The organism is Clostridium sp. SM-530-WT-3G (genome assembly GCF_012843905.1).
Classification (GTDB): domain Bacteria; phylum Bacillota; class Clostridia; order Clostridiales; family Clostridiaceae; genus Clostridium.
In genome coordinates, this window is record NZ_JABAGC010000015.1 from 1 (window position 1) to 57,671 (window position 57,671).

The following is a 57,671-nucleotide window of genomic DNA, read 5'->3' on the forward strand; positions in this document are numbered from 1 at the left end:
TTCTTAATTTTCTGAAAAATTAAAGCTGAAATTAAGAAGATTTTAAACATATAAATAAATTTACTCTTTAAAGCTGAAGAGAAATTAATTAGATTTTAATATTTATACAAGATATGATATAATTTTTACTGAGAAAACATTTTCGTAATTGTTATAAATGGGGAGATAAGATGGAAAAAGTAATAAAAGATGTCTGTGATTATACTATAAATAATTATAGATATGCTGTACAGAATTTAAGATATGATGGTGATTATATAAATCATTATTCTGCACTTGTGAATGGATATTATAAAAAATCCATTAATGATAAAGAAGTTAAGGAAATAAGAACATATATAAGAAAAAATACTCATAATATGTCTGTACTAAGAGGGGATATACTTTACATAGTTTCATTTTTAATAGAATTATGCAATGGAGATAAGATTGAAATATGCAATGAAATAATAGAAACATTAGAAATGCTTACTGATTATGGTTTTAAGGAATGTGGTTATTTAGCATTAGTATCATATTCTATAGTGAAATATTGTGATAGAAGTAAGAGAGAAGAGGTAATAAAAAAGACTAAGAACATTTTCATGGCTATGAAAAAGAAATATGGTAATTTAACAACAGAAGATGATTATCTTTTATGTGCATTATTAGCTATAAGCAATATAGATTTTCAAAATATATTAGAAAAGGAAGATTATATATTTAAAAGAATGCATAATTTGAAATTATTCTCAGACAATGGAGTTCAGTGCCTGACTAATTCAATGATACTCAATACTAAGAAAAATATAGCAGAAGATGTATCAGAATTTCTTTTAAATCTAAAAGATAAAGGAATAAAAGTTGGACGTCAATTTTTACAATTAATAGGTATAATGATTAAAGACCAAGATTTAGAAAAAAGTATAGAAGATTTAAATGAAGTTATAGAATATTTATGTAATGAAGAAAGTGAATATGGCTTTTATATTGATAAAGGCTTTAGAAATATGATTGCTTTTATGATTGTATTTATGGATTATGATAGGCATGAAATAAAATATGTAGATGAACTTCTTGCATTTGGAACATATTCATTTTTACTTAGTAAGAATCAAGGACTTTTTAATGAAGTATTAGCATAGATATATACTTTAAAATTTTGACTAGATAATTAATAGTGTTATCTGGTCTATTTTTTTATAAAAATATTTATGATAAAGTATTGTTAAGAATAATATGTTATGTAGAGGTGTAGAATTGTTATGGATAATAATATCTTACATGTTGATATGGATGCTTTTTTTGCATCAGTAGAGCAAAATGATAATCCAGAGCTTAGGGGTAAACCTGTTATTGTTGGAGGAATAAGTGAAAGAGGTGTTGTTTCTACATGCTCCTATGAAGCTAGAAAATATGGAGTACATTCAGCAATGCCTATATTTATGGCAAAAGAAAAGTGCCCAAATGCAGTATTTGTAAGTGGAAGATATGGGAGATATACAAAAGTTTCTCAAGATATATTTAAGATACTAAATGAGGTAACACCAATTATAGAACAAGTATCTATAGATGAAGGATACTTAGATATCTCAGGGAGTAGATTTACAAGTGGACTTGAAGCAGCTAGATATATTAAAAATAAGGTATATAGAGAAGTTGGATTAACCATATCAGTAGGTATTTCATATAATAAATTTCTTGCAAAGCTTGCTTCAGATTGGAATAAGCCAAATGGTATAAAGGTAATATCAAAAGATATGGTACCAGATATTTTATTACCTCTTCCAATTTCTGAAATACATGGCCTTGGAAAAGTATCAGTAGGGAAGCTTAATAATATGGGAATATATTATATCCGTGATTTATATAAAATGCCTAAAGAATTTTATATTGAGTATTTGGGGAAGAATGGATTAGAAATATATGAAAGGATTAGGGGCATAGATAATCGGAAAATAGAAACTGTACGTGAAAGAAAATCTATCGGAAAAGAAAGAACATTAAAATTTGATACAAATAATAAAGAAGAATTATTAGAATATATAAAAGAATTTTCCTATGAAATTGAAGATATTTTAAGTAGAAAAAATATTTCGGGAAAGACTGTGACTCTTAAATATAAAACAAAAGATTTTGAAAATCATACAAGAAGTAAAACACTAAATCATTATTTATCTACCAATAAGGAAATATATAATACTGCTAAAGAAATATTGGAAAATGAAGAGTTTGAAGAAAATGTAAGGCTGATAGGAGTGAGTATATCTTCATTTAAAGAAACTCAAATTGAGCAGATGACTTTGTTATAAAATATATAATTTAATTTATTTCTAAAAAAAGTATATCTATTTTAGCACTTAAAGAATATTAATATTATATACTATTAATTTAAGGAGGAGACTACTTTGGAAAAATGCAGTTGAGTTTTGGAAGAATAAATTCAAAGTAGAATAAATTATGAAGAGAGAATTAACTCTAAATGAAATTATTTTTTCAGCAGCGTGTAATGATGTAACAATACAAACTGATATTAATAGAATACCCAAAAATAAGACTACATTAAATAAGATTAAAAAAGCTTTAAGTGTTGAAAAAGATGGATACAATATTTATTATGTTGATTCTTTTTCTAAAGAAAAATTAGAAGATTTGATTAATTATATTGAAAGTATATATGAAAATAAAGATAGACCGCAGGATATATGTTATGTAATAAGTGGAGAATATAGTAATCCTTTACCTTTGTTTGTCCCAAATGGTAAGGGAAATCTTCTAAAGGAAATGTTGGATGACATAAAGGAAAAGTATATAGATTGTATAAGTGATTTTTATAGTAGTAGCTCTGATGAAGAGAAGGAAGGAATAATTGAAGAAATAAGTGAAAAAAGAAATAATTATATAACAAGTCTTATGAATATGGCTAAAGCTAAGAATTTTGACATTAAGGCTACAAGTAATGGATTTGTATTTGTTCCTTTAAAAGACCAGGGAAATGAGATGACTAAGGACGAATACAATAATCTTGAAGGAGAAACTCAAGAAAGTATTGAAAAGCAGGCAAGTAATTTAAAAAAAGAAGCAGAGATAGTTCTAGAAAAATTAAAAGAAATTGAAACTGATTCAATAGGAAAATTAAAAAATATATATAAAGACTATTTAAGTCAAAATATGCAAAAATATAAAGATGATTTTTTATTAGAATTTATAACTGAGGATAATGTTTATAGATATCTAGTTGAAATATTTGCTGCTATAGATGATGAAGTTGTTGAATGTTATTCTATTAATCTTGAAGATGATGAAGAGGATATTCAAGATATATTTAAAAAATATGATGTTAACGTAATTGTGGATAATTCAGAGATAGAACATCCTAGAGTAATATATGAAGAGGACCCTATTATTTCAAATTTAATTGGAAATATAGAGTATAGGAATACAAATGGATCATATACCACTGATATTTCATTAATTAATGCTGGAAGCCTTATTAAAGCAAATGGTGGATGTTTAATATTAAGATTAAGTTCGTTGGTAAGTAGTGGTAGTAGTTATTATTATTTAAAAAAAGCACTAACTCATGGGATTGTTGATTATAATTATACTAAAAATTACCTCGATGTGCTTTCGATTGCAGGCTTAAAACCAGGAAGCATTCCTGTTGATGTTAAGGTAATACTAATTGGTGATTATGAAAGTTATGAAATATTATTTGATAAAGATGAAGATTTTAAAAGAATATTTCCTATAAAGATAGAAGCAGATACAGAAATAAAATATGATAGTTTTTCTAGAAATTCAATTATATCTATGATAGAAAGCAAGATAAAAAAGGATAAATTATTAAAGATTAATGATGATGCAGTTGATGAAATAATTAAGTACCTAGCAAGAATTGCTGGAGATAGAAGAAAGATATCAGTAGATGATTATTATTTAAATAGGATTTTATATTTAGCCCATAATAATGCCCAAATAGAAGATAGAAAAGAGATAACAAGAGAAGATATAATTGATATTGCTTATGAAGAAGAAAAAATATTAGATGAAGTAATTGAAAGTTATAGAAGTAAAAAGATTTTATTTACTACAACTGGAGAAAAGGTTGGAATAGTCAATGCACTGGCAGTTGTGGGAACTGGAAGCTACAGTTTTGGAAAACCTATGAGAGTGACTTGTCTTGCACTTCAAGGGGAAGGAAGGATAATAGATATTCAAAAGGAATGTAAACTGAGTGGAAGTATTCATGAAAAATCTATTTCAATATTACAAGGATTATTAAGTAGCCTTTTAAGTCCTTATGAAAAACTACCTGTAGATTTGCAATTAAGCTTTGAACAGACCTATGGAATGGTTGAAGGTGATAGTGCATCAGTTGCAGAAATAATATGCATATTATCGGCATTAAGTAAAAGGCCTATAAGACAGAACATTGCAGTTACAGGATCCATAAATCAGTTTGGAGAGATACAGCCTATAGGAGGTGTTAATGAAAAAATTGAGGGATTTCATAGAGTTTGTAGGGAAATAGATACAATTGAAAATAAAGCTGTTCTTATTCCAAGTACAAATGTAAATGAACTAATTTTAACTGGAGAAGTAGAAGAAGATATTAGAACAGGTAAATTTCATATATATACTATGGAAAATCTTGATGATGCTATTGAAGTATTGATTTTAAACAAGGGTGAGTCAGTTAAGGGCTTTTTTAAAGAAATAGATGATGAATTATCTAAATATAGAAATAATAAAAAGAAGAAATAGTGGTCTAAAACTCAGTGATAAGTACTATTTTTCGCTGAGTTTTTTGCATTATAAAATAAATTTAAATTGTAATGAATAAAATAATTGACGTTGCACTGAAAAATATGTTAATATATGGTAAAAAGATCTTATGTAAGGAGGTGAATGGAGTATATCTCAAGTGTTAATATTATATTAATTGGGATACTTCTAAGTAAATGTATATAGGGTTTGAGAAAAAGAATGATATTTTAATTGTTAATTTAAGTGGAGAACTTGATCACAATAGTGCAGAATCAGTACGGGTAAAGGTAGATAATAAGATTGATGAAGATAACATAACAAAAATTATATTAAACTTTTCAGGCGTTACTTTTATGGATAGTTCAGGAATTGGTGCTGTTATAGGACGCTATAAGAAAGTTTCTAATATAGGAGGAAAGCTTTGTGTAGCAGAAGTAAATAAAAATGTTGATAAGATATTTGATCTTGCAGGTTTATATAAAATAATAAAAAAATATAGTAATGTTAATGAAGCTGTGATGAGTATTTAGAGGAGGGGGCTAATCATGTCTGAAAATAAAATGAATTTGGAGTTTTTAAGTAAATCTCAGAATGAGGGATTTGCTAGAGTTGCTGTTGCCGCTTTTGTAGCTCAGTTAGACCCAACAATAGATGAGATAAGTGATGTTAAAACTGCTGTGTCAGAAGCAGTAACTAATTGTATAATACATGGATATGAAAGCAGAGAAGATGGAATAATCAGAATTGAAACAGAAATAAAAGATAGAGAGGTTATTATATCTATAGAAGATAAAGGTAAAGGAATTGATGATGTAGCACAGGCTATGGAACCTTTGTATACTTCAAGGCCTGACCTTGAGAGATCAGGAATGGGATTTACAGTAATGGAGACATTTATGGATGACTTAAAAGTTGAAAGCAAAAAAGGAATAGGCACTAAAGTAGTAATTAAGAAGAAATTCAACATGGTAAGTTAGGTGAATAATATGGAAAAAGAGAATATTAAACGAGAAGACTATAATTATAATCAAAATGGTGAATTGTTATCTTTAGCTAAAAAAGGTGATAATGATGCTATGAATAAATTGATTGAAATGAATCTTCCTTTAGTTGCATCTATAAGTAAAAAGTTCTTAAATAGGGGATATGAATATGAAGACATATTTCAAATTGGTTCAATTGGCTTAGTTAAGGCAATTAATAATTTCGATTTAAATTTTAATGTTAAGTTTTCAACTTATGCTGTTCCAATGATAGTAGGAGAAATAAAGCGTTTTTTAAGAGACGATGGAATGATAAAAGTAAGCCGTAATGTAAAAAGTCTTGCAAGGAAAATTCATTTTTATAAAGAAGAACTTACAAATAAATTGAAGAGGACACCTACAATAGAAGAATTGGCAGAATATGCTGACGTAGAAAAAGAAGAAATAGTATTTGCAATGGAATCGTCTAACACACTGCAATATTTATATGATACTATACATCAAGATGATGGTGCTCCAGTTTTACTAATAGATAAATTAAGTGAAAAGAGTTCTGAAGATACTAATTTGATTGAAAAGATAGCACTTAAGGAGGCATTACGTAGCTTAGATGAAAAAGCAAGGCAGATTATAATGCTTCGTTATTTTAAGGATAAAACTCAAGTTCAGGTAGCTAATATGCTTGGTATAAGCCAAGTTCAGGTATCGAGAATAGAAAAAAAGGTTCTCCGTCAGATGAAAAAGAAATTGGAGGAATAACTATATTAAAAATTAATAGAAAACTATAAGAAAAAATAATGGAGTTATATATGAAAAAGAATGTAATAAATTATTAGAAGAAGCTATTTATATAAGAATAAGTAGTTTCTTTTTTTATACTTAAAGTTTTGTATTTATATAAGTAAGCTTTTGAATTAAAACTATTAAATTAACAAATAATAAGCTTAATAAAAGGAGAGTGAGTGTATTGAGTAGTAAGAGTCAAAGAAGGGAAGATAATTTAAAAAAGAAATATGAAACTATGGCAAATGAAATTACTCCAAAATCAAGGATATTTAAGGATTGTTGGCAGGCCTTTTTGGTTGGAGGGTTAATCTGTGATATAGGACAATTTGTGCATAATATTTTTTCAAACCTTGGTTTTCCAGAAGAACAGGTAATGAATATAGTGCCTATAATAATGATTTTTTTAGGCGCATTACTTACTGGAACTGGTACATATAGTAAACTTGCGAATTTTGGAGGTGCAGGTACAGTAGTACCTATAACAGGTTTTTCAAATGCTGTGGTTTCTCCCGCAATAGAATTCAAAAAAGAAGGATTTATATTTGGAGTAGCTGCAAAGATGTTTACTATTGCTGGTCCTGTTTTGGTATATGGTATAGGAAGTTCAGTAATAATCGGAATTGTCTATTATATAGTTTTGTTAATTCAAAGATAAAAGGAGAGTTATATTATGGCTACGATGAAAAAGAAGAAGATTGGAACACAGACAGTAAAACTAGAACATCCTCCTAAAATAATAGCAACTTACTCAATAGTTGGTCCCAAAGAAGGTGAAGGACCTTTAAGTTCATATTTTGATGAAATATTAAGTGATGACACGTGTGGAAAAGATAGTTTTGAGCAGGCTGAAAGTCAGATGATGTTTACAGCTATAAGTGAAGCAATTAAAAAGGCAGGTTTAGAAGAAAATGATATAGATTATTTATTTTCTGGAGATTTATTAAATCAGATAATTTCTTCGAGTTTTGCGGCCAGAGAATTTAGTATACCTTTTTTTGGACTATATGGAGCATGTTCAACAATGTCAGAGTCCCTTAGTCTTGCATCAATAATTATGGATGGTGGATTTGCTGATCATGTTGTTGCAACTACATCTTCACACTTTAGTTCAGCTGAAAGACAATTTAGATTTCCTTTAGATTATGGTTCTAAAAGACCTCAGACATCTCAATGGACAGTAACAGGATCGGGAGCAGTTGTTTTAGGTCATGAGGGAAACTACCCTGAGGTTACATATGTTACAACAGGAAAAGTAAAAGATTTTGGGCAAAAAGATGCTAATAATATGGGAGCTGCAATGGCACCTGCAGCAGTAGATACAATAGTAAATCATTTTAAAGATACGGGAAGAAAACCAAGTGATTATGATGTAATTGCTACTGGTGATCTTGGAAAAATAGGTCGTGAATTATCAGATAAATTAATTATAGAGTATGGATATGATATAAGGGATAATCATATTGATTGTGGAGAAATAATATTTGATAATGAGAAACAGAATACAGATGCTGGAGGAAGTGGATGTGGATGTTCAGCTGTAGTTTTTACTGGATATTTATATAAGAAACTTTTAAAAAAAGAAATAAAGAAAGTGCTATTAGTATCTACAGGAGCACTTATGAGTACAACTTCGTCACTTCAAGGCGAAACAATACCTGGAATTGCACATGCAGTTGCTATAGAAATGAATTAAATAAATTTAATTAAAAAGGAGTTTTTTTATGGATTATATAAATGCATTTATAGTTGGGGGATTAATTTGTGTTATTGCACAAGTATTAATTGATCTTACTAAATTGACAGCAGGAAGAATACTAGTTGTGTTTGTAACTCTAGGTGCTATATTAGGTGCATTTGGATTATATGATAAGTTAGTAAGTATAGGAGGAGCAGGTGCAACAGTACCACTACCAAGTTTCGGGAATGCATTAGCTAAATCAGCTATAAAAGAAGTTAAGGAAATAGGACTGTTAGGAGCTTTTACAGGTGGTATTAAAGGAGGAGCAGCAGGTATAACAGCATCTGTATTTTTTGGATATTTAATGGCTCTTATATTTAATCCTAAAACAAAAAAGTAAAAACTTAATTAAGTTTGAATTATTTATTACGAAAAATTATGGTGACTTATGTTTTGCTTTTTATAGCATTAGTACATATAATTACATTGAAATAGAGAAGAAAATACATAGGATGGTGGGGGTTTTGGAAAAGTATTGTAATAATTCGTGGAGTCGGATTGTTGAATTGCTTGAGAGTGATATTAAAAAGGGAATAAAGGAAGAAAGAGTGCCTATATCAAAAAGAAAATATGGCAGTAATAAAATAGAAATTCATAATAAAAAAACATATAAATATATTTTAGATGAAATAATACAAAAGTATACATTATTATTTATTATAATATCTATTGTATTATTTGCATTTAATAGTTATATTTATGGATTTATATGTGTAGCTATATTGCTTATAAATATATTTTTAAGTATGTTTTATCATACAAAAAGAGATAGTGAAATTAATAAACTTAAGAGTGTGGTTTCTGGTGAAGCCATAGTTATAAGAGATGGAATACAAAAATGTGTAAGTAATGATGAACTTGTGGTTGGAGATATAGTTCTATTATATAAAGATTGTATTGTTCCTGCAGATATAAGAATAATAAACGCTGATAATCTTAAAGTTAATGAAAAAAATATAACTGGAGACAAGAAATTAAAAACTAAATTTTCTGATACCATAATAGGAACAGTTTCTGATCTTAAAGAAATGGAGAATTTATTATTTAAGGGTTCGGTAATATCTTCTGGAGAGGCTTTAGGAGTAGTAATTGCTGTTGGTGGAAATACGCAGATTGGAAAGACTCTGACTATGCTTATGTATTCTAGTATTAAAAAACATAGTTATGGAAGAATGGTGAATTCTAATTTTGAAAAATATCTTTATGTTTATACGAGTATTGTGGCTGTACTTAGTATATATTTTTTGTATTGTGGACAAGGAGTACAGAAAGAGAATGCTGCTTTAGTAATGTTTATATTGGGATGCTGTCCATTTTTTGTTGTTAATTTACTTGGTGTTATGGGTGTTACAAAGAAGTTTTTAAAAGATAAAATAAAAATTATTAATTTTTCTGTATTTAACTTAATTGAGAATATAAATATTTTATTTTTAGATAAAGTTGGTTCTATAAGTAAAAACGAAATGGTAGTAAGAAATTTATATTTAAATGATGAACTGATATCTACAGATGATCCATATGTTAATGAGGTTACATTTGATAGAATAATTGAAATAGCTCTTATATGTAATAATGCAGAATACAATTCTGAAAGTGACATTGGAATTGGTGAAATGGATGAAGTTTCATTATTAAAGTATGCAGCAAGGAAAAAGATATATAAGTCATCTATAGATAATAGAAGTAAAAAGATTATTGATCTTCCTAAAGATAATGATAAAGCATTTTCTACTATTGTTTGTAAGCTTAATCGAGGTTTTAGAGCAAATTCACGTGGTAATGTTGATATAGTTCTTGAACGATGTACTCATATAATGATAAATGGTATTGAAAGAGAACTTACTGATGAATATAGAAATAAAATAAAAGAAATAGATATGAATTTATCATTTAAAGGGTTAATTACACAAGGATTTGCATATAGAAATTTTAATTATGAACCATCTAAGGATGGAAATATTGAAAGTAATATGGTGTTTGTGGGAATAATTGCCTTTGAAAACCTACTTAAAGATAATTTGAAATATAGTTTAAATAAGATAAATAACGAGGGATTAATACCTATAATTTTTACTGAAGAAGGAAAATTAAGTGCTATAACAAGTCTTAAGAAAGCAGGTGTAATTAAGAATAGTACTCAAGTTGTTGCTGGAATAGAATTAGATTCGCTGAATCATCATGAACTTAAGGAGCTTTTGTGTAGAGCAAGAGTATTCTGCAGAGTTACTCCTGATATTAAATCTAAGATTGTATCATTATTCGTAAAGGATGGGTATAATGTTGCGACTACTGGAGATAAATTAAGTGATATGAGAGCGCTTAATTTATCAGATGTAGGCATAAGTAAAGGAAATGCATCTTCTATAGTTCAAAAAGTTTCAGATGTATTCATAGAAGAAAATTATCTTGATGGATTCTTTAAAATAAGAAATTTTTCTAAAGTGCTTAAGAAAAATATAGATAACACATTGAAAACTTATTTTATGATTATACTTTCAGAACTTCTTATATTGTTGATTAATAATATTATTGGTCAAAATTGTACTTTAGATATGTGGGATATTTTGACTATAAATTATTTTATGTTTATACCTTTATCACAAGCTTTATTATTAGGAAATGGAGTGGGAATGAGAAAGAGGGATTTTCTTATAAGATCAGTTGTATTAGCTACTCTTAGTTGTATTTCTATGTATAAAGTAGAGGGGCGAGAAGCCTCTATTATTCCTCTTGTTATAATTTCAATAGGTGCTATTTTTTACACATTATTTTCAAGCAAAATATCTTTTAAAAGGTTTAGCAATGAACTTTTAATGTGTTTAATATCTTTATTGATAGTATGTGTAGCAGTAGTAGTTATTATTATAATGAATAATATAGTACCAAGAGACATAGTTATTATAGAAATAATAATTTGTAGTATATTTTTATTTATATTTGAAATTTTATATGGAAAGTGGCAAAACTCTTTAATGAGGTGAGCCTATGTATAAAATAAAAAAGATTAATCAAGTAAACAATCCAATAATATATTTATTTCTAGCTTTAGGTGTTAGTTCTATTTCTTATGGAATAAATAATGATTTAAGAGAACTGTCTGTTTTTTTAACAGTTCTCTTTTTTATATGGATTTTTTTATTATGGGGAGTTAATTTTACTATAATTTCAGTAATATTTTTTGCTGTAGGATTATTTATAAATTATTCTTACTATAAAATTTCAAATGAAATTTATGACGAAGTGAGGATAGTAAAAGTAAATACATATGAAACTATAGGTGATCTTAAAGGTAAAAAGCTATTAATTGAAAATTATAGCAAATATAAGTTTGAAGTAGGGCAATTATATAATATGTATGGCAAAATTGATAAAGGAGAACAAAATAAATACAATGGGGTAGTGGGGCAGCTGAAAGTCAAATCTATAAATAAGTGTAATGATGATTTTATAACTAAATTATATAAAATAAAGGACAATATTTATGATAGACTTAAAGAAAACTTAGGAACAAGAAAAGCTGGTTTCTTATCATCAATAGCATTTGGATATTCTGATATGCTTGATAGTAGTGATAAAAATGATATGAAAAGATTTGGTATAGTTCATAGTGTTAGTGTATCTGGTCTTCATGTAGCTGTTGTTTATGGATTTTTAAGAATATTTATGAGAAATAAATTAGGACTTCTATTATGTTTTATATATGTTATATTTACTGGGAGAAATTATTCAAGTATAAGGGCATTTATAATGCTTGGAACTATTGAAGGTGCAGCAATAGTTAAGAGGAATAATAACTCAATTTCTTCACTTTGCCTTTCAGCCATGATTTTAACAATTTATAAACCTTATAGTATATTTGAAATATCTTTTCATTTATCATATTTAGCAACATTGGGAATAATATTGATGAATAAAAAAATTAATAATAAGTTATATAAGTTTCCAGAAAAACTAAGAGAGGGACTTTCTGTTACTTTAAGTGCTCAAGTTTTTACAGTTCCATATTTATTATTGATTTTTAAAGATTTATCTCTGAATTTTATTATTGGGAATTTGTTCTTGGTTCCTTTTGTGGATTTATTTGTTATTTTAGGAAATTTACTACTTATATTTTATAGTTTCAATAATTTATTTGATTTTATAAGCTATTTAATATTAAAAGGTATAAATATATTTGACATAGTATTAAGTAATATTGATAATTTCTCTTTACCTATTTTTTATGGAAATGAATATTTTGCTATGATGTATTTAGCAATTATGATTAGTATTTATTTTGTACAAAAAGGATTTAAAAAGATTATACATATGCCTATTGCAGTTTTGTGTATAATAATAATTCAATTATACAGCCCAGTACCAAGTATTAAATATTATAATGAAGGAGCTATACTTATTTCTTATAAAGGAGATAGAGTTCTTATATCTAATAAAAAACAGATAGATATGGATAGGCTTGCGAAGATTTCAGAAGCAGATAAAGTTTATACCAATATAAATAAGGTGGATTTATACAATAAATGTATAATAAAAAGCTTAGGGAAAAATTATTTATTAGAAACTCCTTATAAAAAATATTTATTAAAAATGTCTGGTAGTGAAAAAGGTAATGGTGATTATGATATAATAAATTTTAAAGATGGACCGTTCAATAAGATTTATATATGGAATAATGATATAATAAAAACTTGTTCATAAAAGTTATTTAGAAAATTAACATTTGCTGTGAGAGGATAATTGTTTTGATTAATTACGATGTTTATGAAAAAGAGATAGAAAAAGGAAATATTAAAAATGGATATATTTTCTCCGGATTAGATGAGGAACTTATTAAAGATGGGATTCAATTAATAGTGCAAAGAGAAATTGCAGAAGATTTTAAAGAATTGAATTTAATCAGAATTGATGGAATGAATACAAATTTTGATGAAATTATGAATGCATGTGAGACTATGCCATTCATGTCAGAAAAAAAGGTTGTAATTATATATAGAGCTAATTTTCTTCAGGAAAAAACTGATTCATCTGGAACTAAAATTTATAATGATATAAAAAAATATGTTGCAGATATGCCACCATATACAACCCTTATAATGTATTATTTATGCAAGGATAAGAGAGATAAACCAAATAAAAATAAAAAGTTGACACCTATAGAAAAATATTTTCCTGTAGTCTATTGTGATAAATTAAAAAGAGATAAGTATCTTAAAAAGGTTGATGGAATATTTAAAGAAAGAGGAAAAGCTGTTGGAAGGACAGAGCTTGCATATTTCTGTGAAAAAGTTCAGAATAACTTTGATATTATTAAAAGAGAAGCTGATAAACTTGTAGCTTATACTGAAGGAAGAGAGATAAAAAAGAGTGATATAGATCTTCTTATTTCAAGCTCAAGTGAAGAGGATGTATTTGATCTTGTAGAGCTTATTGCACATAAGAAAATTGATAAAGCTATTGATCTTATAAGGGAAATATTAGTTAAATCAGATCAACATATGCTTATAATAACTGCAATAGAAAAACATTTTGCTAGATTATATGAAATAAAAGTAGGTGTATCTCAAGGGAAAAGAGTAAATCAATTTATCTCAGAGCTTAGGCTTCCTCAATTTGTATGCGAAAAACTTATGAGTCAAAGTAGTAGATTTACAGAAAAGCAGTTATGTGAATTAGTAAAACTATGTGTTAATACAGAAACTAAATTGAAATCATCTGGCGTAGATAAAGATATGGAGATGGAATTTCTTCTTATAAATACACTTACAGTAAAAAAGTAAAGTTATAAATGCAATTTTGAAGAGATATATGTTTAGTAATAAAAAAAGAAGCGCAGGTGCGCTTCTTTTATATATATATACGAAAATAACCCACCAACAAAGTGGCGGGTCAATCAAATTATGCCATAGCGTTTAACTTAGCAGCTAATCTTGATTTCTTTCTAGCAGCCATGTTCTTATGAACAACTCCCTTAGAAGCAGCCATGTCTAATGACTTAACTACTGATGTAAATAAAGCTTTAGCTTCTTCGTTGTTTTTAGCTTCTACAGCAGCTTCAAACTTCTTTATTGCAGTCTTTAAAGCAGATTTGATCATTCTGTTCTTTAAAGTCTTAACTTCAGTAACTTTTATTCTCTTTTTTGCTGATTTAATATTTGCCATTCTTAATTCACCCCCTTAGATTTTTATAGGGTCTCTTGCAGTTTTTTGGGGAAATCTGCGTTCGAGTTCATATTCAACAAACCTTATTATAACATCACAACTTATGTAATTCAAGTATTAAATTAATGTATACAGGAAAAAATAGATTTAATCAGAAGATAAAGAGACAAATCAGTTGAAATATTAAAAATATGTAATGAAAACATAAATTGTAAGTATGAATTTGACTTATAAATTATAGTTTGTCATAACGACTTATTTGCTGTTGAATATTAGGATAATTTAAAAGTTGATTTATTAAAATAAGAATATAACTTTAAGATTATTAACTGTTAAGTATAAGTTGTTAACGAAGAAAGGTGTTGTTTATATGATTAATGTAAGAACAGATTTAGCATTGGAAGCAAGGGAAATTTATAAAGAAAGTCATAAAGATGAAAGAGATATAGATGGAATTGAGGTTTTAGAAGAAACTGATAAGGATATAAAGGTTACTACAGTAAAAGTAAAAAATGATGATGGAGCTAAAAAATTAGGAAAACCAAAAGGAAATTATGTGACTATAGATATACCACAGTTTACCGCTTATGATGGTGAAACTATGGATAGAGTATCTGAAGTTGTTGCTGAAGTTTTAAGTAGGATGATTGAGATAGATGTTGAAAAAACAATATTAGTTGTAGGTCTTGGTAACTGGCAGGTAACACCAGATGCATTAGGTCCTAAAGTTACTCAAGGAATTATGGTTACAAGACATTTAAAAACTGTTATGCCTGAAGCCATTGATAATTCTGTAAGGCCTGTATGTTCTATATCACCAGGAGTATTAGGGGTAACGGGAGTAGAAACTGTAGAAATAATAAAAGGGGTAGTGGAAAGAGTTAAACCAGATATGGTAATATGCATAGATGCTTTAGCTGCTAGAAGGGTAGAAAGAGTTAATAATACAATTCAAATAGGCGATACGGGAATATCTCCAGGAGCAGGTGTTGGAAATAATAGAAAGCAAATTAATGAGGAAAATTTAGGCGTTAAAGTTATAGCTATAGGTGTTCCAACTGTAGTCGATGCAGTAACAATAGCTAATGATACTATTGACTTAGTTGTAGATTCATTAATACATAATTCAAAAAGTGGAAATGAATTTTATGAAATGCTTAAGAACTTAGACAAAAATGAAAAAGGAGCATTAATAAGAGAGGTTTTATCATCGAAGGCATTAGGTGAAATGATAGTAACACCAAAAGATATAGATAAGGTTATAGAATCTTTAGCAAAAATAATTGCAAATGGTATAAATATAGCTGTTCAACCTAATATGGATATGGAAGATATAAATAAGTTTATGAATTAAGAGAATAATTATGTAAATCTATTAATATAAATATATAAGTAAAGCAAAAGCTGGTACGAGGAAATCTAAATGTAAATGTCCGTAAAAATAGAGATTTCTTAATAGATATCAGCTTTTAATTTTATAAAACTGTTAATTGTTATATGCTTTGAAGAATAGGATTTGAAGATATTAACTGTTAACTGAATTTTGGGGGATTAAAATGATATATATGAAAAAGCCTAATTGTGCTTTAAGAAGAAATGGGATAAGAGGTAAACCTTATATCAGTATGAAGGTATTGATACTTGTTTTCTTAATAATTGTATTGTTTATACGCTTTGCAATAGTATTGAAAAACAATAAGGAGCGAGGTGCGTTTTTCTATGTACAGCTTTTAAATTTCAGCATGCCTGTAGTTGAAAATCAGATATATGATGAAGCAAACTATTCAGAAAATAAACTATCAATTGAAAATGTATTGTTACAGGTTATGGGATTGGATAATATAACTTACAAGGGAATAATAAAAAATGAGATTCCATTGGTAGGATGCGTAAGCACAGATATTTTAGAAGGAGCAACTAATGGGGAGGGTGGTAAATTAAGTTTCAACCCATTTGTAGTTAATGAAGATAGCATTAGTAAAACTACACCTGTTACAGCAGATAGTAGTAATACTCAGATATATAATCCAGCATTGAAAAAGACACTTGATAATTCAAAGCCTGAAGTACTTATATATCATACTCATACCAACGAAAACTATAATGCTAATGCACCAGATAGTTATAATGAAGAAACAAATGTTGTTGGAGTAGGTGATGTTCTTGAAAGGGAACTTGAAGATAATTATGGTATTTCTGTTATTCATGATAAAACAGATCATTGTAAGTCATATAATGATAGTTATAAAAGGTCTAATGAAACTGTATATAATTATCTAAGCAAGTATGGGGATTTTAAAATGATAATAGATCTCCATAGAGATTCTGTTGACAATAAAGCAGCTACAACAACAGATATATATGGAATGAGTGCAGCTAAGATAATGTTTGTAAATGCAAAAAATAGTACTAGATATGCTAAAAATAAGGAATTGACAGATAAAGTTTATAATAAGACATCAGAATTATTTCCTGGTCTTGTAAGGAAAATAACTACTTATAATAGAGGTAAAAATGCATTTAACCAGAGTTTAAGTGATGGATGCATATTATTTGAAGTTGGATCACATACAAATACACCAGAAGAAGCAAAGGTTACTGCCCAGTGTATGGCTAGAGTAATTGCAGAAATCCTTAATGGAAACAATTAAGAATAATATTTAATAAAAAGAACGCTATATTGTTTATGTGATAAGCGTTCTTTTTATGTAAGATTCTATATGTATACTGATTAGATTAAATATTTTATGGAAATACTATAACAAAATCTATAAATTATTTAATAGGAAGTGTATATTATTGAAAAGTATTAAAAAGAGATACATATTGAGAAAGGTTATACCCTCTATATTCCTTTTTATTGCAGCATGTGCAGGGTTAATAAAAATTAATATAATAAATACTAGAGCATTATCACCAATTGGTAATGGTAAAGAAAATTATGAAATTGTAAGTGAGGAATTTGGTGAAGATTTTTCAAAATTTATTAAAGATAATTCAGTATTGAAAATATATTGCAACAAAGGAGAGGATATTTTAGTAAGGATAAAAGAAAATGATTTTAAAATAAAAAGTAAATTATCTTTTATAGATGATTTTAAAAATAAAATTGATGAATTAGTAAACCAGGTTAAAAATATATAAACAAGTATGGTAAATACGCAACATAAGAATTTAGGATTACTTAAATTTTCATAGCCATATTAAAGGGTTATATGTTATAATTTAGCTGATTTAATTATAACGGGGGTGAAAAGCTAAACTTTTAACAGTTGAGAGTTGAAAGTTGAAAGTGGAGAATTTATATGATGAAATTATTTCATAATTTCTAACTAATAAGTATATTACGAAAATCTCAGAGGGATTTTTTCTTTACTATCAATTATCAGCTATAAACTATCAACTGAATAAGTTAGTGTAATATGAAAAATGACAGACAACAACATATAAGAAATTTTTCAATAGTAGCACATATTGATCACGGTAAGTCAACCCTTGCGGACAGATTACTTGAAACTACAGGAACCTTAACTAAAAGGGAAATGGAAGAACAAGTTCTAGATAATATGGAGATAGAAAGAGAAAGAGGAATTACAATAAAATCTCAGGCAGCGAGACTTGTATATAGAAGAGACGATGGCGAGGAATTTATTCTGAACTTAATTGATACTCCAGGGCATGTAGACTTTAACTATGAAGTTTCAAGAAGTCTTGCAGCATGTGAAGGTGCAGTACTTGTAGTAGATGCTACTCAAGGAATACAGGCTCAGACTTTAGCAAACTGCTATCTTGCATTAGATAATGATTTAGAAATTACACCTGTAATTAATAAGATTGATTTACCTTCAGCAAGACCTGATGAAGTAAAACAGGAAATTGAAGATATAATTGGTATAGATGCAGAAGAAGCACCACTTATTTCAGCAAAAACAGGTTTAAACATTAAAGATGTTTTAGAATCTGTAGTAAATAATATACCTGCTCCTACTGGAGATGAAAATGCTCCTCTTAAAGCGCTTATTTTCGACTCATATTATGACAGTTATAAAGGTGTTGTATGTATAGTTAGAATAAAAGATGGTAAAGTAAAAGTTGGCGATAAGATAAAACTTATGGCAACTGAAAAGGTATATGACGTTACAGAAGTTGGAGTATTTACTCCAAATGTTTTACCAATAGGTTCTTTAAGTGCTGGTGATGTTGGATATATTACTGCATCAATAAAGAATGTAAGAGATGCTAGAGTAGGTGATACTATAACAGAAGCTGCTAGACCTACAGAAGAAGCACTTCCAGGTTATAAACCAGCTATTCCAATGGTTTATTCAGGTATATATCCAGTGGATGGATCAAAATATGATGAATTAAAAGAAGCATTAGAAAAATTACAAATAAATGATGCTGCATTAAGCTTTGAACCAGAAACTTCTATTGCATTAGGATTTGGATTTAGATGTGGATTCTTAGGGTTATTACATATGGAAATAATTCAAGAAAGAGTTGAAAGAGAATTCAACTTAGATATAATCACTACTGCACCATCAGTTATTTACAAAGTAATAAAGACAGATGGTGAAGTACTTGATATTACAAATCCAACAAATCTGCCTCCAATGACAGAAGTTGACTATATGGAAGAGCCAATAGTAAAAGCATCAATCATAACTCCAAAAGACTATGTTGGTGCAGTTATGGAATTATGTCAGGATCGTAGAGGAACATATATTGATATGCAGTATATTGAAGAAACAAGAGCTGTTGTTAATTATGAAATTCCATTAAATGAAATAATATATGATTTCTTTGATACATTAAAATCAAAGACAAGAGGATATGCTTCTCTAGATTATGAATTTAAAGGATATACAAGAACTAAGCTTGTTAAGCTTGATATATTATTAAATGGAGATATTGTTGATGCATTATCAATGATAGTGCCTGAAGAAAGAGCTTATCATAAAGGAAGAGGAATAGCGGAAAAATTAAAGGAAATAATTCCAAGACAAATGTTCGAAGTTCCAATTCAAGCAGCTGTAGGTTCTAAAATTATAGCGAGAGAAACAGTAAAAGCTATGAGGAAAGACGTATTAGCTAAATGTTATGGTGGAGATATTTCAAGAAAGAAGAAACTTCTTGAAAAACAAAAAGAAGGTAAGAAGAGAATGAGACAGGTTGGATCTGTTGAAGTTCCACAAGAAGCATTTATGGCTGTATTAAAAGTAGATTAATAAAAATTTTAATTAAAAGGCTGACCTGTATAAGGTCAGCCTTTTTGAATTTTAGGAGGAAATTTTAATGAAAGAAATGTCTTTATATATACATATTCCATTCTGCAAGCAAAAATGCTTTTATTGTGATTTTTCATCATATGCAGGAAAAGAATCTTTAATGAGTGAGTATATAGATGCTTTAAATAAAGAAATATTAGAAAAAGCTTGTGGATATAAAATTAGAAGTATATTTATTGGTGGTGGAACACCTTCATATCTTGATGCACAAAGTATGGATAAGTTACTTGGTACCATAAATAAATTATCATTTGCAGATGAGATAGAATTTACAATGGAATGTAATCCAGGAACTTTAAATGAAGAAAAGCTTGTTATAATGAAGAAAAATAACGTAAATAGATTGAGTCTAGGGCTTCAATCTACAAATAATTCACTTTTGAAGGATATTGGAAGAATTCATAATTTTAATGAATTTAAAGAAAATTATATTCTTGCAAGGAAGCATGGCTTTGATAATATAAATGCTGATTTAATGTTTGGTCTTCCTGGTCAGACTATATATGATTGGAAACAGTCTTTGGAAGATGTAATATCATTAAATGTAGACCATATATCAGCATACAGTCTTATTATTGAAGAGGGTACATATTTTTATAATCTTTATGAGAAGGATAAGCTTAATCTACCAAGTGAAAATGATGAAAGAACTATGTATGCAATGACTAAGGATATATTAAATAAGCAAGGATATCATCAATATGAAATTTCTAATTATGCAAAGGAAGGAAAAGAATGTTTTCATAATAAAGTATATTGGCAATGTGATGAATATTTAGGATTAGGAGTTTCAGCAAGTTCATTTATAAATGAAAAAAGAATTAAAAATATAGATAATATAAAAGAATATATTAATAAAATAAGCAATAATGAAGAAGTTTCAGAAGAAATACATTGTAATGATTTAAAAGATGATATGGAAGAATTTATGTTTATGGGACTTAGAATGATTGAAGGAATAGATATTAGTAATTTTAAGAAGAGATTTGGAAGAGATATATATGATATTTATAAAGAACCAATTGAAAAGCATATTAAAGATGAACTATTAATATGTGATTCGGGAAAATTAAGATTAACATCGAAAGGTATTGAACTTTCTAATTATGTTATGAGTGACTTTATATTATAAGAACTATTGAGTATAAATTTAGTAATAAACTTATGTTACATTACTTGAGATGATTAAAGTATACATATTTTTAATATTAAAAATGAAATGAATAGAAAAGCAAAGAAAATTATAGTATATGGCAGATAATGTTGGAAAAACAATTAAATATGCTGGATACAAGTCAAAAATAAGAGATATTAGAATTGACAAAAATCCACATTAATAATATATTAAAAACATAGTCATTAGCACTCAACATTAACGAGTGCTAACAAAGAGGTGAGATTATGAGTATTGATGATAGAAAAATAAAAATTCTTCAAGCTATTATCAATGATTATATTCGTACTGGAGATCCCGTAGGATCGAGAACTATAGCTAAAAACTATGATTTAGGTATAGGACCTGCAACTATAAGAAATGAAATGGCTGATCTTGAGGATATGGGATATTTAGAGCAACCTCATGCTTCATCAGGAAGAGTTCCATCAAGCAAAGGTTATAGATTATATGTTGATAAGCTTATGCAGAGTCAAGATTTGACTGTAGAAGAAGATCTTAAGATTAAACAGTATATAATTGATACAGCAATGCTTGAAGTAGATAAGATTGTTAGACAGACAAGTGCTCTTTTATCAGAATTAACAAAGATGACGTGCATAATAGAAGCACCATCAGTAAAAAAGAGTTTTGTAAAGTCTATTCAGCTTATAAAAGTTGATGAGCATAATCTTGTGTCAGTATTTTTAACGGATACAGGACTTATAAAAAATCATATTTTAAAACTTAAAGGGATTGTTCCTACATCAGATGTTTTAAATAAAATAAATGAGGTCATAAATGCAAGACTTGTAGGTCTTTCAATTCAAGATATAAACTTAGAGGTTATAAATAACCTACAAAGTGAAATTGGAGATTATGATGAAATATTCAATGGAATATTACCTCTTTTATATGAAGCATTAAACACATCTGATTCATCAGAAGTATTCATGGAAGGTGCAACAAATATATTTAACTATCCAGAGTACAATGATATAGATAAAGCTAAGGAAATGTTATCATTATTAAATGATAAAGATTCAATAATGGAGTTATTAAATCCAAGTGATGATATAACTATCAGTATTGGAGATGAAAATTATAGACCACAGGCTAAGGACTGCAGTATTATTTCAGCAGAATATTCTCTCGGGAATAGGCCTATTGGCAAGATAGGACTTATCGGACCTAGAAGAATTAATTATTCTAAGGTAATAACGATAATGTCTGAAGTAGTTAAAGAATTAAACAATATACTAAATAACCAACAGATATAGTTTTATATTTCGAGAGATGAGGTGTAGTTAAAATATATGGAAGAAAATAAAAATGTTAATACTGAAGAAGCAAAAGAAGATAAAGCATGTGAAGTTAATTCTAATGAAGAAGTAAAAGCAACAGAAGAAGCAAATGTTGAAAATGCTAGTGAAAATTCAAAAGTTGACTCTATAGAAGAGGATGAACTAGCTGTGATGAAAGAAAAGAATGAAAAGTTACAAGAAGAATTAGATGCAACTAAAGATAGGCTTCTTAGACTTACGGCAGAATATGATAACTATAGAAAGAGAACTGCTAAAGAAAAAGAAGGAATTTATGGTGATGCATATGTAGATGTTGTAAAAGAAATTCTACCAATCATAGACAACTTAGAAAGAGCTGTTGCAGCCGAAGGAAGTATTGAAGACCTTAAAAAAGGTGTAGAAATGACAATGAAAGGCTGTAAAGATGCATTTGCTAAATTAGGCGTTGAAGAAATAGATGCCAATGGAGAATTTGATCCTAACTTCCATAATGCAGTAATGCATATAGAAGACGAAAATTTAGGTAAAAATGTAGTTGCTGAAGTATTCCAAAAGGGATACAAAAAAGACAATAAAATAATAAGACATACAATGGTTAAAGTAGCTAACTAATAGCAAATCATTGATAAGTTAAATAGCTAAACACTAAAATATTGTTAATATAAATTGAAAATAAACTTGAAAAGTTTTTAGGAGGGAATATATTATGGCAAAGATTATAGGTATAGATTTAGGAACTACAAACTCATGTGTAGCTGTTATGGAAGGTGGAGAACCAACAGTTATCACTAACTCAGAAGGTGCAAGAACTACTCCTTCAGTAGTATCTTTCCAAGCTAATGGAGAAAGATTAGTAGGTCAAGTAGCTAAAAGACAAGCGATTACTAATCCAGATAGAACAATTATCTCAATAAAGAGACATATGGGAACATCTTATAAAGTTAATATAGATGGAAAAGAATATTCACCACAAGAAATTTCAGCAATGATTCTTCAAAAAATCAAAGCTGATGCAGAAGCATACTTAGGTGAGCCAGTAAATCAAGCAGTTATAACTGTACCAGCATACTTCAATGATAGCCAAAGACAAGCAACTAAGGATGCAGGTAAGATAGCAGGTCTTGAAGTATTAAGAATAATCAACGAACCAACAGCAGCATCACTTGCTTATGGTTTAGACAAGATGGACGAAGCACACAAAATCTTAGTATATGACTTAGGTGGTGGTACTTTTGATGTATCTATCCTTGATTTAGGTGATGGAGTATTTGAAGTATTATCTACAAACGGAGATACTAAACTTGGTGGAGATGACTTTGATGAAGCTATCATGAAATATATAGCTGACACATTCAAAGCTGAAAATGGTATAGACTTAATGCAAGATAAGATGGCAGTTCAAAGATTAAAAGAAGCTGCTGAAAAAGCTAAAATAGAATTATCATCTTCTCAACAAACAAACATTAACTTACCATTCATCACAGCAGATGCAACTGGTCCAAAGCATATTGATTTAACATTAACTAGAGCTAAATTCAATGAATTAACTCATGATTTAGTACAAAGAACAATTGAACCAATGAAGAAAGCATTAGCTGATGCTAAATTATCATTAAGCGATATAGATAAAGTAATCTTAGTTGGTGGATCTACAAGAATCCCAGCTGTTCAAGAAGCTGTTAAGAACTTTACAGGAAAAGAACCATCTAAGGGAGTTAACCCAGATGAATGTGTTGCAATGGGTGCTGCAATTCAAGCTGGAGTACTTACAGGAGAAGTTAAAGATGTAGTATTACTTGATGTTACTCCATTAACATTAGGAATTGAAACTGCAGGTGGAATAGCTACTCCATTAATAGAAAGAAATACAACTATTCCAACTAAGAAGAGCCAAATCTTCTCAACTGCTGCTGATAACCAAACTTCAGTTGAAATCAACGTAGTTCAAGGTGAAAGACAAATGGCTATGGATAACAAGTCATTAGGACAATTCACATTATCAGGAATAGCTCCAGCTCCAAGAGGAATTCCTCAAATCGAAGTAACATTTGATATAGATGCTAACGGTATTGTTAAGGTATCTGCTTTAGATAAAGGAACTGGTAAAGAAGCAAATATCACAATTACAGCTTCAACTAACTTAAGCGAAGAAGAAGTAGATAAGGCTGTAAAAGAAGCAGAAAAATTTGCTGAAGAAGATAAGAAGAGAAAAGAAAAGATTGAAACTCAAAACCAAGCTGACCAAACAATCTATCAAATAGAAAAAGCTTTAACTGAAGCAGGAGATAAAGTAACTGCTGATGAAAAATCAAGCGTTGAAGCTAAAATTGAAGAACTTAAGAAAGTTAAAGATAGCGAAGATGTAGAAGCAATCAAAGCTGCAATCGAAGCTGTTAACCAATCATTCTATCCAATAGCTACTAAGATGTATCAACAAGCTGGTGGAGCTGAAGGTCAAGGATTTGATCCAAATGCTGCAGCAGGTGGAGCACAAGGTCAAAGTGCAGCACATGATGATAATGTAGTAGATGCAGATTTTAAAGTAGATGAAGATAAATAATAGGGTTTACTAAAATCTGATTTAAGATATAATATTACAGGGAAGGCAAATTAGTCTTCCCTTTTCTAAGATAAAAATATAACATTTGATAAGGTGTAATTGACAAGGTATAATCGAGAAGAAAATATAGAAATTAATATATTCTAATATGTAATTAATAATGTTTAAAGAAATTCTATGAATTTCATCATCAAACTGTCAATTTTCAACTTTCAATTGTCAATTAAATTAATGGTGGTGAAAATCAAAAATGGCAAGTAAAGACTATTATGAAGTGCTTGGACTTAAAAAAGGTGCAAGTGAAGATGAAATAAAAAGAGCCTTTAGAAAATTAGCCGTAAAATATCATCCAGATAGAAACCAAGGTAATGCTGAAGCAGAAGAAAAGTTTAAGGAAATAAATGAAGCATATCAAGTTCTTTCAGATCCTGAAAAGAAAGCTAAGTATGATCAATTTGGATCTGCAGCATTTGATGGAAGCGGAGGCTTTGGCGCTGGTGGATTTGGTGGATTCGATGGCTTTGATATGGGAGGCTTCGGAGATATTTTCGAATCATTCTTTGGAGGCGGTGGCGGAAGCTCTGCAAGAAGAAATGGTCCAGTAAGAGGTAATGATATTGAATATACTCTAACATTAACTTTTGAAGAAGCAGTATTTGGTGTAGAAAAAGAAATATCTGTTACTAGAAATGAAAATTGTGAACATTGTAATGGTTCAGGAGCAGAACCGGGTACAGATGTTAAAATTTGTCCAACATGTGGTGGATCAGGTCAAGTTAGAGTACAAAGACAAACTCCACTTGGAAGCTTTGTATCTACTTCAACATGTAACCACTGTCATGGAACTGGTAAGATTACTGAAACTCCTTGTAAGGAATGTAAAGGTAAGGGCCAAGTAAGAAAGACAAGAAAAATAAAAGTTAATATACCAGCAGGTGTTGATACTGGAAATGTAATGCCTTTAAGAGGACAAGGAGAACATGGATTAAGAGGAGGAAGTCCTGGAGATCTATATGTTAAGATTAATGTTACTCCATCTAAAACATTCACAAGAAAAGGAAATGATGTTTATATAGATGCACATATTTCTATGGCTAAAGCGGCTTTAGGTACAGAAATAAAAGTTGCAACTGTTGATGGAAATGTTAAGTATACAGTACCAGCAGGAACTCAATCAGGAACAATGTTCAGATTAAAAGGTAAGGGTATACAAAAAGTCAACTCAAGTGGTAAAGGAGATCAATATGTAAAAGTTATAGTTGATATTCCTAAATCATTAAATAAAGAACAAGAAGAAGCATTATATGCATTTATGAAAGCTTCAGGTGAAGAACCAGATGCTGCAACAGGAACTCATAAGAAGAGATTCTTTGGTAAAAAATAAATAGAATATAAAAAGAGCTGTTTATGAATGAAAATAATCATAAACAGCTCTTTTGATTTGTATTTTTTCTTTAAAATATATAAATACTAACTACGAGTATATTATTTTAAAGTGAAGGTGATTAGGTGAGTGAATTAAAAGATGAATTGTTAGGTGAAATAGATCAACTTAGAGAAAATGGAATACGTTTTTTAAATGGTGATATTTCAAAAATGGAATTTAAACATATATCATGTGGTTTTGGGGTATATGCAGAACGTAATAAAAAGACTTTTGTAGTCAGACTAAGGATACCTTCAGGAATAACAGATATAGAAGAATTAAAATGGGTATATGAGAAAGCAAAAGAATGTGGTTTAGAAAAGATTCACTTAACTACAAGAGAATCAATTCAATTTCATAATTTGTCTATAGATGATGTGTGTTCTATTATTAGGGAAGGTATTAAAAGAAATATTTATACTAGAGGTGCAGGAGGAGATTATCCAAGAAATATTGCAATGTCACCACTTGCAGGAGTAGATAAGTTTGAAGCTTTTGATGTTACTCCATATGCTCTTGCAGTAAATAATTATTTTTTAAGAAGAATCACTTCTTATAATCTTCCAAGAAAAATAAAAGTATCATTTTCAAGTAGTAATATGGATTTAGGGCATTGCAATGTAACTGATTTGGGATTTTTAGCAGTAAATAAGGATGGAAAAGAATATTTTAAAGTGTATATGGGAGGTGGACTTGGTCAGAATTCTAAGCTTGGAATTGAGTATGATGAATTAATAGAGCCCAAAGATGTTTTATACTATATTGAAGCGATGGTAAGATTTTTTATGGCAGAAGGTGACTATAATAACAGGGCTAGAGCAAGAATAAGATATATAGCAGATAGAATGGGAAAAGAAGATTTTGTTAAGGAATATAAAAAGTATTTAAATGAAGTTATAGAAAAAGAGGATCTTACTTTAAATTTAGAGCCTAATATATGCACTAAAGAAGGAATTGAAACAGAAATAAAAAATAAAAGGCTTATAGAACAAAAGCAAAAAGGTTTATATAGTGTATATTTTCATCCAATAGGAGGACAATTTCAATTAAAGGATTTAAAAGAAATATTAGATGTAGTTGAAGAAGTTAAGAATATTGAGTTAAGACTTACAATGACTGAGGGAATTTATTTTAGAAATCTTAATGGAAAAGAAGCAGAGAAGTTACTCAAACTTACAGAAGGACGTGGAGGAGAAACTCATTTAGAGCAAAGTGTATCATGTATAGGAGTTCCAATATGTCAGATGGGTCTTTTGAATTCTCAAAAAGTATTAAGAGATATTATAGATTACTTTAGAGAAAAAAGAATGACCAAAGATATTATTCCAAGAATACATATTTCAGGTTGTATGAATTCATGTGGAATTCATCAGGCATGTCAGCTTGGACTAACAGGGAGAAAGAAGAGAGTTGATGGTGAACTTTCTGATGTATATGAATTACATGTTAATGGTTCATTTGAAGATGGTAATGCACGACTTGGAAAGATATATGGAGAAATTCCAGAAGCTGAAATACCCAAATTCTTATATGAATTAGCATTGCTTATTGAACCTAAAAATATTAACTTTAATGATTATTTAGAAAAGTATGAAGAAGAGTTTGATAAATTAGTGGGGAAATTTGTTAGATAGTATATAACAACAATAAATTAATAATTACTATATGAAAGATTAATTATAACTTTAAATAACTCATGAGTATTAAGTAAAGAATGTTCATGAGTTTTATTTATGAAAATAAATTATTAGCTATGATGCAATAAAATTTTGCAATATAGATTTATATATGTATAATTATTATGAATGATAAAAGATGGAGTGAAGTGAAATGAGACTTAGGAAAAAACCATGGGCAAGACCTGAACTTGAAAGTTGTGATTTTTTTATAGTTAATCCTAAAGAGTATAAGGGTAAGTGGAAAGAACTTTTCGGAAACGATAAACCTATATATTTAGAACTTGGATGTGGAAAAGGCACATTTATGGCAGTGCATGGTTCACAAAATCCTGACATAAATTATATTGCAATTGACATAAAAGATGAGGTATTGGTACTTGCAAAAAGAAATATAGAAAAAGCATTTGAAGAAGCAGGAAGACCTGTTGTAGATAATGTTAAGCTAATGGCTCAAGAAATACTTATAATAAATGAAATTTTAGGTGAAGATGACTGTATTGATAGAATATACATAAATTTCTGTAATCCATGGCCAAAGGATAGACATAAGAAAAGAAGATTAACACATAATAGACAATTAGATCAATATAGAACTTTCTTAAAGGATAAGGGAGAAATATATTTCAAGACCGATGATGATGAATTATTTGAAGAATCTCTTGAATATTTTAAAGAAAGTAAGTTCACAATTAAGTATATAACATATGATTTACATAATAGTGACTTTGAAGGAAATGTTCCTACAGAGCATGAAAATATGTTTACTGAACAAGGAATTAAAACTAAATTTTTAATTGCGGTTAAGGAAAATTAATTTATTTTATATGCTAAATAAATATAAGAATATAAGAAAGGAATTCGAAAATGGAAGGTATTTGGATAGAAGTAAGTGTAGTTACAAAAAGTGAGGCTTTAGAAGCAATCTCAGGAATATTTTATGGATTAGGATGTCCTAATGTTGCAATTGAAGATCCTCAAGATTTATTATCAAGAGATCAAGGGCCTTTAACTTGGGATTTTGCAGATATAAATATATTAGAGCACAAAGGTAAAGCAGCAGTTGTTAAAGCATATTTTTCACAAGATGATAAAGTTGAAGAAATCGTTGAATATACAAAAGAAAAGCTTGAAGAATTAAAAGAAATGGGATTTGATATAGGTGAAGGTGAAGTAACTTATAAAGAAATGCATGAAGAAGACTGGGCAAATAATTGGAAGAAGTATTATAAACCAGTGAAAATAACTGATAAGATTGTTATCAAACCAATTTGGGAAGAATATTCAAAAAATGATGGTGAATTAGTTATCGAATTAGACCCAGGAATGGCATTTGGTACAGGAACACATGAAACTACAAGAATGTGTATTCAAGCCTTAGATAAATATGTAGAAAAAGATACAACTGTATTTGATGTTGGATGTGGTTCTGGTATTCTTGCAATAGCTGCAGCTAAACTTGGAGCAAAACATGTTGTTGGTGTAGATTTAGATCCAGTAGCCGTTGATTCTTCAAAAGAAAATATTGGATTCAACAATTTAAATAATATTGAAGTATTAGAAGGAAATTTACTAGACGTAGTTGATGGAAAAGCAGATATTGTTGTTGCAAATATAATAGCTGAAATCATTTGTGTCTTAACTCCAGATGTTAAGAAAGCATTAAATGAAGGTGGTTTATTCATAACTTCAGGAATAATTCATGACAGAGTAGATATGGTTGTAGAAAAATTAAAAGAATGTGGATTTGAAGTATTAGAAATAAATAAAGATGGGGAATGGAACTGTATAGTTGCTAAAGCTATAGGTTAGGACAGGAGGTAATCTTCAAAGTGCATAAATTTTTTACATCTCAAAATAATATTACTGATACTCAGGGAATAATCTTAGGAGATGATGTTAAGCACATTTATAAGGTACTAAGACTAAATGAGGGCGAAAAAGTAGTATTAAATGATTGTGAAGGAACAGAATATTTAGGGAAAATAAATACTATAACTAAGAATGAAGTTGTAGTAGATATTATAGAAAAACTTGATATAAATAATGAAAGTAGAGTTAAAATACATCTTTATCAAGGTCTACCAAAGGGACAAAAGATGGATCTTATAGTTCAAAAAGGAACTGAACTTGGTATATATAAATTTATTCCTACCATAACATCAAGGGTTGATGTGAAACTTAAAGGTGAATTCAAGAAACTTGATAGATTAAATAGGATAGCGCTTGAAGCTTCAAAGCAGTCGAAAAGAAGTATAATTCCTAAGGTAAATGAAGTGATAAATTTTGATGAAGCATTAAATGAATTAAAAAATATGGACCTTGTTTTGGTTCCATATGAAAATGCTGAAAACTTTGGGATAAAAACTTTAATGAAAAAACTTAATGATGAAAAAGTAGACTTAGATTCAATTAAGAACATAGGAATTGTTATAGGGCCTGAGGGTGGATTTGAAGAAAATGAAATAGAAATATTAAAAGAACAAGGCGCATACATAATTACTCTAGGAAATAGAATATTACGTACTGAAACGGCTGGGTTTACAGCAACAGCCTTAGTTCAATATGAATTAAGTGATTTAGGAGGTACACTTGCGTAATGGATGAAAACAATATAAACATAGTAAGAGCAAGTAGTGAAAAAACTAAAATTAAAAATTCACCTAAAATATCTATAAGCAAAAAAAATACAGAAGGTAAACAGCTTGTAGCATTTTCAACATTAGGATGTAGGGTGAATCATTATGAAACTGAGGCTATGGCTGAAAAGTTCATAAGAGAAGGATATGAAGTTACTGATTTCAATAATTATGCAGATGTATATGTAATAAATACCTGCTCAGTAACTAATATGAGTGATAAAAAATCAAGACAAATAATAGGTAGGGCAAGAAGAACTAATCCAGAAGCAATCATTGCAGCAGTAGGATGTTATTCACAAGCTTCACCTGATGAAGTTGCAAAAATTGAAGGTGTAGATGTAGTTCTTGGAACTAGAAATAAAGGAGATATTGTTTATTATGTAAATAAGGCTAAGGATGAACAAAAACCTCAAATGATGGTTGGAGAAGTTTTAAGAAATAAACAATTTGAAGATTTAAATATAGAAGAATTCCAAGATAAAACAAGAGCGTTCTTAAAAATACAAGATGGATGTAACAGATTTTGTTCATATTGTGTAATACCTTATACAAGAGGAACAACTTGTTCAAAAGATCCAGAAAAGGTTCTTAATGAAATAAGACAACTAGCTGAACATGGATTTAAAGAAATAATATTATCTGGTATACATACTGCTTCTTATGGAGTGGATTTAGAGGGAGATATTACTTTAGTATCTTTATTAGAGGAAATTGAAAAGCTAGATGGAATCGAAAGAGTTAGAATTGGCTCTATTGAACCATCATTTTTTACAGATGAAGTTATTGAAAAGATTAAAAACATGAAGAAGCTTTGTCCTCAATTCCATTTATCTTTACAAAGTGGATGTGATGCTACATTAAAGAGAATGAATAGAAGATATACTGCAAAGGAATATGAAGAAGCAGTACAAAAGATTAGACAAAATTTAAAGGATGCATCTATAACAACAGATGTTATTGTTGGATTCCCTGGAGAAACAGATGAGGAATTTAACGAAACATATGAATACTTAAAGAGATTAAAACTTACAAAAACTCATGTGTTTAAGTATAGTCAAAGAAAAGGAACTAAAGCTCATGATATGCCAAATCAGGTGGATGGAACTATTAAAGAAAAGAGAAGTAAGGCTTTAATTGAACTTAATGATAAGAATGAAGCTGATTTTAGTGAATCTTTAGTAGGAAGAGAAATGGATGTCTTGGTTGAACAAGAAGTATCTAATAAACCAGGTGTATTTGAAGGATATACTAGAAACTATGTTAAAGTAGAAATTCCAGGATGCTGTCCAGAAAGTGTCGGAAAAATAGTTCAATGTAAAATTGAAGAAGCAAATGGTGATTACGTAACTGGAAAATTATTATAATATTTTGATATAATAAGTTCTGATAGTGTATGGAAATAATAGATTATAAACGAAATTTAATTTATTGTTACACGTAATTATAGAAATTATTCGAAGGAGGTGAATTCATGGAAGATTGTATTTTTTGTAAGATAATAAAGGGAGAAATTCCAAGCAGTAAAGTATATGAAGATGATAAAGTATATGCTTTTAAAGATATAAATCCAGAAGCTCCTGTACATTTATTAGTGATACCTAAAGAACATATTGAGAGTGCTAATGCCTTAAATGAAAATAATATTGAAATAGTTTCACATATATTTAAGGTTATTAATAAACTAGCAGTAGAACATGGTATTTCCGAAAATGGTTATAGAATAGTTAATAACTGTGGGGAAGATGGAGGACAAACTGTAAAACATTTACATTTTCACGTGCTTGGAGGAAGAAACCTTCAATGGCCTCCAGGCTAATAGTCAAAAAATAGTGAGAAATCTGTATAGATTTTTTCGTAATTTCTTGACAGTAATTATTTAAATATTGTATAATACAATATGTGTTATTAAGCCCATAGCTGAGTTAATTTAAGCTAGCGGAGGGAGGGATATTAAATGTCAGAAATCAAAGTTGGAGAAAACGAAACACTTGAAAGTTCATTAAGAAGATTTAAGAGAAAATGTGCTAGAGCTGGTGTTATTTCAGAAGTTAGAAAGAGAGAACACTACGAAAAGCCAAGCGTAAAGAGAAAGAAAAAATCAGAAGCTGCTAGAAAGAGAAAATTCAAATAGTAGATAATGATTTCCTTTGAAAGAGGGTTTAAATATGTCAAGTATTAAAGATAGATTACAAGAAGATTGGAAAGCTGCTTTAAAGACAAAGGATAAATTTACAGCTAACGTAATTAGTACTGCTAAATCTGCTGTATTATTAGTTGAAAAAACTGATAATAGAAAGCTAGAAGATGATGAAGTTATAACTATATTAGCTAAAGAAGTCAAGCAAAGACGTGAGTCTATGGTTGAATTTGAAAAAGGAAACAGACAAGATTTAGTTGATGCGTGTAAAGCTGAAATAGAAATTTTGTTAAAATACCTTCCTCAACAGTTAGGTGAAGAAGAGATAAAACAAATAGTAAAAGAATCAGCTGAAGAAGTGGGTGCAAATAGCATTAAAGATATGGGAAAAGTTATGTCAGTTGTCAGACCTAAAGTAGTAGGAAGAGCTGATGGTAAACTTGTAAGTCAAATCGTTAAAGAATATTTAAATAATAAATAATAGAAGAACTCAAGTTTTCTTGAGTTCTTTTATTATTTATTATTATTTTTATGTAAAATAAACCTTAAATTTATATGTTGTGCATTAAATCAACAATCCTATCATAAATTACAATGAAGAAGTTTATGTGGGAGGATTAATATGGAGGAAAGATTTCGAAAAAATAGGGAAAAGATATTAAATAAACTTGATTTTCCAAGTGATATATCTTTAGACTTACCTAAAATAATTGTAATAGGAAATAGAGAAATTACAATAGAAAATCATAAAGGTATAATGGCATTTGAAAATAATATGGTTAAGATAAATTCTAGAATAGGTCCTATAATAGTCAAAGGAGAAAAATTTGAAATATTATTTATTGGCGAAACGAGTATGACTATAAATGGAATCTTTAAGGGAATTTCATATGAAGGGTAATGGTTAGAATGTTTGATAAACTAAAAAAAGGTGAAATTGCCATAGAAATAAGTGCCTTAAATCCTGAAAGAATTTTAAATGCTCTGTGGAATAGAAATATTTATACAGGGCATGTAATTAAACTAAACTTAACAACTATTAGGTTTATAATAGATTTTAGTGATTATAAAGAAACTGTAGATGTTATAAAAAGATTAAAAGGAAAATTTAAAGTTGTAGATAAAAGTGGAGGGATTCTTTTATTTATATTATTGAAGAGAAGAATATCCCTAATAATAGGAGGTATATTGTTTTTTGTAGTAATTTATGTTATGTCTAATTTTATATGGTCAATACAAATAGATACGAAGAATAATATATCTCCATTTGAAATAAGACAGCAACTTAATGAAATAGGAATTAAGCCAGGGCTTAAAAAGACAGACTTAAATGTATATGAAATAGAAAGAAAAATGGAAAATTTAAATGATCAAATAATGTGGATTAGGACAAGAATTGAAGGCTCTACATTAAAGCTTGTAATAGAAGAGAAAATTAATCCTCCATCATTAGAGGAAAATGAAAATCCTAATGAAGTAGTTGCAAAAATGGATGGAGAAATACAGAGGGTATATACTTATTCTGGGAATGCAGCAGTGAAACCTGGAGATATAGTTAAAAAAGGAGATACATTAATACTTGGAGTTCAAGGAAGAGAAGGGTTTGAGAGAGAAGTAAAACCTAAAGGAACTGTTATTGCTAATACATTTTATGAAAAAGATATGGAAGTACAGATAAATGGTGATAAACTTACTAGAAGTGGAAACAAGAAAAATGAAATGTATCTAAATGTTTTTGGTAAAAAAATTTACTTAAAAAAAGTTTTAGATAGATATAAATATTATGATAAAATAGAAGAAAACAATGGATGTTTTAACAAAACAATATATTTTGAAAAGAAGCCTGAAAAAGTAAATGAGGATAAAGACAAAGCAGTTAATGAAGCTAGCAGAAAGTTAGAGCAGTCATTGAGTAAAACATTAAGCAACGATAGTAAAATAATAGATAAAAAGATTACTATTGATAAAATTGATGAAAATAATATTATGGTAAGAGTTCTATTTACTGTACAGCAAGATATTGCAAAGGGAATTTCATAATGTATTTGATGTAAGATGAAAAGGTGAGTAACATGAATAATAAAAAAAATAGTGTTAGAAAAATAAGTGATAAATTTAAGCGGAATTTATTATTTATAGGTGTTTTTGTGATTGCATATATATTAATTGTAACTGCAGTAACACCAAAGCAATATAGCTTAGAAGTCGGTCAGATACCTATGCAGGACATAAAGGCTCCTAGGGATACAATTGATGAAGAAGCTACCAGAAAGAAGGAAGAACAGGCTGTAGCAAAAGTAGATAATCAGTATACTCAAAAAACAGAGGTGAAAAATACAGCTGAAGATAATATAAAAGATTTATTTTCAAAATTAGTAGAATTGAGCGATAGTAATGCCTCACAAAGTGATAAGATATCTCAGCTAAAAGGAGTGGGAGGTATTACATTATCAGATAATCAATATGCGATATTGTTAGCTATACCTAAAGAAGATTTAGATGGTATACAACAAAAGATTATTAATATTATTGATAATGCATATAAAAAGAATATTGGTGAAGATGAGGAAACTGAATTAAAACCGGCTAGAAAAAATGCAGTAAATGAAGTAGAAAAACTTAATCTTAATGCAAATCTTATTGAAGTATTAGGTGAAGTGGTTGAAAAACAAATTAATCCTAATTTTTTCCTTGATGATGAAAAGAAACAAGAAATGATTAATGAAGCTAAAAAAAATGTTACTAAAGTTATGATAAAGCAGAATCAAATAATTGTTAAAGAAGGTGTTCCAGTTACACAAGAACAATTAGATATATTATCAGATTTGGGAATGCTTGATAATGATAAAGAGTCAAAATATGCTTATGTATATATAATTTTAGTTTTGTTCTTATCATCAATATTGTTTTTACAATATAATTATATATATAGAAATTATAAAGATATTTACAATAATACTAAAAAACTTGTATTAATAAGTGTAATAAATTTAGGATCATTAGTATTAGCAAGAGCTATTGGAAGTTTTTCGCCATACCTTATTCCATTTGCATGTGCACCAATGCTGCTTACATTGTTGTTAAATTACAAAATTTCTATGTTTGTAAGTATATTAAATATAATACTTATTAGTGCAACAAATAGTTTTGATGTTCAGGTTATAATAGTTGGAGTAGTAACTTCGTTATTAGGTGCAACTTTACTCAAGAAAATGCAGCAGAGAAATGATTTGATTTATTCTACAGGATATATAGCTATAGTGGGTTCAGTACTTACATTATCAACTGGAGTTCTTATATCAAGTGATTTTGTTGAAGTTCTTATGAAGAGTGGTTTTGCATTTATAGGTGGAGCACTTTCGGGAGTATTAGCACTTGGAATTTTACCATTTTTAGAAGGATCATTTAATGAAGTTACAACATTAAAACTTCTAGAACTCTCAAATCCTAATAATGTATTACTAAAGAAATTATTGATGGATGCACCAGGAACATACCACCATAGTATGCTTGTAGCAAATTTAGCAGAGATGGCGTCAGAGGAAGTAGGAGCAAATTCAGTTGTGACAAGAATAGGAGCTTACTATCATGATATAGGAAAGACTCAAAAACCATATTTCTTTGCAGAAAATCAGATAGGGGGAGATAATCCACATAATAATCTTGATCCAGAACTAAGTGCAAAGATTATTATTTCTCATGTTAAAGATGGTATTGAGCTTGCTAAGAAATACAATATACCAAGTGTAATTCAAGATATTATTGCTCAACATCATGGTACTACACTTGTAAAGTATTTTTATTACACAGCTAAAAATAATGCTGAAAATCCTGATGATATTAAGGAAGAAAATTTTAGGTATCCTGGACCTATTCCAAATAGTAAAGAATCAGGAATAATAATGCTTGCTGATAGTGTTGAGGCAGCAGTACGTTCAATAAAGGAACCAAACGAAGATAAAATAAAGGAAATGGTTAATAATATAGTTAATGACAAATTATCTTCAGGACAACTAGATAATTGTGATCTTACTATAAATGATATCCGAAAGATTAAAAAGTGCTTCCTTACAGCATTAAATGGAATTTATCATCACAGAGTTGAATATCCAAAGGAAAAAATAAAAGAATTAAATAATACGAAGGAGAATGAAAAGTAATGATTTATGTGGATAATAGACAAGAAAAGATAGAAGCAGATGAAGAATTAGTTTCTTTATTGAAAAAGGTAATTGAATTTACCCTTAAAGAAGAAGAAGTTGAAGTAGACTGTGAAGTTTCATTGCTTTTTGTTGATAATGACGAAATAAGAGAAATAAATAATGAGACTAGAGGGATAGATAGGGCTACGGATGTTTTATCATTTCCAATGCTTGATTATGAAAATAAGAAAGTGTTTAAAGAAATATACAAAAATTATGAGTTTTCACAAAGTGACTGCGATGGAGAAGAACTTGTTTTAGGAGACGTTGTTTTATCTTTAGAAAGAGCATTAGAGCAGTCAAAAGAGTTTAATCATTCCTTTGAAAGAGAAGCTTCATATCTTGTAGTACATTCTATATTGCATTTACTAGGATACGACCATATGGAAGAAGACGATAAGGTTGTTATGAGAAAAAGAGAAGAGGAAATTTTAAATAAATTAAATATAACAAGAGAAGATTAAAACAGTTATCAGTTAACAATTAACAGGTAACAGTTTCAGGAAAAAACAGCGAACTGTTTTTTAATATAAATTACATAAGATATTCTTTTGAATATCTTATGTAATTTTTTGTATAAGGAGTATAATAGTAATAAGTTACTTATGATATAGATGTATGGTGTAAGGTATATTATAAATAGTGGTTAATGGGTATGAGTTAATTGTTACTTGATAACTATTAACCGAAAAGTTGGGTGTTTAAGATGAAAATGAAAAAAGTTTTAGATAGTTTCAACAATGCGATAAATGGAATAATAGATACAGTAAGAACAGAAAGAAATATGAGAATACATTTAGTAGTGTGTTTAGGGGTACTTGTTGCTTGTTTTTTCTTTAATATAACAAAGTATGAGTTTCTTGCCCTTGCAATGACTATAACTATGGTTATAAGTGCAGAGCTTGTAAATACAGCTGTTGAAGCTACAATTGATATGACTACTAATTATTATCATCCTCTAGCTAAGGTTGCAAAAAATGCTGCGGCTGGTGCAGTGCTTGTAACAGCGTTAAATGCTGTACTTGTAGGATATGTGATATTTTGGGATAAACTAAGCTATATTTCATATTCTTTGATTAATACAGTTAAAAGCTCTGAGCCATATACAATATTTATTGTATTAGTTATAGTATGTATTGCTACAATAATTGTAAAGGCAATTTTTGGGGAAGGAACGCCGCTTAAAGGTGGAATGCCTAGTGGGCATAGTGCTTTAGGATTTTCAATAGCTACAGCTATTTCTCTTATTACTGAAGAACCAACATGTATACTTTTAAGTTTTATCTTAGCTGTAATAACAGCTCAGAGTAGGGTTGATTCTGAAGTTCATACAGTATTTGAAGTAGTGGTAGGAGCAGTGTTTGGAATTCTTCTTACGTTATTTATCTTTACAGTGTTTAGATTATAGGAATTTTAACTCACATATATTGTTTTTTGAAAATTAAAAAACTAATAATTTTAAAGATATGCTTAAGGTGTATCTTTTTATTTTTGTATATAGTTTAGATAAATTGAAAAAGTATCAATTTAATAATTACAATATATAATAAAAAAGTAATGATTATTTTTCAATTAGAAATATATTATAGTATATGTTAGTAACTAACTAATAATATTAGATTACCTAGTTAGTAATTGTAAATTGTAAATTGAAAATAAATAGAGTATACTATTTATAAACTAGCATAATATAAAGATTAAGAAGAAATATAAAATCTTACAAAGAAGCTTAACTTAATTTGATAAGAAAAAGCTATTTAAGGAGGAAAAATGTTTAAATCAGGATTTATATCTATAGTGGGCAGACCGAATGTAGGAAAGTCTACTTTATTAAATTATATAATGGGTGAAAAGTTATCAATAGTTTCAAATAAACCTCAAACAACAAGAAATAATATTCAGACAATATTAACTGGTGATGATTTTCAGATGATTTTCGTTGATACACCAGGAATACATAAGCCTAAGCATAAGTTAGGTGAATTTATGGTTAATTCAGCTAAAGAATCAACAAAAGATGTTGATTTAGTTTTATTTTTAACTAATCCAGATGATGAAATAGGAAGAGGAGATAAATTTATTTTAGAAACTCTAAAAAACAAAAAGTGCCCAGTATTTTTAGTTCTAAATAAAGTAGATGAAAATACACAGGATAGAGTTGCAAAAAGCCTTGCAATGTACTCAGAAGCATTTGAATTTGATGAAATAATACCTATATCAGCAATAAAGGGTAAAAATGTTGATACACTTCTTGAATTGATGAAGAAGGCTATGCCAGAAGGACCTAAGTATTATCCAGACGATATGATAACAGATGTTCAAGAAAAATTTGTTGTATCTGAAATTGTAAGAGAAAAAGCATTAAGAACATTAAGAGATGAGGTTCCTCATGGAATAGCTGTAGATATAATTCAAATGAAGCAGAAAGAAAATGGAACATATCATATAGAAGTAGATCTTATATGTGAAAAAGATTCACATAAAGGAATAATAATAGGTAAAAATGGTCAGACACTTAAGAGAATAGGTGAAACTTCAAGATATGAGCTTGAAAGATTTCTACATGCAAAAGTAAATATAAAGATATGGGTTAAAGTTAGAAAAGAGTGGAGAGATAATCAGCTCTTATTAAAGGAATTAGGATATAAGAAAAATAAATAGGAGATGGTTAATCTGGCAGTTTTTGAAACTAAGGCTGTTGTGATAAAAACTCAAGATTATAGAGAGAATGATAAGTTAGTTTGGTTTTATACTGAAAAATTGGGAAAGATAAAATCAATAGTGAGAGGAGCTAAAAAGAGTAAAAGTAAATTTTTAGCTCTTACTTTGCCTTTATGCTATGGTGATTATATGGTTTTTCAGGGGAAAAATCTATATACTCTACAGGAAGGAAAGATACTCAATTCATTTCAAGGACTATTGGGGAATTTGGATAAACTTACTTATTCATCGTATCTATGTGAATTGATTGATATTGCATGTGTAGATAATGAAACTAATGTACAGTTATTTAGGGATTTTATCACAACATTATATCTTCTTAATACTGATGCTCTTGACTATGAACTGCTTGTAAGGGCATTTGAGTTAAAATTATTAAAAGCAACAGGATACAATTTGATATTGGATAATTGCAGTATATGCAAAAAGAAAATATCTGCTTCAAATTATATAAGTCTTTCTTATTATGGTGGAGTATGTGAAGAGTGCCCTAAGGAACATGGTTTATATATATCAAAAGGTGCATATAATGCCTTAAGATTTTTAAAGAATATGAATATGGATAAACTTTATAGACTAAACTTAAATAAGGAGATAAAAGCAGAGATTGAAAAAGTTACTACATTTTTGATATCTAATAATTATGCTAAAAAACCTAAGAGTTTAGAGATGCTGAAATTTATTAAGGAGTGATGTAGAATGGAAAAAATAACTTTAGAAAAAGTTGATATGATTAGAGAAAGGACAAAGGTAACATATGCTGAAGCAAAAGAAGCGTTAGAAGCATGTGATGGTGATGTATTAGAAGCATTAATTTATATTGAAAAGAATAATAAAGATAAAATTGCTGTAAGCAATTCTTGTAATGATTTTAAAGGTGACTGTAAAACTGCTATATCTATTGAAGAATTAAAAGCTTGGTTTAAAGAATTAATTGCAAAAGGAAATGTAACAAGAATAAAAATCAAGAAAGATGATGAAGAATTAGTAGATATTCCTGTAACTGCAGGAATAGCAGCTGGAGTGATTGCAGTAGTAATACCACCAATACTTGCAGCTGGAATTATAGCAGCTATAGCAACTAAAATAACAATAGAAATTACAAGAGAAGATGGAACTGTTGAAGTAATAAATAAATATGTATCAAAAGTTACAAATGAAGTTAAAGCTAAAGCAACTGATTTAGCCGATAAAATGAAGAATAAAGTCAATGAAGTAAAAGAAGAAAATATATGGAATAAGAGTAACACTAAAACTAATGGTAAAAGTGCAGATGAAGGTGTTGTATATAGTTATACAGTAAAATTTGATGATGAAGATCAGGAGAAAAATGATAATTCTCAAGATGGAAAATAAATTGAATTCTTAGGAAATATAGAGATAAAAAACTAAAAAAATAATATAAAATTACTATATAAGAAATATTTGTGAAATTTGTTTGATTTTTCTGAAAATTTAATCTAGTAAAACAATAATTACATGATATAATAAATTTGTAATCCAAATTAAAGAATAAATTACAAATATTTCTTGTATGTATAGAAAGAGGGATTAGGTTGAAATTATCACCTAGACAGGAAGAAATAATAAACTTAGTAAAAGAAAATCAGCCAATAACGAGTGAATCATTGGCAGAAAGACTTGGGGTTACAAGAGCAGCGCTTAGAGCAGATCTTGCAGTTCTCACAATGATAGGAACATTAGATGCTAGACCTAAGGTGGGTTATGTGTATTTAGGAAAGTCATCTAGTGGTTTGGTTTACCAACATATAAGTAAAATAAAGGTATCTGAAATAATGTCAAAACCAACTACAGTAAGTGAAGATACAATGGTGTATGATGCAATCGTATTCTTATTTTTAAATGATGTGGGAACTCTTTTTATTGAGAATAATGGAGTACTTACAGGTGCTGTATCAAGAAAGGACTTTTTAAAAATATCTATAGGAGGAACGGATATTCATAAAGTTCCAGTAGGTGTAATTATGACTAGAATGCCTAATATAATTTGTGCTTCTAAAGATGATAATGCATATGATTTAGCTAAAAAAATAATAGAGCATGAAATAGATAGTATACCAGTAGTTGAAAGAATTAATGATGAAGAGGGAAAAGAACAGGTGAGGATAATTGGTAAGGTTTCCAAGACTAATATTACAAAATTATTTGTTAAACTTGGAAGCAATGGGGAATAAAAAAATAAAAAATGGGAATTATTTATTAGGGTAGCTGCAATGTATAAAAAGCATTGTTAGTATATATTGAGAAATTTATAAGAAAAGAGGGAGTATTGAGATGACAAAGAAATACGTATATCTTTTTAGTGAAGGAAATGCTTCAATGAGAAACTTGCTTGGAGGAAAGGGCGCTAACTTAGCAGAAATGACTAATTTAGGAATACCAGTTCCTCATGGCTTTACAGTAACTACTGAAGCATGTACAAGATACCATGAGGATGGCAAGACAATTTCACCTGAAATTCTAGATGAGGTATATGCAAGTTTGAAAAAACTTGAAGAAGCTACAGGTAAGAAGTTTGGTGATAATACAAATCCTCTATTAGTCTCAGTAAGATCTGGTGCAAGAGTATCAATGCCTGGTATGATGGATACTATATTAAATTTAGGATTAAACGATGTAGCTGTTGAAGCTATGGCTGGTTTAACAAACAATCCTAGATTTGCATATGACTCATACAGAAGATTTATTCAAATGTTCTCAGATGTTGTTATGGGAATAGATAAGAGATTATTTGAAGATAAAATTGATGAAATGAAAGAAAGTAAACATGTTCAATATGATACAGAATTAAATGCTGATGATTTAAAAGCATTAGCTACTGCGTTTAAAGAAATATATAAAAAAGAAAAAGGTGAAGATTTTCCACAAGAACCAAAAACTCAATTAGTAGAAGCCATTAAGGCTGTATTTAGGTCATGGGAAAATCCAAGAGCAATTGTTTATAGAAGGTTAAATGATATTCCTGGTGAATGGGGAACAGCTGTTAATGTTCAACAGATGGTTTTTGGTAATAAAGGTAATACATCTGGTACAGGAGTTATATTCTCTAGAAACCCAGCAACAGGTGATAAAGGTATCTTTGGTGAGTATTTAATGAATGCTCAAGGTGAAGATGTTGTTGCTGGTATTAGAACACCACTTCCAATAGGAAAATTAGAAGAGCAAAATCCAGAAATATATAAACAATTAGTTGGTATTATTAATACACTTGAAAATCACTATAAAGATATGCAGGATATGGAGATAACTATAGAAGAAGGAAAGTTATATTTCTTACAAACTAGAAATGGTAAGAGAACAGCTCCTGCTGCATTAAAGATAGCTGTTGATTTAGTTGCTGAAGGAATGCTAAGCAAAGAAGAAGCTATTTTGAAAGTAGAACCAAAACAGTTAGATACATTACTTCATCCAGCATTTTTAAGTGAAGATTTAAAGAAAGCAGAACCTATTGCTAAGGGGTTGCCTGCATCACCAGGAGCTGCATGTGGTAAAATTGCATTTAGTGCTGATGAAGCAAAAGAGAGAGCTGCTGCTGGTGAAGATGTAGTTCTTGTAAGATTAGAAACATCACCTGAAGATATTGAAGGTATGATTGCTGCAAAAGGAATACTTACTGTAAGAGGAGGTATGACTTCACATGCTGCAGTTGTAGCAAGAGGAATGGGTGCATGCTGTGTTGCAGGATGTGGTGCAATTAAAGTGAATGAAGAAGCAAGAACAATTGAAGTTGCAGGAAAGACTTATACTGATAAAGATTTTATATCGTTAGACGGTACTACTGGTAATGTATATGGAGAAAGAATAAAAACTGTTACTCCAGAAATTTCAGGACATTTTGCAACATTTATGTCTTGGGCTGATGAAATAAGAAAATTAAAAGTTAGAACTAATGCAGATACACCAAGAGATGCTAAACAGGCAGTTGAATTTGGAGCTGAAGGGGTAGGACTTTGTAGAACTGAGCATATGTTCTTTGCAGAAGATAGAATTATGGCAGTAAGACAAATGATTACATCAAAAGATGTAGATCAAAGAAAAGTTGCATTAGCCAAGATTCTTCCAATGCAGAAATCTGATTTTAAAGGTATTTATGAAGCTCTTGAAGGAAGACCAGTAACAATTAGATTATTGGATCCACCATTACATGAATTTTTACCAAGTGTTGATGAAGATATAGAAGCTTTGGCTAAAGAGATGGGTATTACTTTTGAAGAATTAAAAGCTACTGTAGCAGAACTTCATGAGTTCAATCCTATGATGGGTCATAGAGGATGCCGTCTTGCAGTAACTTATCCAGAAATAGCAGAAATGCAGACTAGAGCTATAATGGAAGCTGCTATTGAAGTTAATAAGGAAAAGGGATATAGCATAGTTCCTGAAATAATGATTCCATTAGTTGGGGAAGTAAAAGAATTAAAATATGTTAAAGATGTTATAGTTACAACTGCTAATAAGGTTATTGAAGAAAATAACGTTGATATGAAATATAAAGTTGGTACTATGATTGAAATACCAAGAGCAGCTCTTACAGCTGATAAAATAGCAGAAGAAGCTGAATTCTTCTCATTTGGTACAAATGATTTAACTCAAATGACATTTGGATTCTCAAGAGATGATGCAGCTAAGTTCTTAACTTCTTATTATGATAGTAAGATTTATGAACAAGATCCATTTGCTAAATTAGATCAGATTGGTGTTGGCCAATTAGTTAAAATGGCTGCAGAAAAAGGAAAAAAGACTCGCCCAGATATACATCTTGGAATTTGTGGTGAGCACGGTGGAGATCCATCATCAATTGAATTCTGTCATAATATTGGATTAGATTATGTATCTTGTTCACCATTTAGAGTTCCACTTGCAAGACTTGCAGCAGCTCAAGCACAAGTTAAAAATCCAAGATAATATTTTTTGAATATAATAATTTAGATTATAAAAGCCTATGAGAGTTAATAAAATCTCATAGGCTTTTTATATTATATATTTAATGTCAAATTTGAATTGAATGCAAGATTTATTTCCTTAAGAAGATTTACAGAAAATTCATATTGATTGTTAGTTCTTTTGATAGAGGAATTTAGTAGAGTTAAAAATGAGGATTTATTGCATTTGTGTATGTTTTTATAATAATCTCTTGATATCTTCCAATATTTTTGAGGGAATGAAATATATGATAATATATAGTAAAAATCTGATTGTGTCATTGGAGATATACTGTTATATGTTTTTAAAATCGACATTGCAAGTGGAATATCCCATTTTGTATTTTCTCTCTTTAGTATTCTTCGCATAAAATAGCCTAAGTCTTTCATTGAATAATCTGTTTTACATTTATCAAAATCAATTATCCATGGATTTAAATCTTCAGGGAAAAGTAAATTTTTATTTACATAATCCCCATGACATAAGGAACGGCTTAATTGGTCATGATGAATTTTGGAAGCAAAATCTAAAGATAGCTCAGCAAGTTTTATACTTGTATCGAAGCTTGAAATAAACTGTCTTGAAAATTTATCTCTATATTTAAAGGCTGAATTAGATGTTTTTAATAAATCCTCAAAATGTTTAAGGGTAGATATGTAGTAATCATCAAATCCTTCTCTTGAAGAGCTACCTAAAATAGGTCTAAAAGATCGTGTCTTTGAATGTATTTCAGAAAGCTTCTGTATGGCAATAATAACATGGTCCATATTATCAAAACTGCAACGGACTCCATTTACCCATGGAGATAATATAAAAAGCATATTATTATAGTTTACAAAACGGTTTTGGTCAGTTGTAGGAAGTAGTTTGGGAACACGTATATTATTTCTGTAAAGCCATTCACATGCAGAATAAACATAAAGAAGGTCTTCTTTGCTGTAATATACTTTTTTTAAGCAATAACTTAAATTATTATAGTCTACTCTATATACTGCTCTTTGTTTTTCGGTATCTTTAAATTTTATTGTAGAAACTTCAGCGTTATATAAATTATATTTAGGAAGTACAGATTGCTTTATAATTTTAGGAGAAAGGCTTGTTTTATTTGATGGAATAAAATTTGTGCTCATAAATACACTCCTTTTCAAATTGGTAGTGTTAAATAATATTAGAAGTTTTCATTAATAATAATATTAATAATAAGGGATTAATATACGTATAGAATTAAAGAAAAATGTTAAAAAACTGAGTTTTTATATATTATTTTTGTAATTATTGCAAATAATAAAAATAGGTCATAATTAGAGGAATATAGTGATAAATATAGAATACATAAAAAGAGGTGATATATATGAATGTGAAAGAAAAAATTGAGAACTTTGAAAGCTTGACATTAATTAAAGAAGCTTCTTTTTCAGCAAAATCTTTAGGGCGTGAAAAAAAAGAATTAGATGATGAAATGCGTACTTGTTATATGGTAGACAGAGACAGAATTATTCAAAGTAAGTCATTTAGAAGATTAAAACATAAAACACAGGTATATATAAAAACCTCTGGTGATCATTATAGAACAAGACTTACACATACACTTGAAGTGTCACAAGTTGCTAGGAATATTGGAGTTGGAATTGGATTGAATGAGAATCTGATTGAGGCTATAGCACTTGGACACGATTTAGGTCATGTAGCTTTTGCTCATACAGGTGAAGAAGTATTAAATGAATATTTGGAAGAAGGCTTCAGACATAATGAACAGAGTGTTAGAGTAGTTTCAAAACTTGAAAATGGAGGAGAAGGATTAAATCTTACTAAAGAAGTTATAAATGGAATACTTCATCATAGTGGTCTTGGAACTATAAATGATATAACAACTCTTGAAGGTATTGTGGTTAAATATAGTGACAAGATGGCGTATCTTAATCATGATATTGATGATTCAATAAGAGCAGGACTACTTGATTTAAGTCAAATACCTAAGGATATTATAAAGGTTCTTGGATATTATTCTAATCAGAGGCTAAATACATTAATAAGTGATTTTATTAAAACATCAACTCATAATTTAGCTCAGGGTAAGAGAGAAATTGGGTTAAGCAATGAAATAAATGAAGCTATGATTGAACTTAGAAAGTTTATGTTCAAAAATATATATTTAGGGGATACGTTAAAAATTGAAAGAAATAAGGGAAAGTTCGTACTTTATGAACTTATTGAGTATTTTGAAAAACATCCATATGAAATGCCAGAGCTTTATAGTAATATAGTGGAAAAAGAAGGATTAAAACGAGGTGTGACAGATTATATTGCTGGAATGAGCGATGATTATTGCTTGTTATTATTTAATAAGTTGTTTATACCAAAAGTAATTATTGATTATTAAATATTATTATTAGGCATAATAATATCTATAGTAAAATAAATTTTAAAAATTAAAGAGGATTTTATAATAAAAAAAAGAATAAATAGAAATAGCGTGAATATATTATTATTTTAGGACTGCAATTTATATGCATAAATTTATTATGAATTTTTCATATAAATAAGGAGGAAAAAAATTTATAATGTCGAATAATATATATTTGTTGAAAAAACAGTGGGGAGGGAGATGACTCCTTGCGGATACAAGAAGAAGTAATAGAAAAAATCAAAGAACAGAATGACATTGTTGATATTATTTCAGAAAATGTAAGACTAAAAAAAGCAGGAAGAAATTTTACGGGATTATGTCCATTTCATAATGATAAATCTCCGTCATTTAGCGTTTCTCCAGAAAAACAGATTTATAAATGTTTTTCATGTGGAGAAGCAGGAAATGTTATTACATTTGTAATGAAATATAAAAAACTTACATTTCAAGAGGCAGTAAAGCATCTAGCTGATAAAGCAGGAATCCCATTAGAAATAGGAGGACATGAAAACAGTAAAGCATCTAAAAAAAGAGATTTATTATTTAAGGTAAATGTAGAAGCAGCAAGGTATTTTTTTGCAAATCTTCAGAAAACAAAAATGGCTAAAGATTATTTCTTACGAAGAGGAATAAAAGAAGAAGTTATAAAAAGGTTTGGTCTGGGATATGCATTTGACAGCTGGCATGGATTAATAAATTATCTTCGTAATAAAGGGTTTAGAGATGACTTATTACTGGAAGCAGGTCTTATTTTAAAAAGTGAAAAAAGCGGAAACACTTATGACAGATTTAGAAACAGGGTTATTTTTCCCGTGTTTGATGTTAGAGGAAGAGTTATTGGATTTGGAGGTAGGGTTTTAGATGATTCAAAACCAAAGTATTTAAATTCACCAGAAACAATGGTGTTCCAAAAAGGAACAAATCTGTATGGGTTAAATTTCGCTATAAAAAATAAGCTTGAAGAAGATTACATTATCATAGTTGAAGGATATATGGATTTAATTTCTCTTCATCAGCATGGAATTACTAATACGGTAGCTTCACTTGGTACAGCATTAACTGTTAATCAGGCAAGGCTTTTAAAACGTTATGTCAGTAAGGTAATAATATCTTATGATGCGGATGTTGCTGGTCAAACTGCTACATTAAGAGGTTTAGAGATTTTACGAAATACTGGATTTGATGTAAAAGTACTAAAAGTGCCTCAGGGAAAGGATCCTGATGAATTTGTAAGAAACAATGGAAAAGAAGCATTTTTAAAATTAGTTAAAAATGCATTACCTTTAATTGAATACAGAATAAAAAGAGCAGCTGACGGAATTGATTTTAAAGATGGGAGCCAAGTTATTAAGTTTGCAGAGAAGTTTGCAGAAATATTAGCAGAACTGAATCCCATTGAAAAAGATGTTTATATAAAGAAGATTTCTGAAGAAACATCTATAAAAGAACAGGCTTTATATGACCTTTTATCAGAAGTTATGGCGAAAGGTCAAAAAGAAGATATTTTCATGAATAAAAAGGAAGAAAATGGAACAAAATTATATGTAGAGCCAGGTTATTTAAAGGCTGAAAGAGCATTGCTTAAATTGATTTTAGAAGATGATTTTTATGATGAATTAAAAGAGGTAATAAAAGAAGGAGATTTTATAGTAGAATCTCATAATAAAATTTATTCTTTAATATTACAAGGCAAAAATGAAAATACTAATAATATAATATCTTACATAGAAAGTCGTTGTGATGATGTTGAAAGTTCTAAAGAACTGATAAAAATTAAAGAACAGAATATTTTAGACTTAAGTAATAAGGATAAATTGATAAATGATTATTTAAAACAACTTGAAAGTTTTAAAATTAAAAAGAAAATTGATGAATTAAAAAAGAAACAAAAACAGCTAGAAAAAGAAGGAAAGTTTGAAGAAAGTATTCAGATAGCTAGAGAACTGCTTGCTTATCAACATAGATAAAAGGGAAGAGGTTAAGGTTGTAACGGAAGGAGGCAATTTAGAATGGAACAAAAAGTAAAAGCAAAAGCAACTAATTCTAAGAAAAATAATAATGATAAAAATGATAAAAATGCCAAAATGTCAGCGGTTAAAGAATTACTAGATAAGGGTAAGAAAGATGGTTCATTGACATATAAAGAAATTATGGAGACTATGGATCATATAGATTTAAGTCCAGAACAAATAGAGAAAATATATGAAGTTCTTGAAATGATGAACATTGAAATTGTAGGAGAAAACCCTGAGGTTGAAGCAGCACAAGAAGAAGAACTAGATTTATCTGTTCCAGAAGGAATAGCTATAGATGATCCAGTTAGAATGTATTTAAAAGAAATTGGTAAAGTGCCTCTATTATCTTCTGAACAAGAGATAGAATATGCAAAACAGATTGAAGAAGGAAATCAAAGAGCTAAGAAAAAGCTTGCAGAAGCAAACTTAAGACTTGTAGTAAGTATAGCAAAAAGATATGTAGGAAGAGGTATGCTTTTCCTAGACTTAATTCAAGAAGGAAACTTAGGTCTTATAAAAGCTGTTGAAAAATTTGACTATAGAAAGGGATATAAATTCTCAACATATGCTACATGGTGGATTAGACAGGCAATAACAAGAGCTATAGCAGACCAAGCTAGAACTATTAGAATTCCTGTTCATATGGTTGAAACTATAAATAAGTTAATAAGAGTTCAAAGACAATTATTACAAGAACTTGGTAGAGACCCATTTCCAGAAGAAATATCAAAAGTTATGGATCTTCCAGTAGATAAGGTTCGTGAAATTCAAAAGATAGCACAAGAACCAGTGTCTTTAGAAACACCAATAGGTGAAGAAGAAGATTCGCATTTAGGAGATTTTATACCAGATGATGAAGCACCAGCACCAGCTGAAGCTGCAGCATTTACAATGTTAAAAGAACAATTAATAAATGTTCTAGATACATTAACTCCAAGAGAAGAAAAAGTATTAAGATTAAGATTTGGTCTTGATGATGGAAGAGCAAGAACTCTTGAAGAAGTTGGTAAGGAATTTAATGTTACTAGAGAAAGAATAAGACAAATTGAAGCTAAAGCTTTAAGAAAGTTAAGACATCCTTCAAGAAGTAAAAAGTTAAAAGATTACTTAGACTAGGCACCTATTTTTTAGGTGCTTCTTCCTTATTTGATAAACAAAAATAACTGTTAACTGTTACCTGTTAACTGTTAACTGAATAAAGTGGTGGTAGGTAAAAATGGATTTAAGCAGAAGATTAAAATGGATAGTAGATAAATTAGATAAATGTGACGTTATAATGGACATAGGTACAGATCATGGATATATACCTATATATTTAATAAAAAACAACATAGCTAAAAAGGTTATAGCATCAGACATAAATAAAGATCCTTTAAAAAAGGCAAAGATTAATGCAAGCCTTGATGGAGTAAGTGAGTTTATTGACCTTAGATTAGGAGGTGGATTACAGCCATTAAATAAAAATGAAGCTCAAGGTATAATAATTGCAGGTATGGGAGGAAATCTTATACGTGATATATTAGAACATGATTTTGAAAAAGTAAAGAAATTAGATTATCTTATATTACAGCCAGCTCAAAATCCTGAAGTGTTAAGAGAATATTTATATACTCATGATTATGAAATAATAGAAGAAGATGTGTGTGTAGATGAAGGAAAATATTATGAACTTTTTAAGGTTAGATATAAAGAAGGAGAGTACACTAAATTAGAACCTATATTTTATGAAATAAGTCCTTATCTTTTAAATAATAAAACTAGTGAATTTGAATCTTATTTACAAAATAAGGTGGAACATTATAGTAAGATAGTGGGATTTATTAAAGATGATACAGAGCATGCACAGCTTAGAAAAAAAGAACTTCAAGATAAAATAAATATGATTGAAGATATTCTTAAATCTTTTTAGGAGGAAATTCAGTGAGTAAAGTAAGAGAAATTATTAAAGAAATTGAAAAAGTAGCACCAAAATTTCTTAAAGAAGATTATGATAATGTTGGGATGATGGTTGGAGACGAAGATACTGAAGTGAAAAAAGTACTTATGGCTTTAGATTGCACTAAAGAGGTGATAGAAGAAGCATTAAGTTTAAAATGTGAATTAATAATAACTCATCATCCTTTATTCTTTAGAAAGCCTAATAGCATAGTTAAAGGAAATCTTACTGGAGATAAAGTACTTAAACTTATAAAGAATGACATAAATCTTTATGCATGCCATACAAATCTTGATTCGGCCGAAAATGGAATAAATAAAGCAGTTGTAGATATGCTTGGATATAAAAGCTCTTCTATTATGGATCCAAATAAAAGAAAAGGTTATGAAAACTGTGGTATAGGGAGAATAGTTAAGCTTGATGAAGCAGCTGAATTAAATGATGTTATAGACAATGTGAAAAAGAAATTAAACATTAAGAATTTAAGAGTAGCAAGAGGCTGTGAAAAAGTTAATACTATAGCAATAATAAATGGAAGTGGTCAAGATTTTTTTGGAATGGCTAAAAGTATGGGGGCAGATTGTATAATAACAGGTGATACTACTTATCATTTTGTATCTGATTATAAAGAAATGGGTATAAGCATAATTGATGCTGGGCACTTTGGTACAGAATATTCTGTATTTTTAAAAACTTTAGAATTTCTAAAGAATGAGTTTAAAGATGTAGAATTTATTAAGTCAAAAGAATCAAAAGACCCATATGAATTTATTTAAAATAATCATTAAATAAGATAGTAAAAGGAAATGTTCAGTAAGAGCATTTCCTTTTTTTATGCAAATAAGCATATATAAAAGCATATAAATAATTATGGTAAATATAAATTGAAATTTGACCCAATAAATAAAAAAGGGGTGAACTGATGGGAAAGGCTTATAATGATTTAAGAAAAAGGATAAAGAAAATGAATAAGCATATAAAAAAATCAGTATATGGAATGTTTGGAGATAAAGAAAACTGTAAAAGAGGAAATCCATGTGGAAATAATGGAATGCCCCCAAATGGGTGGTTTCCACCTTTTTATAAAGGTAAGTCTCCATGGGCTATGATACTATTGTGTCCAAAGGCAATTATTCTTTATATAATCTTAATAGTGTTATTATTATGTGGAGTAAGTCTTTATGGTTTGGTTATATTAATCTTACTTACAATAATTTTCATTTTAATATAAGTAAAAATTATTTGCGCAAATAAAGAAAATATGATAATATAATTTTTGCGAGTAAGACGTGCAATCGCTGCTAGACTAGATTTAGGAGAGGAAAGTCCGGGCTCCACAGGGCAGGGTGCTGGATAACGTCCAGTCAGGGTGACTTGAAGGATAGTGCAACAGAGATATACCGCCTGATTTATCAGGTAAGGGTGGAAAGGCGAGGTAAGAGCTCACCAGCGTGATGGCGACTTCACGGCTATGTAAACCCCACTTGGAGCAAGACCGAATAGAGAGGCATATAGGGGCTGCCCGTCCCGCCTCTGGGTGCGTCGCTTGAGCTTATTGGTAACAGTAAGCCTAGATAGATGATTGCTTAGTACAGAACCCGGCTTATGGCTTATCTCGTATATATGAAAAACACTAGGTTAACGCCTAGTGTTTTTCTTTTATATAAATAAATTAGTATTGGTATTTAATTTGATTGCATAAAGTAGAATAATTTCTAACATATAAAATTAATATTTAAACGAACCTATATTCATATAATATAAGACAGTATGTCATGAGAACATTATATTCTAAATCATGAGTACTGTTTTTTGTTATATATAAATTATAAAGTTAATATTAAATATGAAAATTTTATATATTCTTACAAAAAAAACAAGATGGTTTTGTGAGTATTTAATATGGATATTAAAGGATTACATGGTGTAAAATAGTTACATAAAGAAAGATAAGACAGACAAAGATGGACAGTAAAGGTTGAGAGAAATTAAATAATTAGTATATTTATGGAGGGAATAAAAATGGCAGATTTATCATTAAGACATATTTATAAAATTTATGATGGAGGCGTTACAGCAGTAAAAGACTTTAACTTAGAAATTGAAGATAAAGAATTTATAGTATTTGTTGGTCCTTCTGGATGTGGTAAGTCAACAACATTAAGAATGATTGCAGGTCTAGAAGAAATATCTAAAGGTGAATTATATATTGGTGGAAGATTAGTTAATGATGTAGAACCTAAGGAAAGAGATATAGCCATGGTTTTCCAAAACTATGCATTATATCCTCATATGACAGTGTATGATAATATGGCATTTGCATTAAAATTAAGAAAAGAACCTAAAGAAGAAATAGATAGAAAAGTTAAGGATGCTGCAAAGAGACTTGATATTGAACATTTATTAGATAGAAAACCAAAGGCTTTATCAGGAGGTCAAAGACAAAGAGTTGCTCTTGGACGTGCTATTGTAAGAAATCCTAAAGTATTCCTTATGGATGAACCTTTATCAAACCTTGATGCAAAACTTAGAGTTCAAATGAGAACAGAAATATCTAAATTATATCAAAGCTTACAAACAACATTCATATATGTAACACATGACCAGGTAGAAGCATTAACAATGGGTACTAGAATTGTTGTTATGAAAGACGGTATAATCCAACAAGTTGATACTCCGCTTAATATTTATAATAATCCAAGTAATTTATTTGTAGCAGGATTCATTGGAAGTCCTCAAATGAATTTATTAAGTGGTATTGCTATAGAAGAAAAAGGAAAATTATATTGTAAAATTGAGCATAATAAAATATTATTACCAGAAGCTAAGGCTAAAATATTAAAAGATAAGGGATATGTAAATAAAGAAGTGATTTTTGGTATAAGACCAGAACATTTAAGTGACGAACAAGAATTAGTATCAGAAAATCCAGAAACAATAGTATCAGGTGAAGTAGAAGTAGTTGAAAGAATGGGAGCAGAAAGTTACATCTACTTTAAATCAGGAAACAATAACATGACTGCTAAAGTTGAAGGAAGCACTAAATTTGAAAGTAGAGATAATATAACATTACATGTACAAAATCAAAATATCCATATATTTGATAAAGATTCTGAATTAAGAATATGCTAGTATAAAATGCAGAAACGTAAGAAAATATATTGAGGTGAAGTTATGAATGGATTAGCTAAATATTTAGAAAATATATATATTAGTTGTAAAATTCCATTTGAATTATATATAGACAATAATAGAATATATACAGCTGATCCTAAATTATTTAAAGGTGAAGTTCTAGAAACAAATTTTATTGTAGGACACAGTAATTATACATTACGTGTATCAGAAGGGCATGATGATTTTGTCAATTTAATAAAATTTTTTATTAAGGACAAGTTTGTAGAAAGTAATACTAATTCTGAAAAGGTCCTGCTTAAGATATTAAATAACAACGATGTTTCAAAAGAAAGTATAGAAGAGTATATACCTTTACGTTCAGAAACATTTATGATTGTTGTAAATGTTTCTGAGAAGCTCAATGAAGCACTTGAAATAATCAAAAATATATATTCTAGTACAAAAGCATTAGTTGTATCAAATAATGAATATATAATTTTGTTGGGGAATTTTGAGAATATAGTAGAACATACATCTAGTATAAATGAAACATTATATACTTCTATATATGAAAAATGTTATATAGGATATCTTAATATAAAGTCGTACGATCAAATAAAAGGATTTTATGATGAAATGGTTCATGATATAGAGTTAGCTAAGAAGTATAATATATCTAAAATGATTTTAGATGAGAACAGTCTTATTTTTGAAAAATTTATGGATGGGTTAGATGAAAATATAAAAAAAAGTATAGCGCTTAGTTTTGATGAGGGATTTTCGAAGTTTGATAACGACATGATAAAAACAATAGACGTATTTTTTGAACTTGATCTTAATTTGAGTGAAGCAGCTAAAAGTTTATATGTTCACAGAAATACCTTGATATATAGATTAGATAAGATTCAAAAGTATACTAAATATGATATAAGAAAATTTAAAGATGCAGTTATATTTAAAATTGCATTTTCTATATGGAAACAAAGACATAATAAGTAATTTAATCAACGTATGATTCAGCCAGTTATTGAGAAAGATAGCTGGTTGATTTTTTTGCATAATAATTAATATGTTGAGTATATATTTTTAAGTTGCTTACTAACTTGTTATAGTATGATATTAAAAAATATGCAATTAAATCATTAACAAATAATATTTAGAATATATTTATTATATATATTCTAAAGTTTTATTATATTATTTATTTTAAACAAAGAATAAGTATTTTTATTAGGAAAAAGGGGAAGAATAAAAATCTATTGTATTAATAAATATGGAGGTATATAAGTATTGAGAATGGATAGAGGTAGTGGCATAATCATGCATATTACATCTTTGCCAGGGAAATATGGTATAGGAACATTTGGGAAAGAAGCATATAAGTTTTGTGATTTTTTAAAAAAGTCTGGGCAAAAATATTGGCAGATACTTCCCTTAGGACCAACGAGTTATGGAGATTCACCTTATCAATCATTTTCAGCTTTTGCAGGAAACCCTTATCTAATTGATTTTGATATGTTACAAGAAGAGAAATTATTAAAAGATGAAGATTATAAGGATAGAAATTTTAGCAATAATCCTGAAGTTATAGATTATGGATTAATGTTTACAGAGAAAATGAACGTATTAAAAATTTCATTTGATAATTTTTCAAAGGAAATTCATGAGGACTTTGAAAAGTTTAAGGAACAAGAAAAAGATTGGCTTGATGATTACAGCTTATTTATGTCAATAAAATATAAATTAAATTTTAAACCATTGAATACATGGGATAAAAAGTTAAAAATAAGAGATAATGATGAAATAATTAAATATAAATATGAGCTGAAAGAAGAAATAGAGTATTGGAAATATTTACAGTATGAATTTTTTAAACAATGGAATAAGCTGAAAGAATATGCAAATAAAAATGAAATAAATATAATTGGAGACATACCTATATATGTAGCAGAAGATAGTTCAGATGTGTGGAGCAATCCTAAAGTATTTCTTTTAGATAAAAATACACTAAATCCAATAAGTGTAGCAGGATGTCCACCTGATGCATTTTCTGAAGATGGTCAGCTTTGGGGAAATCCAGTTTATAATTGGCAGTACTTGTATGAAACACAGTATGAATGGTGGGTAAAAAGAATTAAGCAAAGCTTAAGGCTTTATGATGTATTAAGATTAGATCATTTTTGTGGATTTGAATCGTTCTGGGCAGTTCCAAATGGAGAAAAGACAGCTAGAAATGGAACGTGGTTAAAAGGACCAGGAATGAAATTGTTTGATGTATTAAATAAACAATTTAAAAATTTAAAAATAATAGCTGAAGATTTAGGTTTTCTTACAAAAGAGACAATAGAACTTAAAGAAAAGACTGGATTTCCAGGAATGAAAGTATTGGAATTTGCTTTTGATGGAGATTCAAAAAATATATATTTACCTCATAACTATAAAAATAATTGTGTTGCTTATACAGGAACTCATGATAATGATACTGTAAGAGGATGGATTGAGACTACAGGAAATAAAGAACATGTAGAGAATGCAAAGGAATATTTGAATTTGACAAAAGAAGAGGGATATAATTGGGGAATTATTAGAGGGGTATGGAGCAGTGTAGCTGATATTTCCATAGGATTAATGCAGGATTTTTTAAATCTTGGTAATGAAGCACGTATGAATATGCCTTCAACCTTAAATAATAATTGGAGTTGGAGAGCAAAAGACGATGTATTTACAGATGAGCTTGCAAATAAAATTTATAGGATGACTAAAATATATGGAAGGTGTGAATAGAAGTGGACAAACAAAAAATAAAGGAAGGGATTGAGAGATACTTAAAGGTAAAGCATGGAATTTCTTTGAAAGAAGCAAAAGATTATGAAATATTTAATGCAGTATCATTAACTATATTAGAAAGTATAATTGATAATTGGAATAAAACAAAGGAAACATATAGTAGAGGAAGAATGGCATATTATTTATCAGCAGAATACCTTATGGGGAGAGCACTCGGTAATAATCTTATTAATTTAGGACTTTATGATGAAGTGAAGGAGGTTTTAGAAGAATTAAAAATTGACATAAATAAAATAGAAGAGGTAGAAGAAGATGCTGGACTTGGAAATGGAGGTCTTGGAAGACTTGCAGCATGTTTTGTAGAGTCATCAGCAACATTAGATATGCCACTTATGGGGTATGGAATTAGATATAGCAATGGATTATTTAAACAAAATATAGAAAATGGATTTCAGACTGAATGTGAGGATACATGGCTTAAATATGGAGAAGTATGGGGAATTAGAAAGGACGATGAAACTCAGATAATAAAATATTCTGATATGACAGTAAAAGCTGTGCCATACGATATACCTATAATAGGATATAGAACAAAAAATATAAATACATTAAGGCTTTGGCAGTGCGAAGCATTAAGAGAATTTGATTTTAATTTATTTAATAATCAGCAGTATATAGATGCTGTATCTGCAAGAAATAAAGCAGAGGATATTTCAAGAGTATTATATCCAAATGACACTGCAGAAGCAGGAAAGATATTAAGACTTCGTCAGCAATATTTCTTCTCAAGTGCATCTATGAAGGACATTATAAAGAAGTATAAGCAGAAGTTTGGAAGTGATTTTTCAGAATTCTCTAAATATAATGTAGCACAATTGAATGATACACATCCGACTATATCTATTCTTGAATTTATAAGAATTTTAGTAGATGAAGAAAATGTT

51 protein-coding genes and 1 other RNA gene (1 of these 52 running past the window's edge) are annotated in these 57,671 nt (G+C 28.9%); 50 read left to right on the top strand and 2 right to left on the bottom strand.

Translation table 11 applies throughout. The features are described from left to right. The first annotated feature begins 170 nt into the window (after window positions 1-170). From HF850_RS07455 to holA, 12 genes are all read left to right on the top strand, one after another. Complete coding sequence (locus HF850_RS07455; RefSeq protein WP_169104840.1) at window positions 171-1,124, top strand: DUF4003 family protein; 954 nt, start codon at window positions 171-173, stop codon at window positions 1,122-1,124. 120 nt (window positions 1,125-1,244) lie between these two features. Then, window positions 1,245-2,291 carry a DNA polymerase IV gene (locus HF850_RS07460; protein ID WP_169104841.1) on the top strand — a complete coding sequence of 349 codons (1,047 nt, stop codon included), beginning with the start codon at window positions 1,245-1,247 and terminating at the stop codon, window positions 2,289-2,291. A gap of 148 nt (window positions 2,292-2,439) precedes the next feature. Further along, window positions 2,440-4,746 carry an AAA family ATPase gene (locus HF850_RS07465; RefSeq protein WP_169104842.1) on the top strand — a complete coding sequence of 769 codons (2,307 nt, stop codon included), beginning with the start codon at window positions 2,440-2,442 and terminating at the stop codon, window positions 4,744-4,746. A gap of 197 nt (window positions 4,747-4,943) precedes the next feature. Then, window positions 4,944-5,279 (top strand): anti-sigma F factor antagonist, encoded by a 336-nt coding sequence (gene spoIIAA / locus HF850_RS07470; protein ID WP_169104843.1) that lies wholly within the window; start codon window positions 4,944-4,946, stop codon window positions 5,277-5,279. 15 nt (window positions 5,280-5,294) lie between these two features. Continuing rightward, on the top strand, window positions 5,295-5,726 hold the full coding sequence (spoIIAB, locus tag HF850_RS07475; protein ID WP_169104844.1) for an anti-sigma F factor: 432 nt from the start codon (window positions 5,295-5,297) through the stop codon (window positions 5,724-5,726). Window positions 5,727-5,735: 9 nt separating this feature from the next. Then, on the top strand, window positions 5,736-6,491 hold the full coding sequence (gene sigF, locus HF850_RS07480) for an RNA polymerase sporulation sigma factor SigF (RefSeq protein WP_169104845.1): 756 nt from the start codon (window positions 5,736-5,738) through the stop codon (window positions 6,489-6,491). 208 nt (window positions 6,492-6,699) lie between these two features. Continuing rightward, on the top strand, window positions 6,700-7,173 hold the full coding sequence (spoVAC, locus tag HF850_RS07485; RefSeq protein ID WP_169104846.1) for a stage V sporulation protein AC: 474 nt from the start codon (window positions 6,700-6,702) through the stop codon (window positions 7,171-7,173). Between the two features lie 15 nt (window positions 7,174-7,188). Continuing rightward, a complete protein-coding gene (gene spoVAD / locus HF850_RS07490; protein ID WP_206151619.1) occupies window positions 7,189-8,211 on the top strand; it encodes a stage V sporulation protein AD in 1,023 nt (340 codons plus the stop codon). Window positions 8,212-8,239: 28 nt separating this feature from the next. Next, window positions 8,240-8,596, top strand: a complete 357-nt coding sequence (gene spoVAE / locus HF850_RS07495) for a stage V sporulation protein AE (RefSeq protein ID WP_169104847.1) — start codon at window positions 8,240-8,242, stop codon at window positions 8,594-8,596. Window positions 8,597-8,711: 115 nt separating this feature from the next. Further along, on the top strand, window positions 8,712-11,237 hold the full coding sequence (locus HF850_RS07500; protein ID WP_347564416.1) for a cation-transporting P-type ATPase: 2,526 nt from the start codon (window positions 8,712-8,714) through the stop codon (window positions 11,235-11,237). A 4-nt stretch (window positions 11,238-11,241) separates the two neighbouring features. Beyond that, window positions 11,242-12,954, top strand: coding sequence for a ComEC/Rec2 family competence protein (locus tag HF850_RS07505; RefSeq protein WP_169104849.1), 1,713 nt, complete (start codon window positions 11,242-11,244; stop codon window positions 12,952-12,954). A 44-nt stretch (window positions 12,955-12,998) separates the two neighbouring features. Beyond that, window positions 12,999-14,033 (top strand): DNA polymerase III subunit delta, encoded by a 1,035-nt coding sequence (gene holA, locus HF850_RS07510; RefSeq protein WP_169104850.1) that lies wholly within the window; start codon window positions 12,999-13,001, stop codon window positions 14,031-14,033. Window positions 14,034-14,151: 118 nt separating this feature from the next. On the opposite strand, the gene rpsT is transcribed toward holA, so the two are convergent. After that, complete coding sequence (rpsT, locus tag HF850_RS07515; protein ID WP_169104851.1) at window positions 14,152-14,415, bottom strand: 30S ribosomal protein S20; 264 nt, start codon at window positions 14,413-14,415, stop codon at window positions 14,152-14,154. Window positions 14,416-14,785: 370 nt separating this feature from the next. Between rpsT and gpr the strand changes: the two genes are divergently transcribed. The 27 genes from gpr (at window position 14,786) to ppdK (ending at window position 44,447) form a co-directional block, all read left to right on the top strand. Further along, window positions 14,786-15,769, top strand: coding sequence for a GPR endopeptidase (gpr, locus tag HF850_RS07520; protein WP_169104852.1), 984 nt, complete (start codon window positions 14,786-14,788; stop codon window positions 15,767-15,769). 211 nt (window positions 15,770-15,980) lie between these two features. After that, on the top strand, window positions 15,981-17,066 hold the full coding sequence (locus tag HF850_RS07525) for a stage II sporulation protein P (RefSeq protein WP_243159436.1): 1,086 nt from the start codon (window positions 15,981-15,983) through the stop codon (window positions 17,064-17,066). 148 nt (window positions 17,067-17,214) lie between these two features. Continuing rightward, on the top strand, window positions 17,215-17,559 hold the full coding sequence (locus HF850_RS07530; RefSeq protein WP_169104854.1) for a hypothetical protein: 345 nt from the start codon (window positions 17,215-17,217) through the stop codon (window positions 17,557-17,559). Between the two features lie 278 nt (window positions 17,560-17,837). Next, on the top strand, window positions 17,838-19,643 hold the full coding sequence (gene lepA / locus HF850_RS07535; RefSeq protein WP_169104855.1) for a translation elongation factor 4: 1,806 nt from the start codon (window positions 17,838-17,840) through the stop codon (window positions 19,641-19,643). A gap of 67 nt (window positions 19,644-19,710) precedes the next feature. Beyond that, window positions 19,711-20,835, top strand: coding sequence for a radical SAM family heme chaperone HemW (gene hemW / locus HF850_RS07540; RefSeq protein WP_169104856.1), 1,125 nt, complete (start codon window positions 19,711-19,713; stop codon window positions 20,833-20,835). A 269-nt stretch (window positions 20,836-21,104) separates the two neighbouring features. Next, window positions 21,105-22,136, top strand: a complete 1,032-nt coding sequence (gene hrcA / locus HF850_RS07545) for a heat-inducible transcriptional repressor HrcA (protein WP_169104857.1) — start codon at window positions 21,105-21,107, stop codon at window positions 22,134-22,136. Window positions 22,137-22,172: 36 nt separating this feature from the next. Continuing rightward, entirely contained in the window at window positions 22,173-22,772 is a 600-nt protein-coding gene (grpE, locus tag HF850_RS07550; protein WP_169104858.1) for a nucleotide exchange factor GrpE, read from the top strand. Window positions 22,773-22,866: 94 nt separating this feature from the next. Continuing rightward, window positions 22,867-24,720 carry a molecular chaperone DnaK gene (gene dnaK, locus HF850_RS07555; RefSeq protein ID WP_169104859.1) on the top strand — a complete coding sequence of 618 codons (1,854 nt, stop codon included), beginning with the start codon at window positions 22,867-22,869 and terminating at the stop codon, window positions 24,718-24,720. 250 nt (window positions 24,721-24,970) lie between these two features. Further along, complete coding sequence (gene dnaJ, locus HF850_RS07560; RefSeq protein ID WP_169104860.1) at window positions 24,971-26,104, top strand: molecular chaperone DnaJ; 1,134 nt, start codon at window positions 24,971-24,973, stop codon at window positions 26,102-26,104. Between the two features lie 125 nt (window positions 26,105-26,229). Further along, entirely contained in the window at window positions 26,230-27,780 is a 1,551-nt protein-coding gene (locus tag HF850_RS07565) for a nitrite/sulfite reductase (protein ID WP_169104861.1), read from the top strand. Window positions 27,781-27,976: 196 nt separating this feature from the next. Continuing rightward, window positions 27,977-28,639: a tRNA (guanosine(46)-N7)-methyltransferase TrmB gene (gene trmB, locus HF850_RS07570; RefSeq protein WP_169104862.1), complete on the top strand. Its 663-nt coding sequence runs from the start codon at window positions 27,977-27,979 to the stop codon at window positions 28,637-28,639. 50 nt (window positions 28,640-28,689) lie between these two features. Next, window positions 28,690-29,634: a 50S ribosomal protein L11 methyltransferase gene (gene prmA / locus HF850_RS07575; protein WP_169104863.1), complete on the top strand. Its 945-nt coding sequence runs from the start codon at window positions 28,690-28,692 to the stop codon at window positions 29,632-29,634. Between the two features lie 20 nt (window positions 29,635-29,654). After that, on the top strand, window positions 29,655-30,422 hold the full coding sequence (locus tag HF850_RS07580) for an RsmE family RNA methyltransferase (RefSeq protein WP_169104864.1): 768 nt from the start codon (window positions 29,655-29,657) through the stop codon (window positions 30,420-30,422). After that, entirely contained in the window at window positions 30,422-31,828 is a 1,407-nt protein-coding gene (gene mtaB / locus HF850_RS07585) for a tRNA (N(6)-L-threonylcarbamoyladenosine(37)-C(2))-methylthiotransferase MtaB (protein ID WP_169104865.1), read from the top strand. The genes HF850_RS07580 and mtaB overlap by 1 nt, the downstream gene beginning before the upstream one ends. A 107-nt stretch (window positions 31,829-31,935) precedes the next feature. Next, window positions 31,936-32,280: a histidine triad nucleotide-binding protein gene (locus tag HF850_RS07590; RefSeq protein ID WP_169104866.1), complete on the top strand. Its 345-nt coding sequence runs from the start codon at window positions 31,936-31,938 to the stop codon at window positions 32,278-32,280. Between the two features lie 138 nt (window positions 32,281-32,418). Next, window positions 32,419-32,595 (top strand): 30S ribosomal protein S21, encoded by a 177-nt coding sequence (rpsU, locus tag HF850_RS07595; protein WP_169104867.1) that lies wholly within the window; start codon window positions 32,419-32,421, stop codon window positions 32,593-32,595. A gap of 34 nt (window positions 32,596-32,629) precedes the next feature. After that, window positions 32,630-33,082: a GatB/YqeY domain-containing protein gene (locus HF850_RS07600; protein ID WP_169104868.1), complete on the top strand. Its 453-nt coding sequence runs from the start codon at window positions 32,630-32,632 to the stop codon at window positions 33,080-33,082. A gap of 141 nt (window positions 33,083-33,223) precedes the next feature. Beyond that, on the top strand, window positions 33,224-33,502 hold the full coding sequence (gene yqfC / locus HF850_RS07605; protein ID WP_169104869.1) for a sporulation protein YqfC: 279 nt from the start codon (window positions 33,224-33,226) through the stop codon (window positions 33,500-33,502). Between the two features lie 8 nt (window positions 33,503-33,510). After that, a complete protein-coding gene (yqfD, locus tag HF850_RS07610) occupies window positions 33,511-34,641 on the top strand; it encodes a sporulation protein YqfD (RefSeq protein WP_169104870.1) in 1,131 nt (376 codons plus the stop codon). A 32-nt stretch (window positions 34,642-34,673) separates the two neighbouring features. After that, window positions 34,674-36,761 carry an HD family phosphohydrolase gene (locus HF850_RS07615; protein ID WP_169104871.1) on the top strand — a complete coding sequence of 696 codons (2,088 nt, stop codon included), beginning with the start codon at window positions 34,674-34,676 and terminating at the stop codon, window positions 36,759-36,761. Beyond that, window positions 36,761-37,267, top strand: coding sequence for an rRNA maturation RNase YbeY (ybeY, locus tag HF850_RS07620; protein ID WP_169104872.1), 507 nt, complete (start codon window positions 36,761-36,763; stop codon window positions 37,265-37,267). Before HF850_RS07615 ends, ybeY begins: the two co-directional genes overlap by 1 nt. Before the next feature lie 242 nt (window positions 37,268-37,509). After that, a complete protein-coding gene (locus tag HF850_RS07625; RefSeq protein ID WP_169104873.1) occupies window positions 37,510-38,211 on the top strand; it encodes a diacylglycerol kinase in 702 nt (233 codons plus the stop codon). A gap of 362 nt (window positions 38,212-38,573) precedes the next feature. Beyond that, a complete protein-coding gene (era, locus tag HF850_RS07630; protein WP_169104874.1) occupies window positions 38,574-39,464 on the top strand; it encodes a GTPase Era in 891 nt (296 codons plus the stop codon). Window positions 39,465-39,467: 3 nt separating this feature from the next. Next, window positions 39,468-40,217, top strand: a complete 750-nt coding sequence (gene recO, locus HF850_RS07635) for a DNA repair protein RecO (RefSeq protein WP_169104875.1) — start codon at window positions 39,468-39,470, stop codon at window positions 40,215-40,217. Between the two features lie 6 nt (window positions 40,218-40,223). Then, window positions 40,224-40,880: a DUF4342 domain-containing protein gene (locus HF850_RS07640; RefSeq protein ID WP_169104876.1), complete on the top strand. Its 657-nt coding sequence runs from the start codon at window positions 40,224-40,226 to the stop codon at window positions 40,878-40,880. Window positions 40,881-41,080: 200 nt separating this feature from the next. After that, the gene (locus HF850_RS07645) at window positions 41,081-41,719 is read left to right on the top strand and encodes a helix-turn-helix transcriptional regulator (RefSeq protein ID WP_169104877.1); all 639 of its coding nucleotides are present in this window, start codon (window positions 41,081-41,083) and stop codon (window positions 41,717-41,719) included. A 100-nt stretch (window positions 41,720-41,819) separates the two neighbouring features. After that, the gene (gene ppdK, locus HF850_RS07650; RefSeq protein ID WP_169104878.1) at window positions 41,820-44,447 is read left to right on the top strand and encodes a pyruvate, phosphate dikinase; all 2,628 of its coding nucleotides are present in this window, start codon (window positions 41,820-41,822) and stop codon (window positions 44,445-44,447) included. Window positions 44,448-44,518: 71 nt separating this feature from the next. On the opposite strand, the gene HF850_RS07655 is transcribed toward ppdK, so the two are convergent. Further along, complete coding sequence (locus tag HF850_RS07655; RefSeq protein WP_169104879.1) at window positions 44,519-45,595, bottom strand: CotS family spore coat protein; 1,077 nt, start codon at window positions 45,593-45,595, stop codon at window positions 44,519-44,521. A gap of 221 nt (window positions 45,596-45,816) precedes the next feature. On the opposite strand from HF850_RS07655, the gene HF850_RS07660 reads away from it, so the two are divergent. The 11 genes from HF850_RS07660 to HF850_RS07710 form a co-directional block, all read left to right on the top strand. Continuing rightward, window positions 45,817-46,845 (top strand): deoxyguanosinetriphosphate triphosphohydrolase, encoded by a 1,029-nt coding sequence (locus tag HF850_RS07660; RefSeq protein WP_169104880.1) that lies wholly within the window; start codon window positions 45,817-45,819, stop codon window positions 46,843-46,845. A gap of 233 nt (window positions 46,846-47,078) precedes the next feature. Beyond that, window positions 47,079-48,839 (top strand): DNA primase, encoded by a 1,761-nt coding sequence (gene dnaG / locus HF850_RS07665; RefSeq protein WP_169104881.1) that lies wholly within the window; start codon window positions 47,079-47,081, stop codon window positions 48,837-48,839. A 42-nt stretch (window positions 48,840-48,881) separates the two neighbouring features. Further along, a complete protein-coding gene (gene rpoD / locus HF850_RS07670; protein ID WP_169104882.1) occupies window positions 48,882-50,003 on the top strand; it encodes an RNA polymerase sigma factor RpoD in 1,122 nt (373 codons plus the stop codon). Window positions 50,004-50,103: 100 nt separating this feature from the next. Beyond that, the gene (locus HF850_RS07675) at window positions 50,104-50,796 is read left to right on the top strand and encodes a class I SAM-dependent methyltransferase (RefSeq protein WP_169104883.1); all 693 of its coding nucleotides are present in this window, start codon (window positions 50,104-50,106) and stop codon (window positions 50,794-50,796) included. A gap of 11 nt (window positions 50,797-50,807) precedes the next feature. Beyond that, on the top strand, window positions 50,808-51,599 hold the full coding sequence (locus HF850_RS07680) for a Nif3-like dinuclear metal center hexameric protein (protein ID WP_169104884.1): 792 nt from the start codon (window positions 50,808-50,810) through the stop codon (window positions 51,597-51,599). A gap of 146 nt (window positions 51,600-51,745) precedes the next feature. Further along, complete coding sequence (locus HF850_RS07685) at window positions 51,746-52,054, top strand: hypothetical protein (protein WP_169104885.1); 309 nt, start codon at window positions 51,746-51,748, stop codon at window positions 52,052-52,054. A gap of 48 nt (window positions 52,055-52,102) precedes the next feature. After that, window positions 52,103-52,445: RNase P RNA component class A (gene rnpB, locus HF850_RS07690), an RNA gene on the top strand. A gap of 400 nt (window positions 52,446-52,845) precedes the next feature. After that, window positions 52,846-53,955, top strand: a complete 1,110-nt coding sequence (gene ugpC, locus HF850_RS07695; protein WP_169104886.1) for a sn-glycerol-3-phosphate ABC transporter ATP-binding protein UgpC — start codon at window positions 52,846-52,848, stop codon at window positions 53,953-53,955. Window positions 53,956-53,997: 42 nt separating this feature from the next. Further along, window positions 53,998-54,939: a helix-turn-helix domain-containing protein gene (locus HF850_RS07700; protein ID WP_169104887.1), complete on the top strand. Its 942-nt coding sequence runs from the start codon at window positions 53,998-54,000 to the stop codon at window positions 54,937-54,939. Between the two features lie 297 nt (window positions 54,940-55,236). Continuing rightward, complete coding sequence (gene malQ / locus HF850_RS07705; protein ID WP_169104890.1) at window positions 55,237-56,724, top strand: 4-alpha-glucanotransferase; 1,488 nt, start codon at window positions 55,237-55,239, stop codon at window positions 56,722-56,724. A 2-nt stretch (window positions 56,725-56,726) separates the two neighbouring features. Continuing rightward, a protein-coding gene (locus HF850_RS07710; protein ID WP_169104888.1) for a glycogen/starch/alpha-glucan phosphorylase crosses the window boundary here: on the top strand, window positions 56,727-57,671 show its 5' end (the start). Its footprint extends 1,416 nt past the window's final position; only the first 945 of its 2,361 coding nucleotides appear in the window; it begins with the start codon at window positions 56,727-56,729; its stop codon lies beyond the right edge, outside the window.

What these genes read in the sequence shown, in the direction of transcription:
- HF850_RS07455 (WP_169104840.1), top strand. Translation starts at nt 171, where the DNA reads ATGGAAAAAGTAATAAAAGATGTCTGTGATTATACTATAAATAATTAT.
- HF850_RS07460 (WP_169104841.1), top strand. Translation starts at nt 1,245, where the DNA reads ATGGATAATAATATCTTACATGTTGATATGGATGCTTTTTTTGCATCA.
- HF850_RS07465 (WP_169104842.1), top strand. Translation starts at nt 2,440, where the DNA reads ATGAAGAGAGAATTAACTCTAAATGAAATTATTTTTTCAGCAGCGTGT.
- spoIIAA (WP_169104843.1), top strand. Translation starts at nt 4,944, where the DNA reads ATGTATATAGGGTTTGAGAAAAAGAATGATATTTTAATTGTTAATTTA.
- spoIIAB (WP_169104844.1), top strand. Translation starts at nt 5,295, where the DNA reads ATGTCTGAAAATAAAATGAATTTGGAGTTTTTAAGTAAATCTCAGAAT.
- sigF (WP_169104845.1), top strand. Translation starts at nt 5,736, where the DNA reads ATGGAAAAAGAGAATATTAAACGAGAAGACTATAATTATAATCAAAAT.
- spoVAD (WP_206151619.1), top strand. Translation starts at nt 7,189, where the DNA reads ATGGCTACGATGAAAAAGAAGAAGATTGGAACACAGACAGTAAAACTA.
- spoVAE (WP_169104847.1), top strand. Translation starts at nt 8,240, where the DNA reads ATGGATTATATAAATGCATTTATAGTTGGGGGATTAATTTGTGTTATT.
- HF850_RS07505 (WP_169104849.1), top strand. Translation starts at nt 11,242, where the DNA reads ATGTATAAAATAAAAAAGATTAATCAAGTAAACAATCCAATAATATAT.
- rpsT (WP_169104851.1), bottom strand. Translation starts at nt 14,415, where the DNA reads ATGGCAAATATTAAATCAGCAAAAAAGAGAATAAAAGTTACTGAAGTT.
- gpr (WP_169104852.1), top strand. Translation starts at nt 14,786, where the DNA reads ATGATTAATGTAAGAACAGATTTAGCATTGGAAGCAAGGGAAATTTAT.
- HF850_RS07525 (WP_243159436.1), top strand. Translation starts at nt 15,981, where the DNA reads ATGAAAAAGCCTAATTGTGCTTTAAGAAGAAATGGGATAAGAGGTAAA.
- lepA (WP_169104855.1), top strand. Translation starts at nt 17,838, where the DNA reads ATGAAAAATGACAGACAACAACATATAAGAAATTTTTCAATAGTAGCA.
- hemW (WP_169104856.1), top strand. Translation starts at nt 19,711, where the DNA reads ATGAAAGAAATGTCTTTATATATACATATTCCATTCTGCAAGCAAAAA.
- hrcA (WP_169104857.1), top strand. Translation starts at nt 21,105, where the DNA reads ATGAGTATTGATGATAGAAAAATAAAAATTCTTCAAGCTATTATCAAT.
- grpE (WP_169104858.1), top strand. Translation starts at nt 22,173, where the DNA reads ATGGAAGAAAATAAAAATGTTAATACTGAAGAAGCAAAAGAAGATAAA.
- dnaK (WP_169104859.1), top strand. Translation starts at nt 22,867, where the DNA reads ATGGCAAAGATTATAGGTATAGATTTAGGAACTACAAACTCATGTGTA.
- dnaJ (WP_169104860.1), top strand. Translation starts at nt 24,971, where the DNA reads ATGGCAAGTAAAGACTATTATGAAGTGCTTGGACTTAAAAAAGGTGCA.
- trmB (WP_169104862.1), top strand. Translation starts at nt 27,977, where the DNA reads ATGAGACTTAGGAAAAAACCATGGGCAAGACCTGAACTTGAAAGTTGT.
- prmA (WP_169104863.1), top strand. Translation starts at nt 28,690, where the DNA reads ATGGAAGGTATTTGGATAGAAGTAAGTGTAGTTACAAAAAGTGAGGCT.
- mtaB (WP_169104865.1), top strand. Translation starts at nt 30,422, where the DNA reads ATGGATGAAAACAATATAAACATAGTAAGAGCAAGTAGTGAAAAAACT.
- HF850_RS07590 (WP_169104866.1), top strand. Translation starts at nt 31,936, where the DNA reads ATGGAAGATTGTATTTTTTGTAAGATAATAAAGGGAGAAATTCCAAGC.
- rpsU (WP_169104867.1), top strand. Translation starts at nt 32,419, where the DNA reads ATGTCAGAAATCAAAGTTGGAGAAAACGAAACACTTGAAAGTTCATTA.
- HF850_RS07600 (WP_169104868.1), top strand. Translation starts at nt 32,630, where the DNA reads ATGTCAAGTATTAAAGATAGATTACAAGAAGATTGGAAAGCTGCTTTA.
- yqfC (WP_169104869.1), top strand. Translation starts at nt 33,224, where the DNA reads ATGGAGGAAAGATTTCGAAAAAATAGGGAAAAGATATTAAATAAACTT.
- yqfD (WP_169104870.1), top strand. Translation starts at nt 33,511, where the DNA reads ATGTTTGATAAACTAAAAAAAGGTGAAATTGCCATAGAAATAAGTGCC.
- HF850_RS07615 (WP_169104871.1), top strand. Translation starts at nt 34,674, where the DNA reads ATGAATAATAAAAAAAATAGTGTTAGAAAAATAAGTGATAAATTTAAG.
- ybeY (WP_169104872.1), top strand. Translation starts at nt 36,761, where the DNA reads ATGATTTATGTGGATAATAGACAAGAAAAGATAGAAGCAGATGAAGAA.
- HF850_RS07625 (WP_169104873.1), top strand. Translation starts at nt 37,510, where the DNA reads ATGAAAATGAAAAAAGTTTTAGATAGTTTCAACAATGCGATAAATGGA.
- era (WP_169104874.1), top strand. Translation starts at nt 38,574, where the DNA reads ATGTTTAAATCAGGATTTATATCTATAGTGGGCAGACCGAATGTAGGA.
- recO (WP_169104875.1), top strand. Translation starts at nt 39,468, where the DNA reads ATGGTTAATCTGGCAGTTTTTGAAACTAAGGCTGTTGTGATAAAAACT.
- HF850_RS07640 (WP_169104876.1), top strand. Translation starts at nt 40,224, where the DNA reads ATGGAAAAAATAACTTTAGAAAAAGTTGATATGATTAGAGAAAGGACA.
- ppdK (WP_169104878.1), top strand. Translation starts at nt 41,820, where the DNA reads ATGACAAAGAAATACGTATATCTTTTTAGTGAAGGAAATGCTTCAATG.
- HF850_RS07655 (WP_169104879.1), bottom strand. Translation starts at nt 45,595, where the DNA reads ATGAGCACAAATTTTATTCCATCAAATAAAACAAGCCTTTCTCCTAAA.
- HF850_RS07660 (WP_169104880.1), top strand. Translation starts at nt 45,817, where the DNA reads ATGAATGTGAAAGAAAAAATTGAGAACTTTGAAAGCTTGACATTAATT.
- rpoD (WP_169104882.1), top strand. Translation starts at nt 48,882, where the DNA reads ATGGAACAAAAAGTAAAAGCAAAAGCAACTAATTCTAAGAAAAATAAT.
- HF850_RS07675 (WP_169104883.1), top strand. Translation starts at nt 50,104, where the DNA reads ATGGATTTAAGCAGAAGATTAAAATGGATAGTAGATAAATTAGATAAA.
- HF850_RS07685 (WP_169104885.1), top strand. Translation starts at nt 51,746, where the DNA reads ATGGGAAAGGCTTATAATGATTTAAGAAAAAGGATAAAGAAAATGAAT.
- ugpC (WP_169104886.1), top strand. Translation starts at nt 52,846, where the DNA reads ATGGCAGATTTATCATTAAGACATATTTATAAAATTTATGATGGAGGC.
- HF850_RS07700 (WP_169104887.1), top strand. Translation starts at nt 53,998, where the DNA reads ATGAATGGATTAGCTAAATATTTAGAAAATATATATATTAGTTGTAAA.
- malQ (WP_169104890.1), top strand. Translation starts at nt 55,237, where the DNA reads ATGGATAGAGGTAGTGGCATAATCATGCATATTACATCTTTGCCAGGG.